This is a genomic window from Streptomyces sp. NBC_01233 (assembly GCF_035989305.1).
Classification (GTDB): Bacteria; Actinomycetota; Actinomycetes; order Streptomycetales; family Streptomycetaceae; genus Streptomyces.
This window is the reverse complement of record NZ_CP108514.1, coordinates 7,480,878-7,538,208: the sequence shown is the minus strand read 5'-3', so window position 1 is coordinate 7,538,208 and position 57,331 is coordinate 7,480,878. Positions and strand designations below refer to the sequence as shown.

The following is a 57,331-nucleotide window of genomic DNA, read 5'->3' as shown; positions in this document are numbered from 1 at the left end:
AGGATCGGCGCGAAGAGCTCCTCGGTGGTGCCCGGGTAGGTGGTGGACTCCAGGACGACGGTCGCGCCCGGGCGCAGGAAGCGGGCCAGGGTGTGCGCCGACTCCTCGATGTAGCGCAGGTCGGGGGCTCCGTCCTGTAAGGGGGTCGGCACGGTGACGACGGCGACGTCGAATCCGCCGCAGTCCCGGGCCAGTTCGCTCGGGCGGTAGGTGCCGTTGACCAGCGCCCGGTTCAGCCGTTCGGAGGAGACGTCCTCCACGTACGATTCGCCGGCGGCGAGGCTCTTGACCCGCCGTGCGTCCACGTCGTACCCGATCACCTGGTGTCCGACCTCGGCGGCCCGGATGGCCAGCGGCAGTCCGACGTATCCCTGTCCCACGACGACGACGCGCATCAGTGACTCCTGTTCGCGGAACCGGCAGACGGTGTGCGGTGGATGAGCTCCCGGACCGTCATGGCCAGGAAGGCGGCGTTGGTGGTGAGGTAGCGCTTGCCGAGACGGCGCGGCTCCTGGAGGGTGCGGTAGAACCATTCGAGTCCCGCCCGCTGCCAGACCAGCGGGGCTCTCCTGGTGATGCCGGCGAGAATGTCGAAGGAGCCGCCGACCCCGTGGACGACGTGGGCGCCGGTGCGCTTGCCGTAGCCCGCGGTGAAGATCTCCTTCTTGGGCGAGGTCATTCCGAGGAACAGCATCCGGGCGCCGCTGTCCGCGACGCCGTCGGCGATCGGCTCCTGGTCGGCGTCGGCGAAGTAGCCGTTGCGGCTGCCGGCGACCCGCAGGCCGGGGAAGCGTTCGGAGATCTGCCGGAGCATCAGTTCCAGGACGGACTGTTCGGCGCCGAGCAGGTAGACGGGGATCTCCGCCACCTCGGCGGCCGCGAGCAGCCGCATGAACAGGTCGATTCCCGCAACCCGTTCGGGCAGCCGCACGCCCAGGAAGCGGCCGGCCCATACCACCGCCTGGCCGTCGGCCAGGACGAGGTCGCAGCCGGCGACCGCCTCGGCGAGGCGGGGGTCGCGCCGCATGTTGACCAGCTTGGCGGCGTTGACCATGCCGATCTCGATCTGTTCACCGCGCCGCACCGCGTCGAGGCAGCGCTGCACGGTCTCGTCCATGGTCAGGGGATCGAGCGCGATCCCGAAGAGGGTGGGCCGTCGGGTCATCTCGGCAGCCCCCCAAGCCAGGCGAAGAGCATCCAGCCGAATTCGTACGGGCGGCACTCGCGGTCCACCGCGAGGGGCCGGAAGATCCGGTCCAGCGGGGCGAGCCGCGCGCCGGGCGCCACCCGGGTGGTGAGCCCGCGGGCGGCGCGGACGGCCTTCTTCGGGTCGCCGCGGTAGACCTTGCGCCAGGTGACGCCGAAGTCCTCGCGGATCACCGGCTCCCGCGGGGTCCCGGTGGGGCCGGCGAGTTCGGGCACGTCGGTCATCCAGCTCAGACCCTTGCGGACGGCCGCGCCGAAGTCGGTGCCGCCCGCGTCGGCCAGGTCGAGCAGCGCGGTCGGGGCCATGGCGTGCTGGTGCACGCTGTAGACCGGGTAGCCCTCGATCACGCCGCCGCGGCGGGCGTCGTAGTGCCACCACCACTGGCCGCCGTCCCCCTGCAGGGCGCAGATGCGGGCGGCGCAGGCGTCGGCGGCCGCGAGGGCCTCCGGGTCGTCGCCGCTCGCGTGCAGCCGGGCCAGTGCCTGGAGCGGATAGGTCTGGTCGGCGAAGCAGGCCACGTGGGAGCGGTATCCGGGGACCAGCCCCGGCCCGGTGGCGTGCGGGAAGAGCGGGCCGTCGCCCGTCCTGGCCGCCAGCAGCCGGGTGCGGGCGGCCGCCAGGCGGTCCTCCACGTCCACCGCGCCGCGCGCGGCGGTGAGGGCGGAGAGCGCCCAGGCCGCCTCGACCGTGTACCGCGGCCGCCCGGGCACGTCCAGTGCCGCCACCCGTCCGAGGGCGTCGGACAGCTTCGGGTGGCCGGTCTCGGCGGCGGCCCAGGCGATGAGTGCCGAGTCGCCGAGGTTCACCACCCCGGGCAGCCGCTCCACGAGCAGGCCCGCGAACTCCTCGGCGGAGCGTCCGCCGAACAGGGCCCGCTGGCGGTCCTCGGGCAGGAACCGGGCGCCCAGCGCGGTGATGGCCGCGTACCGGGTGCTGGTGCCCCGCTGCTCCATGCGGCGGGTGCCGTCGGGCGAGACGGTCCCCGCCCTGGTGAACACGAAGGTCTCGGCGTCCGGCAGGTACATCGCGGGAAGTCCCGCCTCTGCCAGCGCGAGCAGCCGCTCGGCGAGGGCGTGCAGCGGCAGGTCCTCGCCGGCCAGTGCGTCTAATCGTGTGCTGGTCATCGGGTCCCCACCCCGACTCCCCGGGTACTCCGCGCACCCCGTATGTCCGCGCCGTACGGCACCAAGACACCTACCCCCTCTGATCGTTCCTCGGAGGGGGATTGCGCGTGACGGCGACGCCCGTGCCGCCGGTTTCGTCCCACCGGTGGCACGAGCCGTCCGAAGGCTGCGTCTGGACCCCCCAGCGATGCCTCGGACTGGAGCATGCGTGATCAGCAGTGCCGGCAGGCGCGTGGTGTCCGCGCCGGCCGTCACTGCCCGCGATGCCCTCGTCGTGTTACAACCCCCCACTGAGCACAGCCTGTTGCGTGCTCAGATCCCGTATACAGGGACAAGGTATGCCCACGGATGTTCGTTGATTGCGGTTTTGGGGAAATGCCGATGACGCAGTTTGCCGACGTTCCGTCAGGTTCGCTCGAGGAGCGTGCCGTCCTCCTCGTCGTGCAGCGCACCGGTGCGCGGGCACTCCCATACGCCGGGCTCGCCCGCGCGCTCGACCAGACGGACGCCGGCCCGGCCCACCCAGCCGATCCGCCGCGCCGGCACGCCCGCCACGAGCGCGAAGTCCGGTACGTCCTTCGACACGACCGCGCCGGCAGCGACCAGTGCCCAGCGTCCGACCCGTACCCCGGCCACGCACACCGAGCGGGCCCCCAGCGAGGCGCCCTCGGCGACCACGACTCCGGCGGGCTCCCAGTCGCCGTCGCGCTTGAGCCGGCCGTCGGGTTCGACCGCGCGCGGGTAGAAGTCGTTGGTGAGGACGGCCGCCGGACCGATGAACACCCCGTCGCCGAGCTCGGCCGGCTCGTATACGAGCGCGTAGTTCTGGAGCTTCACGTGGTCCCCGATCCGCACGCCGGGCCCGACGTACGCCCCGCGCCCCACGATGCATCCGCGCCCGAGCCGGGCCTCCTCCCGTATCTGCGCCAGATCCCAGATCGTGGTCCCCTCACCGAGCTCGGCGCTCTCGTCGACCTGGGAGGAGGGTTGAATGCGGACACTCACGGCGCGGTCCCCTTACGGTTCGCGAGGCGTTCGGACGTACGGGCGCACGTCCGTACGGCCGAGCATATGCGCCGGCGGGACACCCCGCCCTTTGATCAACCAACCGTCCTGAAACAGGATTTGGCCGGTTCCGCACCCTGCCGTGCCCTGCCGTGCCCTGCCTCACCGGACGGTCAGAGGAGGCGTTCGGGGACGGAGCCGGCCGGGACGGTGCGCGTGTGGAGGCGGCCGTCGGCGGCCAGGAACTCCACGTCGCCCACCGGGTCGGCCGTGACCTCTCCGACGACGGCGGCCTGACGGCCGTAGGGGTGGGCGCGCAGCGCCGCCAGGACCCCGGCGGTGTGCTCCGGCGGGACGAACAGACAGAGGCAGCCCGCGCAGGCCGCGTCCAGAGGGGCCAGGCCGCGCGCCCCGAGGGCCACCCGGGCCTCGTACCGTACGGGCAGGGCGGCCTCCTCGACGCGCAGCGTCAGGCCGCGGCCCGCGGCGCACTGGCGCAGTACCTCCGCCAGGCCTCCCGCGACCACGGTGCGGGCGTGGCGGATGTCGGCGCCCGCCGCCCGCAACAAGCCGCCGAGCGGGGCGCAGTCGCTGGGCACGTGGTGCTCGTACCCGAGGCCGTCGCGCAGCGAGACCAGGTGGGCGGCGTGGCTGCCCAGCAGCCCGGTCACCAGGATGCGGTCGCCCGGCCGGACCGAGTCGAGGTCCAGGGCCGGTGCGCCGGGGACCGGCACCCCGAAGGCGGTCGCGGTGACGAAGACCCGGTCGGCCTCTCCCGCGCGGACGACCTGGGTGTCGACGGCCGCGATCGTGACGCCGGCCTCGGCGGCGGCGGAGCGCACCGAAGCGGTCAGCCTGTGCACCAGCTCCAGCGGCAGTCCGGCCTCCAGCACGATGCCGAGGGCGATGTGCCGGGGTTCGGCGCCGGTGACGGCCAGTTCGTTGACGGCTCCGCAGACGGCGACCCGCCCGATGTCGCCGTTGCCGAAGAAGGGCGGGTCGACGACGTACGTGCCGGTCCGGACGATGACGGTACGGTCCGGGAGGAGCTCTTCCTCGATCAGGGCCCGTACCCCCGGACCGAAACCGACTTGGGCCGCGTCCCACCCCTGTGTGTACGTCACGCCATCCCCCGATGCCCGCGAGCCATGATCGTCCCATCATCCTGCGCGTGCGGGGTCCCGCATACCCGTGTCACCCGAACGACGGCGGATGAGGGGTCAGTAGGGGCGGCGGCCCGTGCGTCCGTATCCGCGCAGCAGGACGACGGCGCCCGCGGTGGCCAGGGCCGGAAGGAGGGCGAAGCCGGCCAGCATGCCCAGTTCGGCGGTCGCGCTCTGCTCGGCGGCGCGCCCGGTGCCGGAGGAGACGTAGCCGGAGAGCTGGAGCACGAGGCCGTAGAGGAAGGGGCCGAGGGCGACGCCGAGCCCCTCGCCGGTGGTGAACAGGCCGGACAGGACCCCCGCTTGGCGGCGCTCGGTGCGGGCGGTGTCATCGGCGATGCACTCCGGCAGCATCGCGTACAGGAAGAGCAGTTGGCCCGCGTGGCCGGTGCCCGCGAGCGCCATGGTGGCGAGCACCGCCACCGGGGGCAGCACCGGCGCCGCGAGGAAGAGCAGGCAGCCGGCGGCGAAGAGCGCGGAGGCGAAGGCGTGACCGCGGCGGCCGCGCAGCCGCGACCAGAGCGGGAGGGTCAGCAGGTTGGGGGCGACGAACGCGGCCACCATGGGGCCGACCCCGGCGGAGTCGTGCAGCACGTGGTCGGCGAAGTACGGCGCGCCCGCGAGGAGGACGCCGGTCGCGACGGACTGGACGACCACGCACCGCAGCAGTGCCGTGAAGGAGGGGTTGCCGCGGGCGGCCGCGAACTGGCGGCGCAGGCTGGGCTCGTTCTCCAGGACCCGGCCGCCCCGGCCGCCGCCGGAGGTGCCGGCGAAGACCCAGAGCGCGCCCAGGGCGATGACCACCGCGCCGAACACGCCGACCCAGCGGTGCCCGGCGAGGCCGCCGCCACCGGCGTCGACGAGGGCGGGAGCGGCGGCGCCGGTGACGAGGGCCGCCACCCCGATGACGGCGACCCGGCCGCCCACCAGCCGCATCCGGTCCTCGTCGCGGTCGGCGAGCTCGGCGGGCATGGCGACGTACGGCACTTGGAAGAAGGCGAACGCGGTGGCGGTGAGCAGGTAGCCGGCCGCGGTGAACCAGGCGCCGGCAGTGCCCGGCAGCGGGCCCGCGAAGGTCAGCGCGAAGGCCAGGGCCATCGCGAGGCCACCGCCCAGGACGTACGGGCGGCGGGCGCCCCAGCGGGTGCGGGTGCGGTCGCTGGCCCGCCCGACCAGAGGGTTGAGCAGCGCGTCCCACGCCTTGGGGACGAAGACGATCGCGCCGGCGAGCGCGGCGCCCACGCCCAGGGTGTCGGTGAGGTACGGGAGCAGGAGCAGGCCGGGGAGCGTGGTGAAGGTACCGGTGACGAGCGATCCCGAGGCGTAGCCGAACCGGAGCCGGGCGGTCGGAGGGGCCGGCGCCCGGCCCGGCGGTCCCGACGGGCTCGGTGGCGCCGGTTGCGTCGGTGCCTTCGGTGCTCCCGCCGGCTCCGCACGGTCCGGTACGGCGCGGGGGGTGCGCGCGGAGCCTGTGGCGGCCATCGGGGCTCCCTTCCGGGATCGGGGAGAGCAGCGGTTCGAAGGCCCCGCCCGAAGGGTGGGGGACGTCCCGGGGGGCGGGGCCTCGGTACAGACGGTGCGCCCCGCCGCATGGACCTCGCTAAAGCCCCGCGGGCCCGGAGGGGGCCGGTGGAGCGGGACGAGTTCCTGCCATGCACGTTGCTGACACCGGCGCCGGGTGGCTGCCCGCTCCGCCGCCGCTCCACCATGGCTGCAGAGAAGGAGAGGGACATGACAGTCGACAACGGCACGACCTCGCCCCCCACCATCCATGGACACGCGACCGCGGGCACCCAGCACCTGATCCACCGTCCGCCCACGCGGGCGTACTACGCCCTGGACGCTCCCAGCCTGGGGGAGGAGCACTTCACCCTCGTCGGCGCGACTCCCGTCACCCACCCGCTCTTCAACGACGGCCCGGGGTACTTCCACGACCTGCAGATCGCCACCGAGACGGTGCGCGAGATCGGCGAGTTCGTCGGGCACCGCTACTTCGGCGTGCCAGACGACCGGCCCGGCCTCTTCTACCGCTTCACCCTCGACTTCACCGACCTCTCCGCCTGGCGCACGGACGCGGGCGCCGCCGGCCCCGTTCCCCTGGCGACCCACATCACGGCCCGCCCGGCGAACGTGGTGGCCGAGGTGCCGCGCGGGCTCGACTTCCACCTCCAGGTCACCATCGACGGCCGCCCGTGCGCGACGGGCGCCGCCGGCCTGGTCTTCCTCATGCCGAAGCTGTACCGCAAGCACGTGGAGCACTCCCGGCAGGCCCTGCAGGCCGCGCCCGAGCTCGACGACGCCCCGGACGGCCCGCTGCATCCGGTCGACTCCGCCGAGGCAGGGCGCTACGCCCCCGAGAACATCGTGATCAGCGAACCGACCGACGTCTCGCGCGGCCGGCTCAGCACCTGGCTGCTCTCCACCCGGGTCAGCCCCGTGTTCACCGGCGAGGACGGCCAGTACTCCGGTCTGCACCTGATGGAGGCGCTGCGCCAGACTTCGCTGCTCGCCTCGGGCCGCGCGCACGGACTCAACCCCGCGCGCAGCACGCTGGGCGCCTGCCAGGTGCACTTCCGCGGACCGGCGGAGCGCGATCTGCCGCTGCGCTGCGTGGCGGTGGCCGGGCCGCTGGGGCGGGACGACGAGGGGCGGCCGACCGTTCCCGTCACGCTCACCCTGACGCAGCGCCGCCGGGCCGTCGCCGAGGCCCGCACCTCCGTGGTGCAGGACTACTGAGCACCATGCGCTTCGGGATTCTGGGCCCGCTTGAGGTCACCGGCGGTACGGGCCCCGCGGACACCGGCCAGGTGACGTCGTACGCCCCGCAGGCCGCCAAACTGCGGGTCGTCCTCGGCACGTTGCTGGTCCGGGCGAACGAGGTCGTGTCGGTGGAGAGCCTCATCGACGAGCTCTGGCCGGACGCGCCGCCGCGCACCGCGACGACGACGCTCCAGGTGTACGTCTCCCACCTGCGCAAGACCCTGCAGAGCGCCGACCCGGAGAACGGCCGGGAGGCGCTGGTCACCCGTCGGCCGGGCTACCTGCTGCGGGTCGGTGCGGACGCGGTCGACGGCACGGCCTTCGAGGAGCTGTACCGGCGCGGCCACCAGGCCCTGCAGGCGGGCGACTTCGCCACCGCGGCCGATCTGCAGCGGCGGGCGCTCGCGCTGTGGCGGGGGCCGGTGCTGTCGGACACCCCGCACGGTCCCGTGCTGGAGGGCGCTGCCGTGCGCCTGGCGGAAGCGCGCACCACCGCGCTCGACGAGCGCATCCGGGCCGAGCTCCACCTCGGGCTGCACCGTGAACTGGTCGCCGAACTCCAGGAGCTGGTCGCCGAGCACCGCATGCACGAGGAGTTCCACACCCATCTGATGGTGGCGCTGTACCGGTGCGGCCGACAGGCCGAGGCCCTGCGGGTGTTCGCTCTGCTGCGCGCGACCCTCGTCGAGGAGCTGGGGATCGAGCCGGGTCCGGCGTCGAGCCGGCTCCAGCGGCGCATCCTGGAGGGCGACCCGGCGCTGTCGAGGTCCGGAGCCGGGACCAGGGCCAGGACGGTGACCGCGACGGGGCCGGAGACCGGGACGGGGCCGGAGACCGGGACGCGGGACGCGGGCGGGACGCCGGCCGGGACCGAAGGCGCGTACGGCGAGCGGGCGGCGGGCGAGGGCACCGGCGGGGGCGCCGGTGCCGGGGTGTCCGTGGGCGGCCCGTCCGCGGCGCTCGCGGCGCTGCTGCCCGCCGCCGATCCCTGTTTCACCGCCCGGACGGACGAACTCACCGAACTGGAGCGGATGCTGCGCAGCGCCCCGGCGGGCGGCTGCGTCGCCGTGACGGGCATGCCCGGCGCCGGAAAGACCGCCCTCGCCGTCGAGGCCGCGCACCGGGTGGCGGACGCCTTCCCCGACGGGCGGATCTTCCTGGACCTGCGGGACGTGGCCGGTCCGCCGGCGGAGGGGGCGCAGGCCCTGGAGCGGCTGCTGCACCGGTCCGGCGGGCCCGGCGGACCGGCGGACGACCCCTCGGCGGCCCCCCGCGTGCTGCTGATCCTGGACGGCGTCACCTCCGAGACCCAGGTGCGGCCCCTGCTGCCCGTGCTGCGGGGCGCCGTGGTGCTGCTCACCGCGCGCCGCGTGCCCGCCGGGCTCCCCGGGCTGCGGTCCGTGGTGCTCGGACCGTGGCGTCCCGAGGAGGCCGGGCGGCTCGCCGGCCTGTTCACCGGACGTGCCGGGACCCGCGCGGTGACGCGCGGCGGCGCTCCCGTCCTCGATCCGGGCCCGGGACCCGATCCGGGCACGGTCGCCGAGATCGCCGAACTGTGCGGGCGGCTGCCGCTCGCCGTACGGACCGCCGCCGCGCAGCTCGCGGCCCGGCCGCACTGGACGGCCGCCACCCTGGCGGACCGGCTGCGGGACGAGGGCGGCCGCCTGGACGCACTGCGGACCGGCGACGTGGACGTACGGGCCCGCCTCCTGGAGGCGTACGCGGCGTGCCCCGAGGACCAGCGGCGGGCCTTCCGGCTGCTGTCCCTGCTGCCGCCCGGCCGGTTCGGCGCCCGGGAGGCCGCGGCCGCCCTGGACGTGGCCGGGCCGCAGGCCGCGGCCGCTCTGGAGGCCCTGGCCGACGAGCGGCTGGTCGCGGTGGACCGGGACGGCTGGCACCTCCCGGAGCTGCTGCGGCTGCTGGCGGTGGAGCGGCTGGCCCTGGAGGAGCAGCCCGGGGCGGCGCGTGCGGGGGCCGAGCGCGTGTGCCGGGCGTACGCGGTCGCCGCCGCGGAGCCCGGTCACGTACCGGACCAGCGGGCGCGCGGGCTCGTACGCCTGGCCAGGAGCGCGTACGACGCCGGGCTGTGGGAGCTGGCCGTCCAGCTGACGGACGCCCTGGCCGGCGGGTCGGTGCAGGACGAGGGCGAGGCCGCCTACGCGCTGGCCCTGGACGCCGCCGAGCGGTGCGGGGACCGGTCGGCCCAGGCGCGGATGCTGCGCTCGCTCGGCGATCTCGCCTGGCAGTACCGGCGCGTGGAGCGGGCCCACGAGCTGTTCTCCGGGGCGCTGGCGCTCGCCCGGGCGGCGGACGACGAGGAGGAGGCGGCGCGCGCCCTGGTGGGGCTGGCCGAACTGCGGCTGGACGCAGGGGAGTCGGCGGAGGCCGCCGCCCTGCTCGAGCCCGCCCTCGCCGCCCTGTCGGCGCCCGGCCGCACGCGGGGCCGGTACGAGGCGAGCCGGGCACGGGCGCTGCTGGCGCTGGCGCAGGAGGGGCCGGAGACCGCGCGGGCCTGGTTCGGCGAGTGCCTGGAACTGGCGGGCGCGCTGCGCGACCACCGGCTGGAGCTGTACGCGCTGCGCTCGCTGCGCGCCCTGAGCACCCCGTCCGGCCCGGGCGCCGGGTCCGGCCACGGTCCCGCGGCGGCGCGCGCCGTGGAGATCCGTCCGGGGCTCTGGCGGATCCATCCGGCCGGTGTCCGCACATGAACGAGAGGCAGGCCCCCGGCGTAGGGGGAACCACGGCGATGTCCCTCGGTCCGGTGACGGAGCTCGTGGGACGCGAGCTCGAAGCCACCGCGCTGCGGGAGCGGCTGCGGGACCCGTCGGTGCGGCTGGTGACGGTGACGGGGCGGGCCGGTGTGGGCAAGAGCCGGCTGGCCTTGGAGGTCGTACGGGAGATCGGCGGGGAGTTCGCCCGTGTGTCGGTCCTGGACCCCGCGGCCGGCCGCGCGGAGCTTCCGGAGTTCCCCGGGCCGCCCGAGGCGCCGGAGCCGCCCGGCCTGCCCGGCCTGCCCGGCCGGATGCTGGTGGTGCTCGACGGCTGCGACCACGAGGCGCGCCCGGCCGCCGCCGCGGCCGTGGAGGCCCTCGCCGGTGATCCGCGCGTGGTGGTGCTGGCCACCGCCGTGGAGCCGCTCGGCATGTACGGGGAGCAGCTGCTGCCGCTGGCTCCGCTGCCCGTGCCGGGGCCGCCGCGCGGGCGGTCCGGCGGCGCCGCCGATCCGCACGAGGTGCAGGAGGCGGCCTCGGTCGCGCTGTTCGTACGCCGGGCCCGGGACGCCGACCCCTCCTTCGCGCTCACCGAGGAGAACGCCGGGGCCGTCGCCGAGATCTGCACCCTGCTCGGCGGCCTGCCGCTGGCCGTCGAACTCGCGGCGCGGCGGCTGCGGTTGTTCCCCCCGCACCTGTTGCCGGCGCGCCTGCGAGGCCGTACGACCATCCTGTCGGGCGGCCCGGCGAACGCGCCCGAGCGGCACCGCTCGCTCGCCGCGCTCGCCGAGTGGAGCTGCCGCGGCCTGGAGGACGGCGTCCGTGCCCTGCTGGGCCGGCTCTCGGTGTACGAGCCCGGCTTCGGCCTGTCGGCGGCCGGGCTGTCGGCCGAGGCGGCCGTCGAGACCCTGCTGGACCGCGGGCTGCTCGCCGTCGTGGGCGAGGAGCAGGGGGAGCTGCGGCTGGCCGTGCCCGAGCCCGTACGGTCCCACTGCCGGGCCGAGTTGGCGGGTTCGGGCCGTGAGGGTGCGGCGCTGGACGCCCACGCGGAGCGCTACCGGCTGCTGGTGACCACCGCACTGCCGGGTCTACGGGGAACCGAACAGGAGCGACTGCTCGGGGAGTTGGCGGCCGAGGGTGCGAACGTGAGCAGCGCCCTGCGGCGGCTGCGCGAGCGCGGCGACAGCGAGACGGCGGCCGCCCTGGTGCTCGGCTGCCGCCTCCCGTGGCTGGCGCAGGGGCGGTTGCGGGAGGGACTGGAGTGGTGCGACGACACCGCCGAGGCGGGCGGGGCGGCACTGCTGGAGGCCGTACGGGCCCGGCTCGCCGACATGTCCGGCGTCTTCGCGCTCGCCCTCGGCGATCCGCAGGAGGCCGTCCGCCGCCACCGGCACGCACTGGCCCTGGGCAAGTCCGTCGGCGACCGCCGGCAGAACGCGCTCGCCTCCGCCCGGCTCGGCGCGGCCCTGCTGCGGGCCGGTGATCCGGCGGGCGCGCGGGCCGTCCTGGTGACCGCCCTCAACGCGCTGGAGTCGATGGGCGTGACCGGGGGCGCGGCCGAGGCGGCGGGCTCGCTCGCGGCCGTCCTGCGCGCCGAGGGGGACCGGCGCAAGGCACAGGAGCTGCTGGACCGCTCCGTGGAGGCGTTCCGGCGGATCCGCGACGGGCGGGGGCTCGCGGGCACCCTGCGGACCGCGGCCGCGCTCGCCCTGGAAGGCGACGAGCCGGACCGGGCCGACCGGGCGCTGCGGGAGAGCCTGCGGCTGTACGGGGCCTTCGGCGAGCGGACCGAACTGCCGGGGGCTCTGGAGGAGTTCTCCCTGCTGCTGCTCCGCACCGCACCCGCCCAGCGGCCCCGGACGGTACGGCTGCTGGCGGCGGCCGACACCCTGCGCGGCGAGACGGGGGCGGAGGTGCCCGACGAGTGGCGGTCCGCGGCCGAGCGGGCCCGTACGGAACTGAGCGCCCGCCTCGGCTGGACCGACTTCGCCGTGGCCTGGGCGGAGGGCATCCGGATGACCGTGCCCGCGGCGGTGGCGGAGGCCCTTTCGGCGCCCGCGCCCTCGCGGCGCGCCGCGGCCGGGGCGGCCCCCGAGGCGCAGTCGCTCACCCCGCGGCAGGTCCAGGTGGCCCTGCTGGTCTCCAAAGGCATGACGAATCGTCAGATAGCAGCCAAGCTGGACATCTCCGAGTGGACCGTCGTCAACCACGTCCGCCACGTGATGCGCCGCCTCGGGTGCAGTTCGCGCGTGCAGGTCGCCGGGGCGGTGGGCCGATGGGCCTGACCGGCACCGCCGCACCCGGCACGGCGGACGCACGCCCGGGGCGGACGCCCGCCCGCCCGCTGGACCTGGTCCCACCCGCCGAGGTCGCGGACCGGTTCCGGGCCGCCGGATGGTGGCGCCCGCAGACCTTCCTCGACGACCTGTACCGTACGGCCGCCCGCGCGCCCGAGCGCCCCGCGATCGTCTCGGAGCGCGCCCACCGGCCCGCCGGCCTGCGCCGGGTCACCCTCACCTATGCCCAACTCGCCCAGTACGTCGACCGGTTCGCCGGCGCCCTGACCTCGCTCGGGGTCTCCCCGGGCGATCCGGTCGCCTTCCAGCTGCCCGACTGGTGGGAGACCGCGGCGCTCACCCTCGCCTGTCTGCGGGTCGGCGCGGTCGCCGTGCCTGTACTGCCGACGGTACGGGCCCACGGGCTGCACCGGATCCTGGACGGCACCCGGGCCCGGATCTGCGTGGTGCCCGACGTCTGGGAGGGCTTCGCGCACGCGCAGGCCCTGGCGGACCTCGCCGGGCGGCTGCCGTGGCTGCGCCACCGGGTCGTCCTGGGGGACGCCGCGGCGACCGGAGCGGTCGATTTCGGCGCGTACTTCCAGCGCACCGCCCACGAGCGCACCGAGGCGGGCCTGCGCAGCCGGCCGCGCGGCGGGCGGGCCGACCGGCCCGCGCTGCTGATCAGCGTCATGGGACTGCGGGACGCGTACACCTCGGTGCTGCACTCCCCCAACACCCTGTACGCCAACATCTCGGCCCAGAGCGGGCCCGACGGACCGGGGCGGCGGCCGGGCGAGGTCTTCCTGAGCACGCTGCCGCTCACCTCGCTGGCCTCGCTGATCTACACCGTGTGCTGGCCGCTGGCGGTCGGCGGGACGGGGGTCTACCAGGACGTGTGGGATCCGGGCCGGTGCCTGGACCTGATGGCCGCGGCCGGGGTGGACCAGGTCTACGCGGAGCCGGCCTACCTGGCCGAGTTGGTCACCGCGCAGCGCCGGCGCCCCCGGGAGACGGACCGGTTGCGGCTGGTGCTGTCGGGGGGCCGCACCAGCACCCCGGCGCCGCTCGCCGCCGAACTCCGCGAGGTGTTCGGCGTACCGGTGCTCTCCGTGTGGGGGGCGCCCGAACTCGGCATGGGTGCGCTCTCCGGGGACACCGCGCAGGACGGTGACGGCGTCCGCCCGCTGCGGGGCCTGGAGGTGTCGGCCGCGGACGCGACGTCGCCCCTGGAGGTGCGCGGCCCGTCGGTCTGCCTCGCCACCTGGCACCACGGCGCTCCGGCGCCGGTGGCCACCTGGGAGCAGGCGGACGGCTGGCTCGGCACGGGGGACCTGGCGACGCCCGACCGGCACGGCGGGATACGGGTCCTGGCCCGGGCCGGCACGCGGACCGGCGCCATCTTCATGGTTCCGGTCGCCGAGGTGGAGGAGCATCTGCTGGCCCACCCCCGGGTGCGGGAGGCGGCGGTCGTCGCCTACACCGATCCCGAGCACGGGGAGCTGCCCTGTGCCGTCGTGGTCCCGACCGCCCTGGACCGGCCGCCGGGGCCGGCAGAACTGCGCGAGCACCTCGTCTCCCTGGGCATCGCGGAGGCCTTCCTGCCCACGCGGCTGGAGATCGTCGGCGCGCTGCCGCGCGACGAGGGCGGGCGGGTCCGCCGCGGCGCCCTGCGGAACTGGCTGGCCCGGCTCCGTCCGGGCGGCCCCCGCCCGGCCCCGGACTGACGGGCCGACTGGCTGCCGGTTGGCTGCGCCGCTCGGGCGGGGTGGTCGTGCCGGGACCGGGCCGGCTGGCTGCGCCGCTCATGCGGAGCCGGGGCGGCAGACTTCACCGGCACGACCGGGACCGGCACCGGCTGCCTGCGCCGCTCGGGCGGGGCCGGGGCCGGGGCGGCAGGCTTCGACACGGCCGGGGGCGGGCGCCGGTTGGCTGCGCCGCTCATGCGCGGCCGGGGCCGGGGTAGTTGTGACGGGGCCCGGGGCCGGGGCGGCAGGCTTCGACGGTGCCGGCCGGGGCCGGGCGCGCGCCGGGGCGTCTCCTCGGGCGCCGAACGTGGCGGGGGGGCGGAGGGCCGAGGGGATTGCGTTCGACGCCCTACGGGGAGCGCCCCGGCACACCCCCGACCGGCGGAAGGGGTGCGCGGGCCCCGACTCCGGGGCCGCCGCGTTCCGGCCGGCCGGGCCACAGACGCCCTGCGGGGAGCGCCCCCGCACACACCCGACCCCCACGGAACCGGCGCGCGGGCCGACTCCGGGGCCGCCGCGTTCCGGCCCGCCGGGCCACAGACGCCCTGCGGGGAGCGCCCCCGCACACACCCGACCCCCACGGAACCGGCGCGCGGGCCGACTCCGGGGCCGCCGCGTTCCGGCCCGCCGGGCCACAGACGCCCTGCGGGGAGCGCCCCCGCACACACCCGACCCCCACGGAACCGGCGCGCGGGCCGACTCCGGGGCCGCCGCGTTCCGGCCCGCCGGGCCACAGACGCCCTGCGGGGAGCGCCCCCGCACACACCCGACCTCGGCGGAACCGGTGCACGGGGCTAGCCGGCGATCTCGCGGGCGAGTGCACCCAGTTCGGTGCGCCAGCGGCGGGCGATCCGGGCGCCGGCCACGGCCTCGTCCGCGCGGACCACGAGGGCGGCGATCGTCTCCTCGGCCCGCTCCCGGGCCTGGGCGTCGAAGAACACGTCGCGCAGGAACTGGGCGTCGCCGTCGAAGCCCGGGCCGCCGCTGAGGAATCCGCGGATCCGCCAGGCGGCGTGCACGGCCCGGGCGTACTCCTCGTAGGCCTCGCCCAGGTCCTCGCGGCCGGTGAGCGCGGCGCCCATCAGCAGCGAGTGGCGCAGGCCGTACCAGCCCGCGCCGCAGCCGCTGCCGCAGCCCTCCAGGCACTGCCCCGGCCAGGCGTCGTCGAGGTACTCGGTCGCCGCGGCGGCCTCCATGTGCGCGCCGATCGCCCGCTCGGCGCGCAGGTCGTCCCACAACCGCCGGGCCTCGTGCGGCAGCCGGACCGCCAGCCGGTCCCCGTAGGCGAGGGCCAGGTCCCCCGCCAGGACGGCGGTGCCCTCCCCGAACCGGCGCGGTTCGCCCCGCCAGCCGTTGCGCTCGTGCTCGGCGGCATGGCTGATGTGCAGGGTCGGGATGCCCCGGCGCAGCGGCGCGTTGTCCCGTACGTCCGCGCGGATCAGCAGGCAGGTGTCGAGCAGTTCGAGTGCGGCGGCCGCGGTCACCGCGTCCTTCCCCTCCGGGTCGCCGCCCGCGGCGAGGTACCCGGTGAGGCAGATCGCGGGGCGGGCCCGCTCCCCGCCGGCCTGTACGAGCTCGGCCACGCCCATCACCAGGACGGCGCTGCGCGGGTCGGACGTACGCCGGTTGCGATGCTCCTCGGCGAGCAGTCCGGCGAGTCGCTCCTCGACCCGGTCGATCATGGCGTCGCGGACCTGTCCGGGCGACGCGGTGCGCCACGGCTGGTCGTGTGTCGGTGTGGTCATGGTGCCCTCCCTGCGGGCTACGTCCTCATGACCGACTTTCCCGCACACCGGGCGCGGAAGCCACCGAAGAGCGTGCACCGGCAGGTTCCGGCGTGCGCGGCGGGGCCGGGAGTCCCTGATGTCTGCCATGCACGGACGGGAAGGGATTGGCTTGCCATCACCTTGTCATACCGTGACCCCCGCCGCCTCAGACGAGCTCCGCGACGCCCGGCCGGAGGTCGGCCGGGAGCGCCTGCCGGCCCGGGATGTTCAGTTTCCGGTAGACCCGGGTCAGGTGCTGTTCCACCGTACTCACGGTGATGAAGAGCTTCTTCGCGATCTCCCGGTTGGTGTGGCCGTGCACCGCGAGCAGGGCCACCCGCCGCTCCGACTCGCTCAGGCTCGCGACGAGTCCGGCGTCCGGCGCCTCGGCCGCCTCCTGCGCCTCGTCTTCCTCACCGGTGTGGCCCGGCAGGATCTTCACACACAGGGCCTCGGCCCCGCTCTCCTTGGCCAGGTGCCAGGCCCTGCGGTCGACCATGGCCGCCCGTGCCGGTTCGCCCACCTCGCGCAGCACCTGGCCGAAATCGCCCATGGCGCGGGCCAGTTCGTACTGGTCCCCGGAGCGCCGCAGTTCGTCGACGGCCCCGGCGAGCATCGCCTGCCGCTCCCTCGGCTCGCGCAGGGACGCCCTCAGCCGCAGCGACGTGCCGCGCACCCAGGGGTCGGAGGCGTCCCGCGTGGTCAGCTGGTCCGCGAGGAACCGCTCCGCCTGGTGGGCCTCGCCGAGCCGGAGCAGGGCCTCCGCCGCGTCCGTGCGCCAGGGCAGGACCCGGGGCCGGTCCAGGCCCCACCGCTTCATGTGGCGGCCGATGTCCAGGAAGTCGCCCAGGGCCGCGTGGAACCGGCTCGTCGCCAGCGCGTACTGGCCCCGGGCACGCAGGTGGCCCAGGACGTGGACGCTTCCCGCCAGTTCGGCGGGGACGGGCCGGCTCAGGACGGCCGCCGCCTCTTCGGGCCGGCCCATGGCGATGCGGGCCCGGGCCAGCGTCCCGGCCACCGCGCTCAGCAGGATGCTGCCGCGCCGCCCCGGCGCCGACCGCAGGACCTCCTCGGCGGTGTCCGCCGCGCCCGTCAGGTCGCCCGTACGCAGCCGCGCCTCGGCGAGCAGGCCGGCGAACACGGCCCGCCAGCCGGTGGCTCCGCGCTGGGTCGCCTGCCGGACGAACTCCTCGCACCAGGGCAGCGCACGGGCCGGGCCGTCCAGGTACAGCAGGGTCCGCAGCGCCTGCGCCACCGGTTCCACCGTGCCCTCGGCGAGGGTGGCACCGCGCAGGAACAGTTCGGCGGTGCGGACGGCCGCGCCCTCCTCCGCCTCCCCCGGGAGGGTCCACAGGGCGGCCGGGTGGACGGCGGCCCGGGCGGGACGGACCGCCGGGTGCGGCCCGCCCTCGGCGGGTGCGCCGCGGCGGGCGGAGGCCGCCCACTGGGGGAACGCCGAGAGGCCGTCCAGCGGGTCCTCCCCCGGGACGCCGGCGCGGCGCCCGTCGGCGGGCGCGAGCCGTTCCAGCACGTCCACCGCCGCGTCGATGCGGCCCTGGGCGGCGAGTGCCCGGGCCAGCGAGCCGAGCGCGTGCGGGTCCAGCCCGCCCCCGGCCACGGCGGCCAGGGGGGCCGCGAGGTGGTGTTCGGCGGCGGCCGGGTCGGTGCGGCCGGCGACGGTGCTGAGCCTGACGCTCACTTCGGCGCGCAGCGCGTCGTCCGGGCACGCCTCGTGGGCGAGCCGCAGGAGGGCCACGGCCGGGTCGAGCTGCCCGTCCGCGATGTGCTGGTCGGCGGCGGAGCGCAGGACGGGCAGGGCCCATTCCTCACGGGTGTGCCGTGCGGCGAGGAGCTGCGCGGCGACCGCGGTGTCGGGCGCGCCCCACGCGCGGGCCAGCAGGGCGGCTTCGCGGTGCAGGGCCGGCCGGTCGGCCGGGTCCGTCCGGTCGAGTACGGCGGCCCGCGCGGCCGGGTGGCGGAACCCGCCCCCGGGGGCGAGCAGGCCCGCGGCCTCCAGCGCCGTGAGCGCCCGGGCCGCGGTGCCCTCGGCGGCGCCGGTCAGCCGTGCGAGGTGGGCGGGCGTCGCGAGGTCGTCGAGTACGGCGATCGCCTCGGCCAGTTCGGCCGTGGCGGGACCGCTGCGGTGGAGGCAGGCGAGGACGGCCTGGGCGTAGCAGTCTCCGGGCCGGGCCTGCGGGTCCTGGAGCAGGGCCCGCAGCAGCAGCGGGTTTCCACCACTGACCTCGTACAGCCGGTCGGCCTCCGTCTCGGTGCGGTCCGCCGCCATCGCGCGGACCGCCTCGGGGGCGAGCCGCTGCAGGCGCAGCCGCGCGAAGTGGGGCAACCGGATCAGCTCGGTGCTCAGCAGCGGGTCGTCGCCGTGTTCGTGCGCGGATTCGGCGAGCACCAGCAGGACCCCGGCCTGCCGGGTGCCGCGCGCGAGGTGCAGCAGGTAGCGGCGGGAGAGCTCGTCGACGTGGTGCAGATCGTCGACGAGGATGACCACCGGGGCGGCGGCGCTCAGTTCGCGGACGGCCGCGGCGAAGGCCCGCATGGCCTCGACCCGGTCCGCCTCGTGCGGCGCCGGCGGCGCGGGCAGCGCACCGGCCGGGGCGTCGGCGGCCAGCTGGCGCAGGACGCCCAGCGGACGGCCCTGTTCGGCCGCGGTGCCGATGGCGCGCACGACGATTCCGCCTCGGATCTCGGCCTGTCCGGCGGCCGTTTCGAGGAATTCGCTCTTTCCGCAGCCGACCGCACCTTCGACGAGCAGCAATCCGGAATTGCCGGATGCGCAGCCCGAAAGCAGCGCATCTAATAGAGAGATTTCCTCGGCGCGCCGGAACAAAAGCATAAGAGTCCCCCAGTGTCCCGGTTCCGCATGTTCGGCAGGAGAGCGCGAGCACGGAAAAGGGATGTTCGAGCGTGGAGCGAGCAAGAATTCAGGAGCAGTCTAGGCGGGGATTGCGCGGCCCACACTGTCCGGAAGTTGCCAGGCATCAATTCCCGGGACCGGTGGCGGGAAAGATCCGGCGCGGGGTGTCCCGCGGGTGGCCGGGCCTCTGCCACTCCCGCGGATAGCCCACGGACACCTCCTCGAACCGCACGCCGTCGTACCAGGTGGTGCGCGGGATGTGCAGGTGGCCGTAGACGACTGCGGCGGCCCGGAACCGGGTGTGCCAGTCGGCGGTGAGCTCGGTGCCGCACCACTGGGCGAACTCCGGGTGCCGCAGGATCCGGGTGGGGGTGCGCACGAGGGGGAAGTGGTTGACGAGCACGGTGCGCAGGTCGGGGTCGCAGGCGGCCAGGCGCTCTTCGGTGACGGCGACCCGGGCCCGGCACCAGGCCTCCCGGGAGGCGTAGGGGTCGGGGTGCAGCATGAACTCGTCCGAGCACACCGCTCCGGCCTCGTACGCCTGCTCAAGGGCCTCTTCCTTGGTGGCGGCCGTGGGGGTGCGGAAGCTGTAGTCGTACAGCAGGAAGAGGGGGGCCACGATGAGCGGGCCGCCCGGCCCCGACCAGACGGGGTAGGGGTCCTCGGGCGTGTGCACGCCGAAGGAGCGGCAGATCTCGACCAGCCGCCGGTAGCGCGCCTCCCCGCGCAGGGGGTGCGGATCGTCCCGTACGGTCCACAGTTCGTGGTTCCCGGGCGCCCACACCACGGTGGCGTAGCGCCGGGTGAGCAGGTCGAGCACCCATCGGAGGTCGTCGAGCGACTCGCTCACGTCGCCGGCCACGATGAGCCAGTCGGCGGGACTGTCGGGATAGAGCTCCTGGACGATCCGGCGGTTCTCCGGGAATCCGACATGGAGGTCGCTGATACCCATGAGGTTTCCGTGCGGCATTCCGTGAGTGTGGACGGCCCGCTGCGGCATGAACACCCCTCCCCTACCCTTCAATTGACGAGAACGAACCCCTGTTCGGTCGCATGGCAGGGAGATGACAATGCCGCGCGGCCGACTGCCAGTCTGCCCGCAGGCGGCGGGCGGACGGAACGGAGGATGGCAGCAGTCTGGGAGAGAACCGGGGTTACTCCGGGTCAGTCCGGTTGACCTGGGACTTCGTTCCTGGTCGTGGTGGAGCGACGGCATGAGTGTGGGAGCTGTCAGACCGAAACAGCGACCCGAGGGAATGCCGTGCTCACAAAGCTCCTGCCCGCGAACGTCGCGACCGCCGAAGCCACCACCGACCCTGCCGAGGTCTTCCTCTACCCCGAGGAGGAGCGCCTGATCCGCAACGCCGTACCCAAGCGGCGGCTGGAGTTCGGCACCGTCAGGTGGTGCGCCCGTCGCGCCATGGGAGAGCTGGGCCTGCCGCCCGCTCCCGTGCTGCCGGGCCGGCGCGGTGTCCCGCAGTGGGCGCCTTCGGTCGTGGGATCCATGACCCACTGCGCCGGTTTCCGGGGCGTGGCACTCGCCCGCAGCGCCGAGTTCGCCTCCGTGGGAGTCGACGCGGAGCCCAACGCCCCCATGCCGGAAGGAGTGCTCGACTCGATCGCGCTGCCCGAGGAGCTCCGCCTCGTACGGGAGCTGGAGCGGGCGGTGCCCGAAGTGGCGTGGGACCGGCTGCTCTTCAGCATCAAGGAAGCCGTCTACAAGACGTGGTTCCCGCTCACGGGGCAGGAACTCGACTTCACCGACGCCCTGGTGAGCGTCGACCCGGGGCAGGAGACCTTCCACGCCCGGCTCCTGCCGGATCCCTCAACACTCTCCCCGGCCGGACCGACCGCGTTCAGCGGCCGCTGGTCGGCGGAGAACGGCGTACTGCTGAGTGCCATAGCGGTGCCGGCTGACCGGCTCGCCGCCGTGGGCGCTCCGGTACGGAGAAGCGCTCCCCGCATCTGCCGTGCGGGGAGCGCTTTCTGAGCCGTACGGGCGGCCGGGTCTAGCCGCGGCGCCGGGTTACGTCCACTGGTCGTCCTCGGGTGTGGCCGGCACGCCGTCCTCGCCCCCGTCCGCGACGGTGGCGACGACGGTCTGGGCGTACCCGTTGGACACTGCCGGGCCCGTCATGGCCTGAACTCCCAGCGCTAATACCACACTCGTCACTACAGTCAAGCAAATCGAAGATACCTTAACGGAAATAGTTCTCACGACTTCCCCCAGTCGAAGATCGAGTTCCACTCCACCCGCACCGCCGGACACTTCCGACTCAGTGGCTCCGGGTGATGCGAACAGACTGCTCGATCTCGATCAGCCACGCCAAGGGCGGCACGTTGGCGTAAAGTTACGTGGCAGCAAATACACCGACCAGCGGGGGCTGACATGTTTACAGGGGAGGGCTCGGATTCGGGGTTCGCCGAGCTGGACGACATCAGCGCCACCGCGTACGGTCTCGCGGTCGAGTGCGGCCGCTTCGCACGCGAGCAGATTGCCGAGCAGCTGTCGCTGACGCCCGAGGAGATCATCCGGGTGGAGCAGGTGCTCCGCGGGGTCCGCCTGCTGCAGTCGATGCCGGGAAACCCCACCGAACTGACCCCCGTCACACCGGACGTGGCGGCCGCGTCCCTGGTCGGACCCGCCGAACGGCACATACGCGACCTGCAGCAGGCCGTCACCGACGTACGGGCGAAGCTGCTGTCCCTGACCCCCCTGTACTTCGAGGGGCGCCGGCTGCGCAATCGCCTGGAGGCCTTCGACGTCATCACCGACGTCTCGCGGATCCAGTCGATGCTCAACCACCTCACCCAGAACTGCAAGAGCGAGCTGCTCACCGTCCAGCCCGGTGGCGCCCGCCCCGCCTACGCGCTCGTGTCGGCCCGCGAGTCGGCGCTGACCACCCTCGCCCGCGGTGTCCGGATCCGTACCATCTACCAGCACACCGCCCGCAATGACCTGCCCACCCGCTCCTACGTCCGGGAGGTCAGCGAACAGGGCGCGGAGATCCGCACCGCGGACGAAGTCATCGACCGGCTGATCATCTACGACCGGGAGGTCGCCTTCCTGCCGGAACGCTCCGGCGGCGACGGCACGCCCGGGGCGGCCATCGTCCGCGAGCCCACCCTCGTGGCGTTCCTGTGCTCCGTCTTCGAGTACCTGTGGGACGGCGCGTCGCCGTACGTCGTCGACTCCCAACGCTCCCCGGCTTCCTCGGACGAGCTCAAGTGGTCGATCATCCGGCTGATGACCAAGGGGTACAAGGACGAGATGGTCGCGCGCCGGCTCGGCATGTCCGTGCGGACCTGCCGCCGCCACATCGCCGAGATCACCGAGGAGCTGGAGGCCACCAGCCGCTTCCAGGCCGGCTACAACGCCGCCCGGCAGGAGATGCTCTCCAGGGGATCGGTGCCCTCCTTGTCGTGATCCCGGCGACGGGCCCTCAGCGGCCGGCGCCCCCGCCGTACTCCGTCCCGCCGTGCGCGATCCCGCCGTACGCCGTCTCCTCGTGCTCCGCCTCGTCGAGCGCCTCCGTGATCGCGTCCACGCAGTCCTGGTCGAGCATCGTGGTGACGTGGGCGTCCTGGAGCCGGCCGAAGCCCGCGTCGTACACCGCGGCACTGACGACGTAGCCGTCGGCGACCGGGAACGTACGGAAGATCCACTCGTCCCCGGTCCCCGCGGTCCCGTCCGGCCGCTGGACCCGCACGGCCCTGCCGTCCGGACCGAATCCGAACTCCGTGAACCGGAACTGCATGCCCTGGCCGATGGCCTTGCTGTAGGCCTCCTTGAGGGTCCACAGCCGCACGAGCGCGTCATTGCGCTCCGCCACCGGCATGCCGGACAGCAGCACCGACTCGTACGGCGTGCAGATGTGGCGGCCCAGTCCGCCCGCGTGCATCTCCCGGTCGGCCCGTTCCGCGTCCACCCCGATGAGGCCGGTGGTCGTCAGCCCGACGAGCAGCAGGTCCTCGGTGTGGCTGAGGCTGATGTCGATCTGGTCGCAGCCGCGCAGGTACGGCCGGCCGGTCGGCCCGTAGGCCAGTTCCAGGTCCGCGGGATCGCTGTCGAGCACCGCGCTCGCCGCGTACTTCAGCAGCATCCGGGAGGCGATGTAGCGGCCGCGTACGTCCGCGTGCGTCAGGTCGAGGTAGCGCGTCCAGTCCCGGCCGAGCAGCTCGCGCAGCCCGTCACCGGACGGTACGCGCGGCTCCAGGTCCCTCAGCCACGCGTAGACCAGCGCCGTCCCGTGGGAGGCGAGGTCGTCCCTGACCCGGTCCCACGAGTCGCCTCCCGGTACCACGGCGACGGGCTCACCGAGCGGTGGGCCGAGCGAGGGGCTGCCCGGGGCAGTCATGCGTACTCCTTCATGAGGGTGTGGATCTCCCGGAGGCGGTGCGCCTCCAGCAGACGGTGTACCGGTACCCGGTGGCCCGACTCCTCCAGGAGGGCCACCAGACGAAGCAGGTTCAACGAGTCCCAGCCGGGCAGCTCCACCAGTGCGGTGTCGGCGCCCTCGGGGATCGCGATGTCCAGGCCGAGGTCGTCGCGGACCGTCCGCAGGAACGCGTCGAGGCTATCGAGGCTCATCCATCCGTCTTCCCCCCGGGGTTTCGGTGATGCGCACGTGCGCCGGGACTTCCGGCACCCGCGCCAGGTCGTGGTGGAACTCCACCGCCGCGTCCACCGGCCCGCCGTCACCCGCCCGCGTGAAGCCGCAGGACGGGTAGAAGTCGCGGGCGCGGTGGTTGCGCGGGGTGGGGACGTACCGGGCGGTCACCCCGGACAGTCCGAGCGCGCGGGCCTGCTCCAACAGCACCGCGAGGCAGGCGTGTTCGACGCCGCGGGCGAGCACCCGGCAGCTGAGCCACATGTTGTCCAGCAGCAGGACCCCCTCCGTCACGGTTCCGAGCACCGCTCCGACCAGGCCGTTGTCGCCGAACCGGTCCGCGCTGCGGGCGGCGAGCAGCAGCCGCGCCGGGTCGGCGGCCAGAGCGGCCAGTTCGGACTCCGTGTGGCCCCCGCCGGCCAGGTTGAACTGGTGGGTGCGCAGGGTCAGCTGGGACATCCGGGCGTACTCGTGGGGGCGGGGCGGGCCGAGCCCGACCCGGACCTCCAGTGCCCGCAAGAACTCCTCGTGCGAGCCCGAACCCGCCCGAAGCGTCCGGCGCTCGCGCTGGCGGTGGTACTCGCCGGTCCTGGCCCGGTCCTCGTCGGTCAGCCGCAGGGTGTCGAACCAGCCGTCGGCCAGCAGCCGGGTCACGTGCAGCGCGGGTTCCTCGTCGAGCGCCACCACGGCCACCTCGGGCGCCCCGTGCCGCACCAGTGCGCGCTCGGCCGGTGAGTCGTCGGCGAAGACGAGGGCGTCGGCGGCGAGGTCCAGCGCTCGCGCGATGTCGGCCAGATTGGCGTCCTTGGGCTCCCAGTTGGCGTTGATCCGTACGAAGTCGGGCTCGCGCAGCACCAGATCGGGGTGGGTGCTCAGCGCCCCGAGGACCGGGCCCTCGTCGTTCTTGCTGCTGACCGCGAGGAGCACGCCTTGGGAGCCGAGCTGTTTGACGCACTTCTGGAAGGCTCCGAAGGCCTCCCCCCGCAGGGTGCCGGCCGCCGCGATGCCCTCGGGCCCGTCCTCGCCGAGCACCCCGTCCCACAGGGTGTCGTCGAGGTCGAGCACCAGGCACTTGCGGACCCGGCCGGCCAGCGCGCGGGCCAGGTGGCCGACCTCGCGTGCGTAGGCGGCCAGGAGTTCCGCGCCGAGCTGGACCTTGGCGTGACGGGCGAGGCGCGGGTCGGTGACCGGCCCGCCCTCGCCGACCAGCGGTTCCAGGTCGATCACCACGAGCCGGGCGGCGGATGCGGCCGCGAGCCTCAGCAGGCGGGCGTTGAACTCCCTCCACACGGCGCCCAGGAGGGCCCGGGAGCGGTGGTCGATCAGCTGGTGGCTGTAGGCGCGCGGCAGGGGAAGGGTGTTGAGCACCAGGGTCCCCGGGGCCGACCCGGCCAGCGCGTCGCACCGGCTCAGGACCTCCTCGGCCGCGCGTTCCACGTCCTCGGGCCGCCACACCGCGGGAACCTGCGCGAAGACGGTCTCGGCGTCCAGCAGGCACAGGGTGAGGTCCGGCCGGGCCGTCCACAGCTCGCCGCCGGGGTCGGTCAGATCGCGCAGGTACGTGCCGTGTTCGCCGAGCACCGGCTTCAGCAGCAGGCCGTGACGGGCCAGTTCGCCCCGGAGCGGGTCGACGACGTGGCCGACGGTGGACTGGCCGGTGACCGCCACCGTCACGACGGGGGTCCGCGGGTGGTGGGCCAGCACGGCGTCGGCGTCGAGTCCGCCGAGCAGCCGGCCGGCCGCGGCCGCGGACACCGCCCCTCCGGTCGTCCCGGCCCCGGACCCGGACCCGGGGCCGCCCGGCCCGCCCTCCTGCGCGAGCAGCCCGGGCACCTGGTCGTACGCCTTCTCCAGCAGACCCTGCGCGCGCAGTTCGCGCAGCCGGTCCAGTCCCGTCGTCATCGACGCCTCACACCTTCTCCAGGGCGAAACCGGCCCTGATCCACCTGCTGGACTCCACGCACAGGGCCAGCGCCCGGTCCCCGACGGCGAACTGCGGGAGCAGCCGCTCGAGTTGCAGGAAGGGCAGGGCATTGCCCGTGTTGCCGGTCTCGGACACGCAGGAGACCTCCTGCGCGGGGCCGGCCGGCAGCCGCTCGACGATGCGCGCGGTCATCCGCTCGGACAGCTGGGGCGGCAGCAGGAAGCCGACGTCGTCGAGGCCCCACCCGAGCCCCCCGAGCAGCTCCCAGAGGATCTCCACGGAGATCTTCGGCACGTGCTCCTCGATCGCCTTGTAGTCCTCGGCCAGCATCCGCCGCTCCGAGTCGCGGTCGGTGGTTCCGTACCAGTCCAGGAGCTGGCCGGGCGGACGGCCCCGCCCGGTCCAGGAGTTCAGCACCGCCCGTACGGCGACCCGCTCGCCCTCGGGCTCGTCCGTGAGGACCGCGGCGCCGGCCCCGTCCCCGAAGAGGACGTAGTTGACCAGTTCCTCGGTGGGCATCCGGGCGGCGTCCCGCCGCGGCGACAGGAACCGGTGCGTGACGTCCCCGCCCAGGACCAGACCGGCCCGGCGGCCGCCGAGGATCAGGGTGCGGCCCAGGTCGAGGGCCTGGACGGCGCCGGAGCAGCCCGCCTGGATCTGGTAGACCGGCAGGTGGTCGAGGCCCAGCCGGTCGGCGACCTCGCCGGCGGTGGTCGGCAGGAGCAGGTCCGGGGTCGCGGTCGCGAGCACCACGAACTCGATGTCGGCGGGGCCGAGTCCCGCGGCGCTCACGGCCTGGGCGCCGGCCTCGGCGCACAGGTCGGCGAGCGAGCCGCGGACCTCTCCGGTGACCGGGTCCCAGCCGAAGTGCCGGGTCCTGGTGCCGACGAAGATGTCGATCCACTCCTCGCTCACGCCCAGCAGTGCGCCGAGCGCGGTGTTGTCCACCGGGGCGCCGGGCAGCGCCGTACCGGTCCCCGCGAGGTAGACCGTGGCGCGGTCCGCCGGATCCGTCGCGTCCGTCCTGGCCGTCGCCCGCGTCATGCCGACCTCGCCAGGAGCATGTCGTCGAGGAAGGCGGCCAGCGAGCCGACCGAGCGCAGGGCGGGCAGCATCTCCTGCACGGAGACCTCGCCGACCCGTGGCAGCCTGGCCTCCACCTGGTTCTTGAGCTGCATGATCATCACCGAGTCGAAGCCGAGGTCCTCGTAGAGGCGGGCCTCGCGCACGACGCGTTCCGGGGGGTAGCCGCCGACCTCGGTGACGGCCTGGACGACCGCGAGCAGCACGGGATCGTCGGCGTGGGCCCCGGCACGGGCCCCGGGCTCGGCGCCGGCCTCGAAAGGCGCGGCGACCGGCGCGACGGGCCGGGCGGGGTCGGGCCGGGCCGTGGGGGGCTGGGCGGTGTGCACGAACGCCTGCCGGTCCCAGTGGCGCTGCGCCGACGAGAAGACGTACGGGCCCAGCGCTTCGACGACCCGGTGCCCCGGTTCGTACAGCTCCTCCCAGAGCGGGTCCAGCCCGCCGCGGTACAGGGCGGCGACGGTCGCCGCGAGCTCCCTCCCCGTGGCCTCGGCGCCCGGGGCGGGATGCAGGAACTCCGCGGCCGCCGCGCGCCCGCCCCTGGCGGCGATCTGCAGGAGGGTGCCGCGCGGGCCGATCTCGATCAGGTGGGTGGGGGCGACGTCGGCGGCGAGCGCGCCGAGCGCGGTGTCCATGAGCACGGGCTCCTCGATCTGGCCGGCCCAGTAGCCGGCGTCCATGAGGTCGTGGCGCAGCATCCGGCCGTGCCGGGTCGAGGCCACCGGTACCGCGGGCGGCTCGCAGCGCACGGACTCGGTGCGCAGGCCCGCGGCGGCCGGGGCCATCAGGGGCGAGTGGAAGGCGTGGGAGACGGGCAGCTGCCTGACCCGCACGCCGCGGCCCGCGAGCTCCCGCCCGATCCGTTCCAGCGCCTGCAGCGGTCCGGACACCACCGTGTCCGCGGGGCCGTTGAGCGCCGCCACGACCGTGCCCGGCTCCCCCGCCAGGAGCTCGGCGAGCTCCTCGGGGGCGGCGGCCGCGGCGATCATGCCGCCGCCGGCGGGCAGTTCGCCCATCAGCGCGCCGCGCCGGACCACCAGGCGGGCGGCTTCGCCGAGGGACAGGGCCCCGGCGGTCACGGCGGCGGCGTACTCGCCCAGGCTGTGGCCGAGGACGGCCGCCGGGGTGATCCCGAGCGAGGTGAGCGTGCGGGCCAGTGCGTAGCCGACGGCGAACAGCGCCGGCTGGGCGAACTCGGGCCGGTGGACCCGTTCGTCGCCGCTGAGGATCAGCTCGCGCACCGACGTGCCGAGGTGTGCGGCGAGTGCCCCGTCGGCCTCGGCGAGATGGCGCCGGTAGGCCGGGGAGTCGCGGTGGAGCCCGGCCGTCATGCCGGGGTACTCGCTGCCCTGGCCGGTGAAGAGGAAGGCCACGACCGGCCTGCCCCACGGACGCCCGCCGCTCCCGGCCGCGTCCTGGGGGGCCGCCGCGTGGCGCAGTTCGGCCACGAGCTCGTCGGTGTCGCGCACGGGAGCCGCGAACCGGTACGGCAGGCCCGTCTTGATCCGGTTGCTGCTCCAGCACAGGGCCGCCGCCCCGCCGCGCGGCCGCCCGGCCACCGCGTCGGCCTGGGCGGCGAGGTTGCGGCGCAGCGCCTCGGGGGTGTCGCCGCTGACGGTGAAGACGCCGACGGCGTCGCGGGCCGCACCCGTACGGGCTCCCGCGGCGACCGGGATCCGGGGCGCCGAGCCCAGGACGGCGTGGGCGTTGGTACCGCCCATGCCGAAGCTGCTGACCCCGGCGAGGCTCTCCCCGCGGGGCAGCCGCATCGGGGACTTCAGCAGCCGCATGCCGCGTTCGCCGAGCCGCAGCTGCGGGTTCTCGCGGTCGGCGAAGAGGCTGGCGGGGACGATCCGGTGGTGCAGGGCCAGGACGGTCTTGATGAGGCCGGCGATGCCCGCCGCGCCCTCGGTGTGGCCCAGGTTGCCCTTGACGGAGCCGATCGCGCAGGGGGTCTCGCGCGGGATCCCGTGCACCGCGCCGAGCGCCGCGCACTCGATGGCGTCGCCGAGTACGGTCCCGGTGCCGTGCGCCTCCACGAAGGCGACCCGGTCGGGGGTGACCCCGGCGCGCCGGTACGCGGAGTTCAGCACCCGCTGCTGGGACCAGCGGTTGGGGGCGATCACCCCGTTGCTGCGGCCGTCCTGGTTGACGGCGCTGCCGCGCAGGACGGCGTAGATCCGCTGCCCGTCGGCGAGCGCGTCGTCGAGCCGGCGCAGCACCACGAGGCCCACGCCGTCGCTGCGCCCGATCCCGTCGGCGTCGGCGCTGAAGGGCTTGCAGCGTCCGTCGGAGGCGGCCAGGCCGAGCTGGCCGTAGACCATGCCCAGGGAGGGCGAGAGCACGATGTTGACCCCGCCGGCCAGGGCGGTGTCGCACTCCCCGGACAGCAGGGAGCCCGCGGCGAGGTGGACGGCGACGAGCGAGGACGAGCAGGCCGTGTCGACGGCCAGGCTCGGTCCGGTGAGGTTGAAGTGGTAGGAGATCCGGTTGGCCGCCATGCCGGCGCTGCTGCCGGCGCCGAGCAGCGGGGTGACGCGGGCGAGGTCGCTCATGGTGAGGCGGCCCCATTCGCCGCCCATCACGCCGATGAACACCCCGGTCTCGGTGCCCGCGAGATCGCCGGGGGCCCGGCCCGAGTCCTCCAGGGCCCGCCAGGCGCAGGGCAGCAGCAGCCGGTGGTGCGGGTCCATGGCGGCGGCCTCGCGCGGGGTGACGGAGAAGAAGTCGCCGTCGAAGACATCGGCGTCGTCGATGAAACCGCCGCGGCCGCTGACGGCGGGGAAGTCCTGGGCTTCCCAGCGCTGCGCGGGGACGGGGCCGATCCCGTCCCCGCCGCGCATCAGCAGGTCCCAGTACGCCTGCACGCCCGCCGCCCCGGGGAACGCGCAGTCGATCCCGACGACGGCGATGTCCCCCATCAGTGCCGGCCCTGCGCGTCCGGCGAGGCGGCCGGGAGCACCGTCGACAGGTAGCCGACCAGGCTGGTCACGGTCGGGTGGTCCCAGAGCAGGGTGGGCTCCACCTCCAGGCCGAACTCGTCCTCCAGGTCGCCGCACAGGCTCAGGGCCGCCACCGAGTCCATGCCGTACTCGGCGAGCGGCACGCTCGGGTCGATGGTCTCGGGTGCGCGCCGCAGGTAGAGCGAGAGCCGGGCGTACAGCCACTCGTGCGGCAGGACGCCGTCGATGGCCGCGGCGGGCCGAGCGGTGGGAACGGTCATCGTGGGACTCCTTCAGTGCGTACGGCGCATCCGCCGGCGGCCGGGGAACCGGTCAGCCCGGGATGGGCGTGGAGTAGAGGTCGTAGCTGATCTGGGTGCTGAAGCGGAGCTGGACCTCGTGCCGGATCCGGGTCTCGCACTCCGGCGGCAGGTCGGCGACGCGCGCGCCCAGCCGCCGGGCGATGCGGTGCAGTGCGGCGGCGGCCCAGGACGGGTCGGCGAGGAAGGGGTCGGGGCCGTAGCGGCCCTGGTCCCACAGGCCCAGTACGGCGGCCGCGGCCAGCAGCAGCGCGTACCGGTCCATGAGGGCGAACTTCGCGGGCTGAGCGGTGGCCGCCGCACCGGCCGCCTCCAGCCGGAGCACCCGGGCCCGTACGTCGCGGAACTCCTCGACGAGCTGCCCGGCGAGCGTGCGCAGGGCGCTCTCGACGGGGCCGGTGCCGTCGATGCCCGCGCTGACGGCGAGCATGGTCGCGCTGAGCGAGTCCCGGCCGCACGCGAGGCTGAGCCGGTCGGTCCGCAGCGGCGGCAGGTCGCCCTGCAGCCGGAACAGCCCGGCGGGCGCCTCGTCCTCGACGAACCAGGAGGCCCGCGCCAGCCGCGGCATCTGCGGGATGACGGTGGCCTGGCAGGCGACGGTCCCGGCGTGGCCGAGGCTGAGCACCGGTACGTCCCTGACGTGCTTCTGGAAGATGCCGAGCGTGCCCTCGCGGGTGTAGAAGCCGGAGCCCAGCACGATGGACAGGTCGTACATGGTCTCGGTGAGGACGCGGGGCAGCAGGTACTTGAGGGCCGCCGAGTAGACGCTCGTCTCGGCGGGCAGCAGGTGCAGGGCCCGGGTGGCGACGACGGCGAGGGCGTCGTACAGCAGCAGGTTGACGAAGGCGTTGGTGAGCGCCGCGCCCGTGCGGCCGCCGTCGCCGCGGCCGCCGGCCTGCCAGCCGCCGGAGCGCTCCCGGTCGAAGCGGACAGCGGTGCGCAGGCTGGTGTCGAGGGCCGCGACGGCCGTCGCGGCGATCACGGTCCGGCTGATCTGGAACGAGCGCAGGGCGGTCGTGATCCCGCTGCCCTCCGGGCCCAGCAGGGCGGACCGGGGCACGGGACAGTCGTCGAACTCGACCCCGGCGAACCGGCAGCCGCGCAGCCCGACCGGGGTCCGGCGGGCCGTCACGGCCGCCCGTGCGTCCGTCAGCTGCCCGGGTTCCAGCAGGAGCACCGAGTGGCTGCGGCTGCCGGGGGCGGGGTCGGTACGGCAGAACAGCACCAGCGCCCCGGCCCGTTCCAGGTCGTTGACCATCGGCTTTCCGCCGCTGATCAGGTAGCCGTCGCCGCTGCGGCGGGCGGTGACCTGACTGCGTACGTAGTCGTTGCTGTGGGCGGTCTCGTGCTGTGCGATGGCCGCCTTGCCGCCGTCGCGCAGCAGTCCGGCGAGCCAGTGCCGCTGCCGGGAGCTCCCGGCGGTCCATACGTCGGAGGCCGCCATGAAGGTGGTCATGCCGTGGCCCATGGCCAGGCCCACGTCCCGGCGGAAGACCGGGCGCATGATCCTGACCAGGGTGTCCATCCCGTCGAGCCGCCCGCCCAGGGCGCGCGGTATGTACTCGTCGGTGATGCCGAAGCCGTCGAGCAGCGCCTCGCCCGCGGCGAAGGGCACCGCGGCCCGGTCGGCCTCCAGCAGCGCGGTGTAGCCGACCGGGTTGGCCGGATCCGAGGGGTCGCCGAACAGCGCCTCCAGCTCGGCGACCCGGGCCCGGACGGTCTTCTCGCGCTGCTGGGCCACCGCCTGGTCGCCGAGGAGCGACGTCACCACCGTCTTCCTCCGTCGGCTCCTTCCGGCCGCAGCAGGTCTTCCCCGAACAGCACGTCCTCGGCGCGGGCCAGCGCGAACACGTCCGGGGTCAGCACCTCGTACTCGCCGCGCATCACCCCGTCGAGGAAGAGCTTGCGCATCAGCGTGCGCTGGACCTTGCCGCTGCTGGTGCGGCGTACGGTGCCGGGGCGTACGAGCAGCACGTTGCCGGCCGGGATCTCGAACTCCTTGCCGATCAGGGCCTGAATCCGCTGCGCGACGGCACGCAGTTCGGCGCTGCCCGCCCCGCGCACCTCCTGGACGAGGACGAGCTGCTCGCCCCCGGCGTCGACGGAGAACGCGGCGCCGGCGCCGAAGGTCAGCGCGGGGCTGACGGTCCGGGCGGCCCATTCGATGTCCTGCGGGTACACGTTGCGGCCGTTGATGATGACGACTTCCTTGAGCCGCCCGGTGACGAACAGTTCGCCCTCTTCGAGCATGCCCAGGTCGCCGGTGCGCAGGAAGTTGCTCTCCTCGCCGTTGAGGCTGGCGAGGAAGGTGTGCGCGGTCTCGGTGGGCCGCCGCCAGTAGCCGCGGGCCACGCCGTAGCCGCGCAGCCAGATCTCGCCGACGGCGCCGGCCGGCAGTTCGCGGTGGGTCAGCGGATCGACGATGCGGACCTCCACGTCGACGGGGGTGCCGCAGCCGATCAGGGTCTTGACGTCCTGTCCGGACCCGGCGCGGAGCACCTGGTCGCGCTGCAGGGCGGTCTTGTCGAAGTCCCGGCGGACGTGCGGGGTGCCGGGGGCTCCGCCGGAGACGACCAGGGTCGCCTCGGCCAGTCCGTAGCAGGGGTAGAGGGCCTCGGGGCGGAATCCGGCCGGGGCGAACCGCTCGGCGAACTCGTCGAGGCTCTCGGGGCGTACGGGTTCGGCGCCGTTGAGGGCCAGGCGCCAGCGGGACAGGTCCAGCGCGGCGATCTGCTCGTCCTTCACGCGGCGTACGCACAGGTCGTAGGAGAAGTTGGGGCCGCCGCCGACGGTGACGCCGTACTCGTCGATGGCCTGGAGCCAGCGCAGCGGGCGCTTGACGAAGGACAGCGGGGTGACCTGGACGCTGTGGCTGCCGAGCCAGACCGGGTGCAGGAGGTGGGCGACCAGTCCCATGTCGTGGAAGTAGGGAAGCCAGCTTCCGAAGACGTCCTCGCGGGTGGTCCGCAGCACCTTCTGCAGGGCGGCCTGGTTGGCCAGGAGGTTGCGGTGCGAGACGGTCACGCCGCGCGGTTCGGAGACGGAGCCCGAGGTGTACTGGAGGAACACCAGGTCGTCCGGGCGGGCGCTGACGGGCTGGAAGGCGTCGGCGTCGCCGATGCCGGGCACGTCGCTGACCACGCAGACCGCGTCGGGGCCGGCGTTGCGGGCGAGCCAGAGGGCGACCTCGGGGGCGGCGTCCGTCTCGGTGAGGACCACCTTCGCGGCGGTGTCCTTGAGCACGGCGGTGGTGCGGTTGAGCCGCTTGTCACGGCCGGCCTCGCCCGGCATGGGCACGGGGACCGCGATGGCGCCGGCGTAGAGGCAGCCGGCGAACGCCTTGAGGAACTCGACGGTGGAGGAGTAGACCAGCAGCACCGGCTGCCCGGTCGCCCCGTGTTCCCGCAGGCAGGCCGCGATGCGTCTCCCCTCGCGGTCCAGTTCGCCGTAGGTGAGGTGGTCGGCTTCCACTCCTCCGGCCGTGTCGCGCAGGAAGACGTGCACGTCCTCGTCGGCGAGTTCAGCCGCCCGAACCCGGAGGAGTTCGGTGAAGGTGGCGAAGCGTGACGGTGACATCCGCGGCATCCCCTCGGGTCAGCGGGCCCGTGGAATGGCGGACCTCGATTCCCCCGGATCCTGCGCGTACCTCCTTAAGGGGCGCTTGCGCCCGCCGGCTCCGGGGGCTCCGGCGCGTGCGTCCGCCGGCTGCGGGGGCCCGCGGAGGCACCCCTATCCCGGTCAGGGGGGTGGTCGGTGTTCTCCGCGCGCGCCCCGGCCGCCTTCAATGGCGGGCACTGCCCAGGGCCGCCATCGGCGCGCCCCGACGGCCGAGGAAACGGGTGGAGCATGACAGTTGCCGATGTCGGTGTCCGAGTGGCCGAACTAGGAGCGATCAAGGAGTCCGCCGAGCTGGGCCCGTCCCCGAGCGCCTCCGAGGCGCAGCACGCCCGCGGCAAGCTGACCGTGCGCGAGCGGCTGGACCTCCTCTTCGATCCGGGCACCTTCCGTGAGATCGAGCAGTTGCGCCGGCACCGGGCCACGGGTTTCGGCCTGGAGGACCGCAGGCCGCACACCGACGGTGTGGTGACCGGCTGGGGCAAGGTCGGGGGCCGCCGGGTGTTCGTGTACGCGCACGACTTCCGGATCTTCGGCGGCTCGCTCGGCGAGGCCCACGCGCAGAAGATCCACAAGGTGATGGACCTCGCGCTGGCCGCGGGCGCCCCGCTGGTGTCGCTCAGCGACGGCGCGGGGGCCCGGATCCAGGAGGGGGTCACCGCGCTCGCCGGGTACGGCGGCATCTTCCGCCGCAACGTGGCGGCGTCCGGGGTGATTCCGCAGATCAGCGTGATGCTCGGGCCGTGCGCCGGCGGGGCCGCGTACTCCCCCGCACTGACGGACTACGTGTTCATGGTGCGCGACATCGCGCAGATGTACATCACCGGCCCCGACGTGGTGCAGGCGGTGACCGGCGAGCGGATCAGCCACAACGATCTCGGCGGCGCGCAGGTCCACTCCTCGGTCTCGGGCGCGAGCGCCTTCCTCTACGACACCGAGGAGGAGTGCCTGGAGGAGGTACGGCACCTGCTGTCGCTGCTGCCCTCCAACAACCGTGAGATGCCGCCCGCCGTGCCCGCCGGGGACCCGGCCGACCGCCGGACCGAGGCGCTGTCCGAGCTGGTCCCGGCCGACCCGGCGCGCGCGTACGACGTGCGCGCGGTGATCGAGGAGATCATCGACGACGGCGATCTCTTCGAGGTGCACGCCCACTGGGCGACCAACATCATCTGCGGTCTGGCCCGGCTGGACGGGCACGTGGTGGGCGTCGTCGCCAACCAGCCCGCCTCGCTCGCCGGCGTGCTGGACATCCACGCCTCGGAGAAGGCGGCCCGCTTCGTGCAGACCTGCGACGCCTTCAGCATCCCGTTGGTGACGCTGGTGGACGTGCCGGGCTTCCTGCCGGGCAGCGACCAGGAGCACGGCGGTGTCATCCGGCACGGCGCGAAACTGCTGTACGCGTACTGCGCGGCCACGGTGCCCCGGGTGCAGGTGATCCTGCGCAAGGCGTACGGCGGTGCCTACATCGTCATGGACTCCCGCTCGATCGGCGCGGACCTGTCGTTCGCGTGGCCCACCAACGAGATCGCCGTCATGGGCGCCGAGGGCGCGGCCAACGTCGTCTTCCGCCGGGAGATCGCCGCCTCGGACGACCCGGAGGCGGCGCGCGCACAGCGCGTCAAGCAGTACCGGCAGGAACTCATGCATCCCTACTACGCCGCCGAGCGCGGCCTCGTCGACGATGTCATCGACCCGGCCGTCACCCGGCAGGTGCTGGCGGAGGCGCTCGAAGTGCTGCGGGCCAAGCACGTGCCGCTGCCCGAACGCAAGCACGGCAACCCGCCGTTCTGACCGGCGCCGCCCCCGACCCCGATCCCCGCGCCACTCCGACCCGACCCGACCCGACGACCGAGGAAGCCGCCCGATGAGCGAGCGGGCCGAACCAGACGTGAAGATCGTGCGCGGCGCACCCGACGGCACCGAACTGGCCGCCGTCCTCCTCGCGCTGCTCTCCGCCGCCCGGCAGCCGGGCGGCGGCGGCGCGGAGGCCGCTCCCCCGGCCCGGGCCGACTGGGGTCCCGCGCGCGGCTGGCGTCCGCCGGGCGCCTGGACCGCCCCCGTGATCCGCGCCGGCCCCCACCGAAAGGACACCGACCGACGATGACCCGTACGACCCTGACCCCTTCGACCCCGACCCCCTCGACCCTGACGGCGACCAGCGTCTGGCTGCGCCGGTTCCACCCCGCCGAGGACGCCCCGGTACGGCTGTTCTGCTTCCCGCACGCGGGCGGCTCGGCCAGTTACTACTTCCCGGTGTCGCGGGCCCTGTCCCCGGACGCCGACGTGCTCGCCGTGCAGTATCCGGGCCGCCAGGACCGCCGTCACGAGCGGTGCGTCGACGATCTGCACGAGCTCGCGGACCGGGTCGTCGCGGAACTGCGGCCGTGGTGCGACCGGCCGGTGGCGCTGTTCGGGCACAGCCTGGGCGCGTCCCTGGCCTTCGAGGTGGCGCGGCGGATGGAGGCGGCCGGTGATCCCGCGCCGGTGGCGCTGTTCGCCTCGGGGCGCCGGGCGCCCTCGCGCCCGCGCGAGAACCAGCTGGTCCACCTCGCCCCGGACGAGCAACTGCTGGCCAGGATCAAGGGGATGAACGGCACGGATCCGGCGGTCCTGGCCGATGATGAGCTGCTGCGGTCGGTGCTCCCGGCGATCCGCGGCGACTACAAGGCCGCCGAGACCTACCGCTACCGCCCGGGCTCCGCCCTGACCTCCCCGATCACGGTGCTCACCGGGGACAGCGACCCCGAGGTCACCGCCGAGGAGGCCGCGGCCTGGGCCGACCACACCGTGGGCCCCTTCGCCCTCCGCCGCTTCCCCGGCGGCCACTTCTACCTCAACGAGCACGTCGCCGAGGTGATCGCCCTCATCCGCGGCGAGCTCACGTAGCCCGTACTCGGCAGTCCGCTCGCAGCACGCACACCGCCATCGGCTCCGGGCGCCCCACGCGCCTTCCACGCCCGGTTCGGCGTCTCCCGGACCGGATCGGCGGGCAACCCGCACGAGTCGGCGCGTTGGCGTGCGGAAAGTGATGAAACCCGATCGGCTGTGGCGCGTTAGAGAGGCGGGCCGCCGTTCGCCCGCGGCGCAGACGAGAGTATGAGGAGCACGATGACTGACCCGAAGCCGGCCGGACGTGGTCGGATGAAACTGGCGGCCCGGTGCCGGGTGGCCACGGAGGCCCCCGCCTTCGGGATGGTCGTCTTCTGCGCGATCCTCTTCAACGCCGCGCTGATGGGGGTGGAGACGTACAGCGGGCTCGCCGCGGAGCACCGGCTCGTACTGCAGGGCGCGGAGAACTGCTGCCTGGCCCTGTTCAGCGTGGAGATGCTGCTGCGCATGGGCGCGTTCGCCGACCGGCCGAAAGCATTCTTCCGCGACCCGTGGAATCTCTTCGACCTCGCGGTCGTGGCCTCCGCCTTCGTCCCGCTCGTCCGCGAGAACACCACCCTGCTGCGGCTGCTGCGGCTGGCCCGCGTGCTGCGCACCGCGCGCTTCCTGCCGCACCTGCGCATCCTGCTGATCGCGGTCGGCCGCAGCCTGCCGGGCACCGCCAGCTTCCTGTTCGTCGGCGCGCTGGTGCTGTACGTGTACGCCATGGTCGGCTGGGTCTGCTTCGCCGAGTCCGACCCCGGACACTACGGCTCGGTGGGCCGCGCGATGCTCACGCTGTTCCTGCTCACCACCCTCGACGGCCTGACCGACGCCGTCCGGGCCGGGCTGCAGATCTCCCGGCTCAGCATCATCTACTACGCCTCCTACGCGCTGCTCGCCTCCTTCGTGCTGGTGAACGTCCTCATCGGGGTCGTCCTCAACTCCCTCGACGAGGCACGCGAGATCGAGGACGCGGCCAACCGCGACCTGAAGCAGCCGGGGCCGCCGCCGGCCGACGCGGACGTACGGGACCGCATCGCGACGGCCCGGCGCGCCCTGGACGAGATCGAGGCGACCCTTACCACGGCGGACGTCCGCCCGCCGCGCCGACTGGAGGCCTCGCACAGCGGGCCCTGAGGAGCCGGGTCACCCGTCGCCGGGGTCGCCCCCGGGGTCGAGCAGGCGGATGTCCCACGTGCCGTCCCCGCGCCGGTGGACGGCCCAGCGCTCCGGTTGGTCGCCCAAGGGGGGCGCGGCGTCCGCGTCCGCTTCGAAGCGGACCCCTTCGAAGCGGGCCTGGCCCGGGAAGACGGCGTGTCCGAAGTCGACCGGTCCGTGGAACGCGGCGCCGCTGGAGACCAGTCCGCGTTCCCACGTCGCGGACGAGAAGGAGACGGGGCCGACGAAGTCGGCCCCGCTCAGCCCGGCCGGACCGCTGAAGACGGCGCGCGAGAAGTCCGCCGTCCCGGTCACCCGTATCCCGTTCAGGTCGGCCGCGGCCTCCAGCACGGCCTGCCCGAAGGAGACCCCGTGGAGGAACTCGGTGTCCGTGAACTCCGCCGAGCTGCCGAAGACCGCACGGCGGAACGTGGCCGCGCGCTCGAAGCGGCTCCGGTCGAACACGGCGACGCCGTCGAACATCGCGCCGGCGAAGGAGGCCCGCCCTCCGACTCTGGTTCGTACGAACGTGGCCCGTCCCTCGAACACGGCCCGGGAGAAGGAGGCACGGGCCGAGAACTCGGCGTCCACCGTGTTCCAGTCGTCCACGAAGCGTGCGTGGTCGAAGTCGGCCGGGCCCAGCCTCACGCGCCGCGAGCCCGGATCGCGCACCGCCTCCAGGACCTCCTGCAGCAGTCCGCGCTCGAAGGTGGTGCCCCGCAGGTCGAGGGGTGCCCCAGGACCGAGCGTTTCGAGGTGGGCCCGCTGCTGCGCGCTCTCCAGATGGGCCAGGCACCGGTCGTGTCCGGGAAGCCGGATCCCGAGGCACCCCGCCGGGTCGGACTCCACGGCGCCGATACCGCAGGTCGGCCATCCGATGCCCTCGCTCCTCAGCTCACCGGCCTCGGCGAGGGCCGGCCCGAGCTCGGCGGGGTCCCCGGTCCACATCCAGCCCGGGGGTCCGCCCTCCGACCGGTCGAGTGACCGCAGCGCATCGGGCGGCGTCAGCCCGCGCAGTTCCCCGTACAAGGGGTGGGACAGGGCCAGGACCAGGGACCCGAACGCCGGCTGCCGCGGGGCCCGGTCCGCGATCGCGGGGTGCCGGAGGAGGCGGACGGCATCGGCCATCGCCCCTCCCGCCGCGGTGCTCCCCTCGGCGACGATCTCTCCGGCCGCCACGGAGACGGTCACAGAGGGGTGCGTGCCGTCCGTCCGCCGGTCACCGAACCCGGCCACGGCCGCATGAAGTTCCGACAGCAGCCGGCCGGCCTTGCCCAGGGCGCCCGGCGTCTCCAGTACGACCAGCACCGGCTCGCCCTCCTCGCCGCCGGTCACCCGCCCTGTGACGCGGGTGTCGCCCATGAGACGCGTCAGGAGGTCCGACACCTCCGCGTTCGGCGAGCTCCCGCGCAGGTACACGCCGTCGTCACCAGGCTGGACGGCGAGGCACACCGGAAGGGCGGCCGCGAGCCGGAGCAACGCCTCGTGCCAGGAACACACGGCCCCCTCCACGGCCTCGCGGAAGCCCGGCTGTTCGCGCAGGGCCCGGCCCGACAGGAACACCATGCGGTCCGGCCAGACTCCGTGGACGATGCCGATCAGCTCTCCGGCGTGGGAGACCGGGCCGCCACGGTAGTGCGTCCAGCTCTCGGGCTCGGCCGAGAGCCGGACCAGCTCGCCGTTGCGGGCGCCCTCGTACGGGACCACCTCGGCCGTCAGCGCGACGGGGTCCCCCTGATCGGTGATGCCGTCGGCACGGACCCGGTCGGCGGCCGGGTCCTCCGTCCAGGCGGGGGGCATCAGCTCCGGCCACGCGCCCGGAGCCACCAGGTCCTCGTCGGCCTCCAGGAGGAAGACCCGGGGCAGCGCGTCGTCCCACCACACCGGGCGGCAGGGGACCTCCCGGGCGCCGGCCCGCACCCAGGCGACCGCGCCCCGGGAGAGCGGGGCGTCGCCGACCGTGAGCACCAGTCGGGGCGTCAGGAGGGTGCCGACCTCCTGCGGCTCCGGCAGGGCGTCGTAGCGGACGCGTACGACCCGGTCCCGCAGGCCCTGGTCCTGCGGCGGCCCGGCCGCGAAGGGCAGGGCCCCGTCGGCCACCCGGCGGCGGCCGGCCCGCCCCGCGGCGACCCGGACCGCGGAGAAGTCCGGTCCGGTGCCCCGGTTGCGGGACATGAACTCCCAGACGCGGCGGCGCACCAGTTCCCGTACGGCCGCCACGTCCCCGCGCAGCTGCGAGCCGAGCAGGGCTTCCCGTACGCCGGGCAGGAACTCGAACTCCACCTCGTCGGAGGCCTGTTCGGCTCCCCATGGGGCGAAGAGCCCGCCGAGGGCGACCTCCGCCAGGTGGCCGTGCTCCGAGTCGCGCAGCAGGGAGCGCCGCACGAGCGACATCACCGGCAGGGTCAGCGGTACGGCGGCCAGGTGGGCGGCGAGCTGCTGCGCGGTCGGGGAGGCGCTCGCCCGGAAGCGTTCCACCACCTCCAGCGCGCTGCGGCCGCCGGCGGGGGCGGGATCCTCCGGGGCGCTCGTGGTCCCCGGCTCCGCGTCCAGGCGCAGGCAGGCCAGCCGCCGCCACCGGCCGTCCCCGGAGACCACGCGCACCAGCCGGGCCAGGCTCCCCGAAGCGACGCCGACCACCGGCACGACGGCCGCGGCGGCGGCAGCGGCGGCCCGCCGGGCGGCCGGTACCTGCTGCCAGGAGCGGGTGGCGGCCGCCGGCCGGTCCGCGCGGACGGCGAAGGGGACGGGCCGGACGGCGCCGCGCGTCCAGAGCCGTTCGGGCAGGACGTTCAGGACGGCCACGGCGTTGTGCGCGCACCAGTGCCGGAGCACGCCCTGGACGGGGGCCTCCCGCCAGCCGCCCGCCACGGTGTCGGAGAGTACGAGGATCAGCCGGCGGCCGGCGGGGTCGGCCAGTTCGAGCGGGTTGCGGGGCGGGCCGCCGCGGCCGCGCGTGAGCATCGGCGTGGCGCCGGATCCGGTACCGGTGAGCTGCCAGGTGCGCACGTCGCGGAAGACACCGCTGCGGGTCAGGACGCGGCGGAGCTCGTCCACGAGGTCCGACCACAGCAGCATCGAGTGGTGCGTGTCCACGACCAGCGCCAGGTCCAGCCAGCGGCTCTCGGCGGGCCGCAGGACCGGGGTCGGCACCATCCGCTCGATGCTGCGCTCGACGGTGAGCTGCTCGTCCAGTTCCTCCCCGGGGCCGCCGATGGAGCGCCGGCCGACCGGGCGCAGGGAGCGCATCAGGGCGAGCGGATCGTCGAGCGAGGCGGCACGCGGCAGCCGTACGGGCGAGCCCCGGCGGCTCGCGGCGGCATCGGCCGGCCTTCCGTGGACGTCGGGCGGCTTTCCGGCGGGCTCGCGCGGGGAGGCCGGGAAGAACTGGACGGCGGGCTCGCCCCCGCCAGGGCCGCCGGGCACGAGTGGGGGAGGGGCGGCCGGACCGGGCTCCGGCGCGGGGGGCTCGGGGACGGGCGGCTGCTCGCCCGCGGGGTCGGCGGCGGACGCACCGGGCGGACGGGCCCCGGCCGGGTCCACCCGGGCCGCCAGCCACAGGATGTCGGCAATCTCCTCCGCCCCCACGCCGGTGCGCGGTCCGCCGTCGTCGTCGGCGCCCTCGGCGAAGGCGGCGAGCAGCCTCTCGATCACGCCGTCGGCCCGGTCAGGTGCTGCATGACGGTGGCGAGGAAGCGGTCGCGGTCGCCGGGGGCGGACCAGGCGCCGGCGAGGCGCAGTTGGATGGCGTTGAGGAGCTGGTCGGTGGCCAGGTCCCCGTCCTCGCCGCGGTCGAGGAAGCTCTGGACGAGTTCCTGGTACTCCTCGCCGTCCTCGATGTCGACGCCCAGCCGGCGGCGCACGATGCGGGCGAGCTTCTCCGGTCCGGGCGGCTCCAGGTGGAGGCGGACGCAGCGCCGCAGGAAGGCGGGCGGGAAGTCGCGTTCGCCGTTGCTGGTGAGGACCACGACGGGGAAGTACCGGCACTGGACGAGGCCCTGGGTGATCCGCACGGCGGCGTCGGGGTCGTCGTCGGTGCCGATGGCGACGGCGGGGTCCTCCTGGGCGAGGCGGGCGAGTTCGGGGATGAGGAAGCCGCCGTCCTCGAAGACGGTGAGCAGGTCGCCGGGCAGGTCGATGTCGCTCTTGTCGATCTCGTCGACGAGCAGGACCCGCGGGCGGTCCTGCGGCAGCAGCGCGGTGCCGAGCGGTCCGAGGCGCAGGTAGCGGGAGATCGAAGGGGCGGCGGGGACGGCGGCCGGGTCCGGTGGGGGCGGTACGCCGGCGGCGGTCGCGGGCTGCGCGCCCGGCGTGCGCAGCTGCTCCAGGCCGGCCTCCTGGAGGCGCCCGATGGCGTCGTACAGGTACAGCCCGTCCCGCAGCACCGTCCGGCTGGTGATCGGCCAGTGCAGTACGGGCCCCAGGCCCAGGTCAGCGGCGATGCTGTAGGCGAGTGTGGACTTGCCGACGCCCGGCTTCCCGGTGATGAGCAGCGGCCGGCGCAGGTACAGGGCCGTGTTGACGACGTCCTTCTCCGGCTCGTCGGGTACGTAGCCCGCACCGCGCCGCCGGGTGCGCTCCCAGGCCGGCCCCTCGCACCCGGGGGGCAGGTACCCCGGGTCGGGGGTGCCGGTGAAGTCCCGCCAGGGCGGCGGGGATCCGGCCTCCAGGCGGGTGCGCCGGTCCCCGCCCGCGCCGCTCCCGTGGTACAGCCACCAGTCCTTCACCACTGCCTCTTCCTCCATCGTCGGTGTCGCGGTCTGTCCGTGGTCGGGGGGTTCAGGCCAGGGACCGGAGGCCCGGCATGTCGTCGGGATCGTCCCACAGGAGCACCAACTGGTCTCCCCCTGAGGGGGGTTGGCGGGCGGCGTGCACGGCACCCGCAGGAGCGTCCGGGGCGCTCGCGGCCGCCCGGCGCACCTCCCGCACGCGCGCGGGCAGGGCCAGTACGTCGAGCGCGCCGGGGTCGGGCCGGCCGTCCGGCCCGGCCGGCGCGAGCAGGTCGAGGAGCGCGGGCGCCGGCGCGCCGCCCCCGCGCCGCCACACCGCCACCGGGACGCCGCCTTCGAGTACGGCTTCCAGCAGTCCGGCGTGCGGCGCGGCCGTGGTGTGCGCCAGGACGCAGGCGGGCGCCGGTCCCTCGGCCAGCTCCATCCCGAGCGCATCCGTGACCCCCGGGTCCTCCACCACCCGGACGGCGTCGCGGTGCCGGCCGCCCCGGGCACACAGCCAGCGCCAGGAGGTGTGCCATTCGGCCCGGGTGTCCGTCCGCTCCTGCGGACAGCGCACCACCACCTGGTGGAGCAGGCCGAGGGCGCGGGGGCGGCCGGCCGGGCCGCGGGGCACCGGCCACTGGTCGAAGTCGGCGTCCAGCAGCTCGTACGGCACGTGGAACTCGATGCGGTCCACCGCTCCGTACGTCCGCCGCCCGCTCTCCCCGCCGTCCGCCGACGCCCCTGCGATGAGCGCCAGTTGGCGTACGAGCTCCTCCCGTACGGCGTCCAGCCGGACCGGCGCACCCTCCGACTCCCATATGTGTTCGGCCCGTTCGCCGTGCAGCCACATCCGGGCCAGGTGGCCGGGCCCGCCGTCCGGCGGCGCCTCCAGCCGGACGTGCACGACCGTCCGGCGCGATGGAGGCGGGGGCGGGGGCACCGCGGGCAGCGCGAGGCGCTCGCGGGTGGCGTACACCCAGTCCCGCAGCCGGGCCGCCCAGTCGGCGTCGCCCGCGGCGGCGGCCCGGTCCGCGAGGAACCGTACGAAGGGCACGGCCAGCGGCATCCCGTCGCGCCCGCCCTGGCGCTCGTCCAGGTCCTGGACCACTTCCAGGAGGCTGTCTCCCGGCAGGCCGCCGCGCACCGGGGTGGTGCAGCCGGCCGCCTTGAACGACCACGCGTAGGCCTCGTGGGCGCAGCGCGGCAGCTCGCGGCCCTCGAAGAGTTCGCCGAGCCCGTCCCAGGCCGGCTGGTCGAGCCGGGCGGTCCGGGGCACCCGGGGTCCGGGCAGGTCGTCGTCGAGGAAGGAGCAGGCGTCCCAGTCCCGGTCCACGAGGAACTGCGGCAGCTGCCAGCCCTCGCCGCGTTCGCGCAGCTCCTGGAAGGTGCGGTGGATGCTGAGCGCGGCGCCGGGCAGCCCGCTGACGCTCTCGCGCACGGAGCGCTCCCCGAGTTCGCCGAGCAGGGCCTCGGTGAACCGGCCGGCGCCGCGCTCGGCGTCGTTCTGCGCGGCCTCGCCCTCCCGGGAGGCGTAGAGCCGGAACTGCCGGCGGCCCGGCACCGAACTGCCGCCGCCGTAGTCGGTGTTGCCGAAGTTCCACCGGGCGTCGCGGGGCGCGTCGACCCGGCAGGAGTCCACGAGTGCGGCCTGGAGCGGGAAGCGGCGGGGTTTGACCAGGTCGGTCCGCCACCAGCGCAGCGCCGAGTCCAGGTTGAGGTGCCTGATCTGGCCGCGGCGGGCGTCGGCGCAGGGCAGCATCAGCTCCTGGCGCGGCCCGAGGTAGCCGTGTCCGGCCCAGAAGATCCACAGCAGGTCGCCGTCGCACTGCGGGAGTTCGTCGAGGAGCACCGCTTTGACGTTCTCCTCGGTCGCCGGGCGGTGCGCCGTCCGCAGGGCGGCCATGGCCGGGGTGTCCGGCCAGTCGAGGGCGTCCGGCGCGTCGAGCGGGGACAGCAGCAGCCGGACGTTGCCGGGCGGCACCTCGGCGGGGCCGGTCAGCCAGCGGGCGAAGCGCAGGGCGTCGCGGGCCGGACCGCGCAGGTTCCAGTGGTGGCTGATGTCGTAGCGCTCGACCCCGGCGACGAGCGCGAAGGTGCGCCGCGGCCCGAGGGCCGGGGGCAGGAAGTCGGCGGGGATCACCCGATCTCCGCTTCGGCCACCGCCTGTTCGATCCGCTCGTAGAGGGAGTCCTGTTTCCAGTAGGCGCTGTGGCAGGCCGGGAAGGGCTGGCGGCTGGCGACCTCGTGGTCGGTGACGCGCGGGTCGCCGGGGAAGACCGGCCCGGCGAGGTAGGAGAGCACGTCCTGGCGGTCGTAGACGTTGAGCCAGCGCGGGAAGCCGTACGGGAGCTTCGCGCGCGGTTCGAGCGCGTTCAGCGCGCCGAGCTCGTAGAGGAAGGGGGCCTGGGAGCCGACGGTGACGAGCAGTTCCGCCCCGGGCACGGCCTCGCCGCGGGCGGCGGCGAGGGCGAGGAGGTCCACCAGGGCGATCCCGCCGAGGCTGTGGCCGATGAGTACGGTCGGCCCCGGGTCGGCGGCGATCCGGGCGTGCAGGAAGGTGCGCAGGTCGTGGCCGCGGACCTGGTAGCGCAGGATGTCGCCGAGTACGGGAGTGGCGCCGACGGTGAGGGAGCCGCGCCAGGCGTTGAGCAGGGGCTGGGTGGTGACGCGCAGGGCGAGTCGGCCGAGGACGGCGGCGGCGCGGGCGCCGGGTACCCGGGCGTCCCCGCCGAGTCGGGTGGTGAGCAGCTCGACGAGGCGGTCGCGTTCGGCGCCGGTGCAGTCGGCCTCGGCTCCCGCGCGGGCCAGCGCGGCGGCGGTCACGGCCCGGGCCAGGGCGGTGGCCAGCTCCCGGGCCTGCGGCTCGTCGGCGGCGCGTTCCCCGGCCCGGGCGGCCTCGGCGGAGCGGGCGGTGGATCCCAGGGCGGCGGCGAAGCCCGCGGCGAGCCCGGTGCCGTGCAGCAGTGCGCCGAGTTCGTCCCCGGCCCGGGGCGGCGCGGGCGGTAACGCGGCCAGCAGCCCGAGCACCCCGGCCCCGGCGGACTGGACGCCGGGCATGGCGAAGCCGTCGTCCTCGGCGTCCCCGCTGTCCCCGCTGTGCCCGTTGTCCCGGCTCTCCCAACCGGCCTCGGCCAGGACGCGCAGCTCGCACAGCGGGTCGGCGAGCAGGAGCGCCCACTCGGCCGTCTCCGCGTCCACGGGGTCGAGATCGGCGTCCGGACCCGGCCGCCGCAAGCCGGGCACGGACCGGCCGCCCGCGCCGAGGGTCGCCCCGAACCGGTCGCCCCAGTAGCAGGATTCGACCGCCGCGTCGGGGAATCTCGCCGTGAGCCGCTCCCGGACCAGGCCGAAGAGCCGGTCGTGCCGCTCGCGCCGTACCCCCGTGCCGTGGACAAACAGAAAACGCATCGCCGCCCCGCCCCCTCGTACAGTCGCCCCGCCCGCACCATAGCGCCGTGCGGGTGACAAGGGGCACGGAAAGGGGAGTTCGCAACGCCTGCGGCTCGGCGGCCGCGGCTCGGCGGCCGCGGCTCGGCGGCCGCGGCTCGGCGGCCGCGGGGCACCACCGTCGCCAGGACCTGGGGCAGCGGGTACCAGCCGGCGGAGACGATCGAGGCGTGGTGGCCGGCGAGGAGTGCGAGACGGTCGCGGGCCTGTGCCTCGGTCGGGCGGGTGGAGTCGATGGCGGGGGCGACGTCGTGGGCGGCGGTGTCGAGGTCGGGGTGTCCGGCCGCGAGCCGGCCGGGGCCGTGGACGGCGTCGCCGAGCTGGCCGGTCAGCAGCGCGTCGAGGCCGGCCGGGCCGCGACCGAGGTTGGCGGCGAAGCCGTCCTTGAGCGCAGGGCGGTTGCATGGCCGGCAGAAGACCCGGGGATGATGCGCACACGACAATCCGGTCGACTGTGAGCACGGACACGTCCGGTTCCCGGAACCCGCGCCGCCGTCCCCCCATCGAACGGAGCGTCAGAAGCATCGGTGGGGTGGGAGTGCCAGATGGTCAGCAGGGTTCACGGGCGGAAGCGGGGACGGAAGCGGGGGCGGGGCGTACGGGGCTCCGTCCTCGTCGGCCTGCTCTGCACCCTGGCCCTCGCGGGCCTCGGGTACACCGCCTGGGAGCTGCGCGGCATCGCCGCCAACCGCGCCGACGGGGATCCCGCCCGGGGCACCTACCAGCAGGACCCCGAGCGTGCCGACAAGACGGCGGCCGCCGTGCTGGACGGGATCGTCCGGGAGGCCGCGGAGCCGCCGACGGACGGCAAGGCCTTCACCGACGGCGCCGGCCCGGTGAACTGGCGGACCGCCGGCTGGCAGCCCTCCGATCCGCTGGAGGCCCGGCCCGCCCCCGCCGAGCCCGCGATCGGCGCGCTCTTCTCCCCCGGCTCCGACGGCGACCCCGACCACCACTGCTCGGCCGTCGTGGTCCACTCCCCCGGCGGCGACCTCATCGCGACCGCCGCCCACTGCGCGTACGGCGGCGGGTTCCGCACCAACCTCGCCTTCGCCCCCGGCTACCGGGACGGCGTGGCCCCGTACGGCGTCTGGGTGCCCACCCGGATCGACGTCGACCCGCGCTGGACCGGGGACCAGGACCCCGACCACGACATCGCCTTCCTCCGGCTGCGCCGGCCCGGCTACCCCGGTCAGCGGCTGGAGGACGTCACCGGCGCCGAGACCATCGCCTTCCGGCCCCAACTGCCCGCGCCCGCACGACTCGTGGGCTACCCGAACCACTCCGAGCAGCCGCTGGAGTGCCGCAACACCGCCGTCGCCGCCGGACCGACGCAGCTGCGACTGGACTGCGCGGACGTGCCGAACGGAACCAGCGGCGGCCCGGTGCTGACCGACGGCCGCACGCTGATCGGGGTGATCGGCGGCCGCGACGGGGGCGGCGACGACAGGACCTCGTACAGCATCTACTTCGGCGACGACACCAAGATCCTGTACGAGCGCTCCACCGCGCCCTGACCCCCGTCGACCCCCGTCGCCGCGAGGAATCACGAAGGATCTTTCTAGAAAGGTCTTCCAGTTCCGCGATCTTGCTACGCTCGGTGGCGCAGATTCCGGACAGCATCACCACGCACACCGACGGGACCGCAGCATGTCTCCCAAGCAACAACGCGGCGAAGCCACCGTCGACCTCCTCCTGACCACCGCGCTGCGGGTGTTCGCCGAGTCCGGGCAGCAGGGCTTCACGGTGAACGCGGTCGTCTCGGCCAGCGGGGTCAGCCTCGGCAGCCTCTACCACCACTTCGGCAGCTTCGACGGCCTGGCCGCCGCGCTCTACATCCGGTGCATGGACATGCTGTGCGACGACATGGTCGCCGCCCTCACCCGGTGCCGCACCGCCCGCACGGGGGTGCGCTCCTGGGTGGCGGCGCACCTGGCCTTCACCCAGGAGCACCGGGACGTGGCGCTGTTCCTGCACGCCTCCGCCTACTCCGGCTACCTGGTGGCCCACGCCGAGGAGATCGGCGCGGCCAAGGCGGAGAAGTTCGCGGCCATCATGCAGTGGCTGGGGGTGCGCATGGAGCGCGGCGAGATCGCCCCCCTGCCGGCCCCCGTGATCGAGGTCCTGGTCATGGGCCCCCTCGCCGAGGCCGCCCGCCGCTGGCTGTCCAGCACCTACGAGATCGACCTCACCGAAGCCGCCCGCTACCTCCCGGACCACATCTGGCGCTCCCTGCGCCCCGACCCGGCCTGACCCTCCGGTCGCCCCGGAGCGTGCGCGTCGCGCTCCGGCCCGGGGGTCCTGGACCTGTGGGGTCCGGACCTGGGGCGGGTCGCGGTGGGGTCGGTAGGCCGTGGCCGTCGGTGTGGCCGGCAGGCGCCACTTGGACAGGACGCGGAGCACCGTGCCCGGGCTGAGCAGGGCGTTCGGCGAGGTGGACAGCGACAGCACGCCGAAAAAGCGGCTGGAGACGGCCGGATCGGTGTTGGCGCCCACCATCACGCGGGACATGGAGCGCTGCAGGATCCGGGTGGCCCGGTCCGCCGGCGGGCCTTCCGTCTCCGCGTACCGCAGGTCCTCGTGCCAGCGCCGCGCGGGATCCGCCGGAACCTCGAAGTACCGGCTGGAGTAGCCGAGACGGGAGTCGTACCGGGTCACCTGCGGGGCCGCGAGCCGGGCCGGGGCCTTGGAGGTGCGTCCGGTGGCGTCGACCACGAACCGCGCGGCCAGCGGGTCACCCTCGCTGAATTCCACGCCGGTCACCGAACGGCCGTCCGGCCCGCCGACGAGCCCCGTGGCCGGGCTGCCGGACCGGAGCCGGATCCGCTCGTCCCGCAGCACCTCCCGGCGCACCGTCCAGTCGAGCAGCTCGCGGCTCGCCAGCAGCACCTTCACCCCCGGCACCCGGTGGAACCAGTCGGCCGGGCTCAGCCAGAGGAAGTCCCCGGGGCTGTCCAGCAGGAACGCCCCGCCCGCCGGCAGCCGCTCCGTGACCCCGGGCAGCAGGTCCTCGAGCAGCTCCACGCCCCGCGACCACAGCACGTGCGCGTGCCGGGACTACGGCAGCCCGGGCCTGAACGCCGGTGCGTCCTGCGGTAGTTCGTCCCGCTCGACCAGGGTCACGCGCCCGAACCGCTCCGCGAACACCCGCGCCGCCAGCAGGCCGGCCACGCCCGCCCCCAGGACCACCGCGTGGTCGTGGGCTTCTGGGTGGTTGTCCGTATCGTCGTCGCTCATGCCGCCGAGTCTCCAGGGCGGGGGCGCCCGGGTCAGGCCCGGCCCGGGGCGGACGGAAGCGACCCGGGGGCGGACGGACTCATACCGGGGGCGCCCGCCCGGGAGCATGCCGGGGAGACCCGTCAGGGGCCGAGGACGGTCCAGGTGACCTGCATGCGTCCGCCGTCGTCCCCGCGGAAGCCGCTGGTACGGGTTCCCGCGCGGTCCGTGTGCGGGTCCCCGGCGACGGCGGCGCGGGCGACCAGGTCGTCGGCGCAGGAGGTGCCGTGGTCCCCGAGGTGCACGCCGGCCTCGAACGGGCCGGGCCCGTTCGTCGCGCCCGAGCCGACCCGCTGGTGGACGTACGGGTCCGGCGCGGGCCGCCGGGCGCGCGGAGGTCGGGGCACCGGCGTGGCCGCCGGGCCGAGGAGCAGCGCGGGGGCGGCGGCGGGCGCGAGGAGCGGTGCGGACGGCGCGTGCCGGGGCGGAGCGGCTCGGCGCACGGCTCTCCCGGGGCGGGCCGCCGCCCGCGGCGTGAGGTGACCCGCGGGTGGCACGTCAGCCCCGCCCGGATCAGCGCGGCAGGGACGCGTACGAGACTCCGGTGAGCTTCTCGGAGGCCGCCCAGAGCAGTTCGCCGGACGTGTCGTCGAGGGTCCACTTCGCCCGCCAGGACGGCGCCGGCGCGCCGCGCCAGCCGAACCAGGGGCCGATGAACGCGTCCTGCCCGACCCCGGGCGCGGTGGCCGCGTAGAGGGTGGGCAGCGCGCCCGCGGAGGTGGGCTGGGCGACGACCGCGTTGCCGAAGGCCGCCACGCGCGAGTTGAGGGTCGGGCCCTCCAGCTTCGACGCTCCGGAGTGCAGGTTGCTGGAGGCGTAGCCGGGGTGGGCCGCGGCGGCGGTGACCGTGGAGCCGGCGGCGGTGAAGCGGCGGGCCAGCTCGTGCGTGAACAGCAGGTTGGCGGTCTTGGAGCGGCCGTAGGCGATCCAGCGGCGGTAGCCGTGCTCGCCGGAGAGCGCATCCAGGCCGCCGCCCTCGACGTCGATCCTCCCCAGTGCGTGGAAGCCGCTGGAGACGTTGACGATCCGGGCCCCGGGGGCGGCCGCCCGGAGCCTGGGCAGCAGCAGCCCGGTGAGGGCGAAGTGCCCGAGGTGGTTGACCCCGAACTGCGTCTCGAACCCGTCGGCGGTCCGCCCGTACGGCAGCGCCATCACACCCGCGTTGTTGACCAGCAGGTCCAGCGAGGTGCGCCGCTGCCCGTAGCTGGTGGCGAACTCCCGCACGGAGGCCAGGTCGGCGAGGTCCAGCGGTATGAACTCCACCTCGGCTCCCGGCACTTCGGCGTGCAGCCGGACCACCGCGGCCCGCCCGCGCGCCGCGCTGCGGCAGGCCAGCACGACCGAGGCGCCGCGCCGCGCGAGCTCGCGGGCGGTGACGTAGCCGATCCCGCTGTTGGCCCCGGTGACGACGGCGGTCCGGCCGCTCTGGTCGGGGATCTCGCTGGCGTTCCAGCCGGGCATGGCGGCTCCCTCGCGTGGCAGTGGGTTACCGAGGGTAGACCGAGGTGCCGCCGAGGTGTCACGAGGGCGTTGCGAGGGTGGGCGCGGGCCTCGGATCCGCAGGCCAGTAGGCTGCGGGTCCGCCGTCTTTCCCCTCCCCGTCCCGAGGTACTGCGCAGTGAGCTCCGCACCGCCCCCCAGAACCGTGACGGTCGTCGGCCTCGGCGCCGACGGCTGGGCCGGACTCACCGCCGCCGCGCGGTCCGCGCTGTCCTCGGCCCAGGTGCTGATCGGCGGGCCGCGCCAGCTGGACCTGCTGCCGGCCGGGGAGTGCGCCGGTGAACGGGTGGCCTGGCCGAGCCCGCTGCGGCCGGCCGTGCCGAAGCTGATGGCCGAGCACGCGGGGCGCCGGATCGCGGTGCTGGCCAGCGGCGATCCGATGTTCTACGGGATCGGCCGCGCCCTCGCCGAGGAGCTCGGGCCGCGGTCCCTGCGGGTCCACCCGCACCCGTCGTCCGTGTCGTACGCCTGCGCCCGCCTGGGCTGGCCGGTGGAGGACACGGAGGTGATCACCGTGGTCGGCCGCCCGGTGGCCCGGCTCGCGGCCGCGCTCCACGACGGGCGCCGGGTGCTGGTGCTCAGCGCCGGAGCGGCGTCCCCGAACGAGATCGCTGCTCTGCTCCGAGAGCGGGGCTTCGGCCCGAGCCGGATGCGGGTGCTGGAGCAGCTCGGATCCGAGCGCGAGGACGCGTACGAGGGCCGCGCCGACAGCTGGGACCGCGCGCCCGGCGACCCCCTGAACGTGGTGGCCCTCGACTGCCGCCGCGACCCGGCCCACGCCGCACCGCGCCTCGGCGCGACCCCCGGCCTCCCGGACGCCGCCTACGAACACGACGGGCAGCTCACCAAGCGCCACGTCCGGGCCGCGACCCTGTGCGCGCTGGCCCCGGCCCCCGGCGAGCTGCTGTGGGACATCGGCGGCGGCTCCGGCTCCATCGGCATCGAGTGGATGCGCACGCACCCCTCGTGCCGAGCGGTGGCGGTGGAGCGCGTACCGGAACGGGCCGCGCGGATCGCCCGTAACGCGGCGGCCCTCGGCGTACCGGGCCTGCGCGTGGTCGTCGGCGCCGCGCCGGAGGCCCTCGACGGACTCCCGGCCCCCGACGCGGTGTTCATCGGCGGCGGGCTGACCGCGCCGGGCCTGCTCGACGCGACCTGGGCGGCGCTGGCCCCCGGCGGCCGCCTCGTCGTCAACACCGTCACCCTCGAATCGGAGGCGGTCCTCACCGACCGCTACCGCCGCCACGGCGGCGAACTGGTGAAACTCGCGGTCGCGCACGCCGTGCCGGTCGGCGGTTTCACGGGCTGGCGGCAGGCGATGCCGGTCACCCAGTGGTCGGTGACGAAGCCTGCCGAGCCGGCCACCGCATCCAAGGAGAAGGATCGAACATGACCGTGTACTTCATCGGTGCGGGCCCCGGCGCCGCCGACCTGATCACGGTGCGCGGTGCCCGGACCCTGGCCGCCGCCCCGGTCTGCCTCTACGCGGGCAGCCTCGTACCGCGCGAGCTGCTCGCCGAGTGCCCGGCGGACGCCCGGCTGGTCGACACCTCGCAGCTGAACCTCGACGAGATCATCGCCGAGTGCGTACGGGCCCACGCCGCGGGCCAGGACGTGGCGCGGCTGCACTCCGGCGACCCCTCCGTCTTCAGCGCCGTCGCGGAGCAGATGCGCCGGCTCGACGCGGCCGGCATCCCCTACGAGGTCGTCCCGGGCGTACCGGCCTTCGCCGCGGCGGCCGCCGCCCTCAAGCGGGAGCTGACGGTGCCCACCGTCGGCCAGACGGTGATCCTGACCCGCATCGCCCAGCAGGCCACCCCGATGCCGCCCGGCGAGGACCTGGCCACCCTGGGCCGCAGCGGCGCGCTGCTGGTCCTGCACCTGGCCACCCGCTACGTGGACCGGGTGGTCGACGAGCTGCTGCCGCACTACGGGGCCGAATGCCCGGCGGCGGTGGTGGCGATGGCCAGCCGCCCCGACGAGCTGATCCTGCGCGGGACCCTGGCCGACATCGCCGCCCGGGTGAAGGAGGCGGGCCTGGTCCGCACCGCCGTCATCCTGGTGGGCCGCACCCTGGGGGCGGAGCAGTTCCGGGACAGCCACCTGTACTCCCCCGAGCGCGACCGGCATGTCTGCTGAGCCCGGCCGCGAGCCGGACCGGCACGTCCTGATCCTCGGCGGCACCACGGAGGCCCGCCGCCTCGCGGAGGCACTGGAGCACCACCCCTCGTACCAGGTGACGACCTCGCTCGCGGGCCGGGTCGCCGTGCCCCTCCTCCCGCCGGGCGGCACCCGCATCGGCGGCTTCGGAGGCATCACCGGACTCGCGGGCTGGATCGTCGGCTTCGGGGTCACGCACGTGGTCGACGCCACCCACCCCTTCGCGGAGCGGATCAGCTTCAACGCCGCCGAGGCGGAGGCTCTCACGGGTGTCCCCACGCTGGCGCTGCGCCGGCCCGGCTGGACCCCGGGCCCCGGCGACGACTGGCGGTTCGCCGACTCCCTGGAAGAGGCGGCCGCCGCGCTGCCCGCGCTCGGCGGCCGGGCCTTCCTGACCACCGGGCGGATGGGCCTGCACACCTTCGCGCGCCTGACCGACACCTGGTTCCTGGTGCGCTCGGTGGACCCGCCGGACGGTCCCGTGCCGCCGCAGCTGGAAGTGCTGCTGGCCCGGGGCCCGTTCGCCCTGGCCGACGAGCGGGAACTGCTCGCCCGCCACCGCATCGAGGTGCTCGTGACCAAGGACAGCGGCGGCTCGGCCACCTCCCCCAAACTCACGGCCGCCCGCGAGGCCGGCATCCCGGTCCTGGTCGTACGCCGCCCCGCGGTCCCGGAGGGCCAGCCGCAGGCGGCCTCGGTCCTCGAAGCACTGCGCTGGCTCGACGCCGATCCCGCATAGGGTCCAGGCGCCGCCCCGGAGCCGCGGACGGCCCGGCACTTCGGCGCGCGGGGCTGCGAACGGCCCCGGGCCCGGAGGCGGTTCGCCGCTCCGGGCCCGGTCAGGTGCGCTCGGCTGCCGTCACGGGTAGCGGCGCGGGGTCCACGTGATCCTCGACCCGTCGGGCCGCTCGGTGACCTGCGTCTGCGAGGAGCCGATCAGCAGGATCGTGCGCATGTCGACCTCGGACGGCTCCAGTTCGGTGAGCGTGACGATCCGCACCGACTGCTCCGGCCCGCCCACGTCGCGCGCGACGACCACCGGGGTCTCGGGTGCGCGCAGTTCCAGCAGCAGTTCGCGGGCCTGGGCCACCTGCCAAGTGCGGCTGCGCGAGCCGGGGTTGTAGAGGGCGAGCACCAGGTCGGCCGCGGCGGCCGCGCGCAGCCGCTCCGCGATGACCTCCCACGGCTTGAGCCGGTCCGAGAGGGAGACGGTGGCGTAGTCGTGGCCGAGCGGGGCGCCGGCCGCGGCGGCCGCCGCGTTGGCCGCGGTCACCCCCGGCAGGACCCGTACGGGCACGTCCTTGTACTCCGCCTGCCCGGCCACCTCCAGGACCGCCGTGGCCATGGCGAAGACGCCCGGGTCGCCCCCGGAGACCACGGCCACCCGCTGCCCGCGCCGGGCCAGGTCGAGCGCGAACTCGGCGCGCTCCGACTCCACCTTGTTGTCGGAGCCGTGCCGGATCTGGCCCGGCTTCACGGGAACCCGGTCCAGGTACGTGGTGTAGCCGACCAGCACCTCGGCGTCGGCCAGCGCGCGCCGGGTCTGCGGCGTGAGCCACAGCGGGCCCGCCGGGCCGGTGCCGACGACCACGACCTCGCCGGGCCCGGACGGCACGCTGCCCGGGTTGCCGATCCGGCTGGGCACCACGGCGACGGCGAAGTACGGCACGCTCGCCGCGTCGGTGTCGGCGAGGCGGCCGGTCCGCTCCCCCTCCATGGTGGCGCGCTCGACGTAGCGGGCCTCGGCGAGCCGGCCGCTGTTCTCCATCGCGCCCCGTACGGCGGGGAAGGTCCGGCCGAGCTTCATCACGACCGCCGAGTCGGTGGCGGCGAGACGGGCGGTGAGCTCCTCCTCGGGCAGCGTGCCGGGGAGGATGGTCAGGACCTCGTCACCCTCCACGAGCGGGGTGCCGAGCCGGGCGGCGGCGGCGCTCACCGAGGTGACGCCGGGGATGACCTCGGTCTCGTACCGGTCCGCGAGCCGCTTGTGCATGTGCATGTACGAGCTGTAGAAGAGCGGGTCGCCCTCCGCGAGCACGGCGACGGTCCGGCCGGCGTCCAGGTGCGCGGCCAGCCGGGCGGCGGCCGCCTCGTAGAACTCCTCCATCGCACCCTGGTAGCCGCCGGGGTGGTCGGTGGTCTCGGTGGTGACCGGGTAGACCAGCGGCTCCTCGATGTGCGTCTCGCGCAGGTGCGCCGCGGCGATCGAGCGGGCGATGGACCGCCCGTGCCGGGCGCTGTGATAGGCGACTACATCGGCCTCGCCGATCACCTGGACGGCCCGCAGCGTCATCAGGTTCGGATCGCCGGGCCCGAGCCCGACCCCGTACAGGCGTCCCTTGACGCTCTGGTCGGCGCTGTCGGCGCTCATTCGGCCACGCTCGCAATGGCGTTGACGGCGGCCGCGGCGATGGCGCTGCCACCCCGCCGGCCGCGCACGATCAGGTGGTCGAGCCCCGAGGGGTGCGCGGCGAGGGCGTCCTTGGACTCGGCGGCGCCGATGAAGCCGACGGGCACGCCGATGACGGCGGCCGGGCGCGGTGCGCCCTCCTCGATCATCTCCAGCAGCCGGAACAGCGCGGTCGGCGCGTTGCCGACGGCGATCACCGATCCCTCCAACAGGCCGCGGTCGCGCCAGACTTCGAGGGCCGCGGCGCTGCGCGTGGTGCCCATCTTCGCCGCGAGGTCCGGCACCGCCGGGTCGGAGAGGGTACAGATCACGTCGTTGCCGGCGGGCAGCCGCTTGCGGGTGACCCCGCTGGCGACCATCTGGACGTCGCACAGGATCGGCGCACCGGCCTCCAGGGCTGCGCGGGCGCGCAGCACCACCTCGGGGGTGTACCCGAGGTCCTGCGGAAGGTCGGTCATTCCGCAGGCGTGGATCATGCGCACCGCGACCTGGGCGACCGAGGCGGGCAGGCCGGAGAGGTCCGCCTCGGCGCGGATCGTGGCAAAGGACTGGCGGTAGATCGCGGCGCCGTCCTTCTCGTACTCGAACACGGTGTACTCGCTCATTTCTGCACTGAGTCGGGGAGGTTGTGACGTACGTGATCTGCGTGGCGGGCGTCCGCGAGGGCGGGGGCGAGCTCGTGCTGCGGTACGCCGCGTCGCGGTTCGCGGCCTTCGACGTGCAGGTCGTATCCGGCGGGGGTGGCGACCAGGTCCACCCAGGCGGAACCGCGCGGATGCCCGCACCGCCGCTCGCAGCCGGACCAGTGCACGGCCAGCGGTCCGCGGGCCCGTTCCATGACGGCCCGCGCGTCGGCGCGCACGTCGGCCAGCGCCTTCGCGCAACCGGGCTTCCCCGTACAGGCGGTGACGGACCGCCAGGGGCTGTCGGGAGCCGTGACGAGCCCTGCTTCCGCGAGGCCGGCGAGCGCGGGAGCCGCTGCGTGGCCGGGCAGTCCGGGGACCACGATCCCGCGCCAGGGAGTCAGCCGGACCCGGCCCGTGAGGCCGGCGAGCCGACGCCACTGCGCGGTGGCGAGCCGCCCGAGCGGCGCGAGAACGGAAAGCGAGGCGGTGCCGTCCGGGCCGGGCACGATGCCGGGCTCGGGCGTCCTGACGGACCGGACGGACGGGGCGGACCGGGCGGAAAGGTCCGGCGCCGCTACGACGGCGCCGACACCGGCATCGGCCAGCCGCTCCGCCAACCGGGCACCGGACAAGGCGTGTTCAGGAGGAAGCTCGGCCACCCGCCAGGCCCGGGTACCGGCCTCCCGAACGGCGTCGAGGAAGTACTCGGCGGCCGTCAGGGCGGCCCGCGGCGCGTCCTGCGAGGAGACGAGCACGGCTTCCCGCGGGTCCCCCGCCCACAGCCGAGCCCGAACATCCCCCTCCGGGACGAGGTTCACGTCCGCCGCGAGCGAGGTCACGTCACCGCGGCCGTCGTCGAGGGCGAAGAGGAACCGCCCGGACAGCCCGGCCGCCGCGCCGCTCGCGCACAGCAGCGCGTCCAGCTCCGCCACCCAGGGGGACACATCGGGCAGGCCCAGCCGGTCGAGGCCGGCTAGCGGCGAGGAAACGATGTTGCGGACCCGCTCGTGCGTGGGCGCGGGCAGCAGCCCGGCGCCCGCCAGCAGCTCGGCGAGTTCCCCGCCGCAGCTCTCGCCGAGGCCGCGCAGCTGCACGTTGCCGCGCGAGGTGAGGTCGACGTGGCCGTCGCCGAGCCGGTCGGCGGCATCGGCCAGCAGCCGCGCGGCGGCGCCGTCGAGCATCCCGCCGGGAATCCGCACCCGCGCCAGGAACCCGTCGTCCGCCGCGTGCAGCCGCAGCGCGCCGGGGCAGGCGTCACCGCGGTCCCGTATGGCGGGTTCGTCCCGCGATGCGGCGGAAGGGGACTGGGGCATGGCGGCGAGCATACCCACGATTCCCCTCCCCCGACCTGTGTCCGTCACCACCCCCACCAGCCCCATCGGCGTTTGAGGCGTGAGGGCTCGGGGAGGGGTGAGGCCCGGGACCCGAGCCAGAGCCCGGCCGTTCCAGCCCCGCCGGCGTTTGAGGCGCGGAAGCTCGGGGGGAAGGCCCGGGCCCAGCCATTCCAGCCCCGCCGGCGTTTGAGGCGCGGGGGCTCGGGGGCTGAGCCCCCGACACCGACGCCGCACCGACCCCACACCCGCACCCGCACCCGCACCAGCCCCGCCCCAGCGCAGCGACGCCGCACCTGCCCAAGCCCAGCGTCCCGGCGTCCCGGCGACCCGGCGACCCGGCGACCCGGCGACCCGACACCGACGCCACCCCCGCCCACCCCTAAGATGACCTTCCGGCGGACCACACGGCCCGCCGTCGCCGAGGACGGCGACATGGGAGGAAGCCCGGTGCGATTCCGGCGCGGTCCCGCCACTGTGAACCCGGCAGAGCCACACCGCCGGGCAAGTCAGGAACTCCCGCTGTCCTCACTGCCCGGGGCGCGGAAACCCCGAGGAAGGCCTGCCGCCGCATGATCCTGCTGCTGTCGACGTCCGACACCGATCTGCTCAGCGCCCGCGCAGCGAACACCGCGGACGGCCCCGTCCCGTACCGGTTCGCGAACCCCTCCCGCCTTCCCCTCGACGACCTCCCCGGCCTCCTCGACGGAG

Annotated in this window: 45 protein-coding genes and 1 riboswitch (2 of these 46 only partly in view); of the genes, 18 read left to right on the top strand and 27 right to left on the bottom strand. The window is 75.0% G+C overall.

The features are described from left to right. The 6 genes from OG332_RS35245 to OG332_RS35220 all read right to left on the bottom strand — a co-directional run. Positions 1-395 carry the start of a nucleotide sugar dehydrogenase gene (locus OG332_RS35245; protein WP_327417251.1) on the bottom strand. Its footprint begins 862 nt before the window's first position, so 395 of the gene's 1,257 nt are visible here — the first part of the coding sequence; the start codon lies at positions 393-395; its stop codon lies off the left edge, out of view. Further along, the gene (locus OG332_RS35240; protein WP_327417250.1) at positions 395-1,165 is read right to left on the bottom strand and encodes a WecB/TagA/CpsF family glycosyltransferase; all 771 of its coding nucleotides are present in this window, start codon (positions 1,163-1,165) and stop codon (positions 395-397) included. Before OG332_RS35240 ends, OG332_RS35245 begins: the two co-directional genes overlap by 1 nt. Further along, positions 1,162-2,331 (bottom strand): hypothetical protein, encoded by a 1,170-nt coding sequence (locus tag OG332_RS35235; protein ID WP_327417249.1) that lies wholly within the window; start codon positions 2,329-2,331, stop codon positions 1,162-1,164. The genes OG332_RS35240 and OG332_RS35235 overlap by 4 nt, the downstream gene beginning before the upstream one ends. Before the next feature lie 405 nt (positions 2,332-2,736). Next, positions 2,737-3,336: an acyltransferase gene (locus OG332_RS35230; RefSeq protein ID WP_327417248.1), complete on the bottom strand. Its 600-nt coding sequence runs from the start codon at positions 3,334-3,336 to the stop codon at positions 2,737-2,739. 173 nt (positions 3,337-3,509) lie between these two features. Beyond that, the gene (locus tag OG332_RS35225) at positions 3,510-4,460 is read right to left on the bottom strand and encodes an AIR synthase-related protein (RefSeq protein WP_327417247.1); all 951 of its coding nucleotides are present in this window, start codon (positions 4,458-4,460) and stop codon (positions 3,510-3,512) included. A gap of 96 nt (positions 4,461-4,556) precedes the next feature. Then, positions 4,557-5,981 (bottom strand): MFS transporter, encoded by a 1,425-nt coding sequence (locus OG332_RS35220; RefSeq protein WP_327417246.1) that lies wholly within the window; start codon positions 5,979-5,981, stop codon positions 4,557-4,559. A gap of 249 nt (positions 5,982-6,230) precedes the next feature. Between OG332_RS35220 and OG332_RS35215 the strand changes: the two genes are divergently transcribed. From OG332_RS35215 to OG332_RS35200, 4 genes are read left to right on the top strand one after another with little or no spacing between them, the layout of a single operon-like run. Next, positions 6,231-7,235: an AfsA-related hotdog domain-containing protein gene (locus tag OG332_RS35215; RefSeq protein WP_327417245.1), complete on the top strand. Its 1,005-nt coding sequence runs from the start codon at positions 6,231-6,233 to the stop codon at positions 7,233-7,235. 5 nt (positions 7,236-7,240) lie between these two features. Next, the gene (locus OG332_RS35210) at positions 7,241-9,967 is read left to right on the top strand and encodes an AfsR/SARP family transcriptional regulator (RefSeq protein WP_327417244.1); all 2,727 of its coding nucleotides are present in this window, start codon (positions 7,241-7,243) and stop codon (positions 9,965-9,967) included. Further along, entirely contained in the window at positions 9,964-12,255 is a 2,292-nt protein-coding gene (locus OG332_RS35205; RefSeq protein WP_327417243.1) for an ATP-binding protein, read from the top strand. Before OG332_RS35210 ends, OG332_RS35205 begins: the two co-directional genes overlap by 4 nt. After that, a complete protein-coding gene (locus OG332_RS35200) occupies positions 12,246-13,973 on the top strand; it encodes an AMP-binding protein (RefSeq protein WP_327417242.1) in 1,728 nt (575 codons plus the stop codon). Before OG332_RS35205 ends, OG332_RS35200 begins: the two co-directional genes overlap by 10 nt. 815 nt (positions 13,974-14,788) lie before the next feature. Here OG332_RS35200 and OG332_RS35195 read toward each other — a convergent pair. From OG332_RS35195 to OG332_RS35185, 3 genes are all read right to left on the bottom strand, one after another. Then, the gene (locus OG332_RS35195) at positions 14,789-15,739 is read right to left on the bottom strand and encodes a polyprenyl synthetase family protein (RefSeq protein ID WP_327417241.1); all 951 of its coding nucleotides are present in this window, start codon (positions 15,737-15,739) and stop codon (positions 14,789-14,791) included. A gap of 187 nt (positions 15,740-15,926) precedes the next feature. After that, positions 15,927-18,611, bottom strand: coding sequence for an ATP-binding protein (locus OG332_RS35190; RefSeq protein WP_327417240.1), 2,685 nt, complete (start codon positions 18,609-18,611; stop codon positions 15,927-15,929). A 145-nt stretch (positions 18,612-18,756) separates the two neighbouring features. Continuing rightward, a complete protein-coding gene (locus OG332_RS35185) occupies positions 18,757-19,584 on the bottom strand; it encodes a metallophosphoesterase family protein (RefSeq protein WP_327417239.1) in 828 nt (275 codons plus the stop codon). Between the two features lie 309 nt (positions 19,585-19,893). On the opposite strand from OG332_RS35185, the gene OG332_RS35180 reads away from it, so the two are divergent. Both OG332_RS35180 and OG332_RS35175 read left to right on the top strand, forming a co-directional pair. Continuing rightward, a complete protein-coding gene (locus tag OG332_RS35180) occupies positions 19,894-20,622 on the top strand; it encodes a 4'-phosphopantetheinyl transferase family protein (RefSeq protein ID WP_327417238.1) in 729 nt (242 codons plus the stop codon). A gap of 399 nt (positions 20,623-21,021) precedes the next feature. Next, positions 21,022-22,059 (top strand): LuxR C-terminal-related transcriptional regulator, encoded by a 1,038-nt coding sequence (locus OG332_RS35175; protein ID WP_327417237.1) that lies wholly within the window; start codon positions 21,022-21,024, stop codon positions 22,057-22,059. A gap of 16 nt (positions 22,060-22,075) precedes the next feature. Here OG332_RS35175 and OG332_RS35170 read toward each other — a convergent pair whose 3' ends face one another. Genes OG332_RS35170 through OG332_RS35135 form a run of 8 tightly spaced genes read right to left on the bottom strand, consistent with a single transcriptional unit; the run spans position 22,076 to position 33,087 of the window. Then, positions 22,076-22,990, bottom strand: coding sequence for a 4'-phosphopantetheinyl transferase family protein (locus OG332_RS35170; RefSeq protein ID WP_327417236.1), 915 nt, complete (start codon positions 22,988-22,990; stop codon positions 22,076-22,078). Then, positions 22,987-23,223 (bottom strand): phosphopantetheine-binding protein, encoded by a 237-nt coding sequence (locus OG332_RS35165; RefSeq protein ID WP_327417235.1) that lies wholly within the window; start codon positions 23,221-23,223, stop codon positions 22,987-22,989. Before OG332_RS35165 ends, OG332_RS35170 begins: the two co-directional genes overlap by 4 nt. Continuing rightward, positions 23,210-25,144 carry an HAD-IIIC family phosphatase gene (locus OG332_RS35160; RefSeq protein ID WP_327417234.1) on the bottom strand — a complete coding sequence of 645 codons (1,935 nt, stop codon included), beginning with the start codon at positions 25,142-25,144 and terminating at the stop codon, positions 23,210-23,212. The genes OG332_RS35165 and OG332_RS35160 overlap by 14 nt, the downstream gene beginning before the upstream one ends. Positions 25,145-25,151: 7 nt before the next feature. Beyond that, positions 25,152-26,210, bottom strand: coding sequence for a 3-oxoacyl-ACP synthase III family protein (locus tag OG332_RS35155; RefSeq protein ID WP_327417233.1), 1,059 nt, complete (start codon positions 26,208-26,210; stop codon positions 25,152-25,154). Further along, a complete protein-coding gene (locus OG332_RS35150; protein ID WP_327417232.1) occupies positions 26,207-29,170 on the bottom strand; it encodes a type I polyketide synthase in 2,964 nt (987 codons plus the stop codon). The genes OG332_RS35155 and OG332_RS35150 overlap by 4 nt, the downstream gene beginning before the upstream one ends. Beyond that, complete coding sequence (locus OG332_RS35145; RefSeq protein ID WP_327417231.1) at positions 29,170-29,472, bottom strand: acyl carrier protein; 303 nt, start codon at positions 29,470-29,472, stop codon at positions 29,170-29,172. Before OG332_RS35145 ends, OG332_RS35150 begins: the two co-directional genes overlap by 1 nt. A gap of 52 nt (positions 29,473-29,524) precedes the next feature. Beyond that, entirely contained in the window at positions 29,525-31,282 is a 1,758-nt protein-coding gene (locus tag OG332_RS35140; RefSeq protein WP_327417230.1) for an acyl-CoA dehydrogenase, read from the bottom strand. Then, positions 31,276-33,087 (bottom strand): fatty acyl-AMP ligase, encoded by a 1,812-nt coding sequence (locus OG332_RS35135; RefSeq protein WP_327417229.1) that lies wholly within the window; start codon positions 33,085-33,087, stop codon positions 31,276-31,278. Before OG332_RS35135 ends, OG332_RS35140 begins: the two co-directional genes overlap by 7 nt. Positions 33,088-33,357: 270 nt before the next feature. On the opposite strand from OG332_RS35135, the gene OG332_RS35130 reads away from it, so the two are divergent. From OG332_RS35130 to OG332_RS35115, 4 genes are all read left to right on the top strand, one after another. Continuing rightward, the gene (locus tag OG332_RS35130) at positions 33,358-34,917 is read left to right on the top strand and encodes an acyl-CoA carboxylase subunit beta (protein ID WP_327417228.1); all 1,560 of its coding nucleotides are present in this window, start codon (positions 33,358-33,360) and stop codon (positions 34,915-34,917) included. A 73-nt stretch (positions 34,918-34,990) separates the two neighbouring features. Next, on the top strand, positions 34,991-35,230 hold the full coding sequence (locus OG332_RS35125) for an acyl-CoA carboxylase epsilon subunit (protein ID WP_327417227.1): 240 nt from the start codon (positions 34,991-34,993) through the stop codon (positions 35,228-35,230). Beyond that, complete coding sequence (locus tag OG332_RS35120) at positions 35,227-36,012, top strand: thioesterase II family protein (protein WP_327417226.1); 786 nt, start codon at positions 35,227-35,229, stop codon at positions 36,010-36,012. The genes OG332_RS35125 and OG332_RS35120 overlap by 4 nt, the downstream gene beginning before the upstream one ends. A gap of 222 nt (positions 36,013-36,234) precedes the next feature. Next, entirely contained in the window at positions 36,235-37,134 is a 900-nt protein-coding gene (locus OG332_RS35115) for an ion transporter (RefSeq protein WP_327417225.1), read from the top strand. Positions 37,135-37,143: 9 nt separating this feature from the next. Here OG332_RS35115 and OG332_RS35110 read toward each other — a convergent pair whose 3' ends face one another. From OG332_RS35110 to OG332_RS35095, 4 genes are read right to left on the bottom strand one after another with little or no spacing between them, the layout of a single operon-like run. Beyond that, complete coding sequence (locus tag OG332_RS35110) at positions 37,144-40,809, bottom strand: pentapeptide repeat-containing protein (RefSeq protein ID WP_327417224.1); 3,666 nt, start codon at positions 40,807-40,809, stop codon at positions 37,144-37,146. Continuing rightward, entirely contained in the window at positions 40,806-41,900 is a 1,095-nt protein-coding gene (locus OG332_RS35105) for an AAA family ATPase (RefSeq protein WP_327417223.1), read from the bottom strand. The genes OG332_RS35110 and OG332_RS35105 overlap by 4 nt, the downstream gene beginning before the upstream one ends. 34 nt (positions 41,901-41,934) lie before the next feature. Continuing rightward, entirely contained in the window at positions 41,935-44,010 is a 2,076-nt protein-coding gene (locus tag OG332_RS35100) for a VMAP-C domain-containing protein (protein ID WP_327417222.1), read from the bottom strand. Further along, positions 44,007-45,278, bottom strand: coding sequence for a hypothetical protein (locus tag OG332_RS35095; protein ID WP_327417221.1), 1,272 nt, complete (start codon positions 45,276-45,278; stop codon positions 44,007-44,009). The genes OG332_RS35100 and OG332_RS35095 overlap by 4 nt, the downstream gene beginning before the upstream one ends. 209 nt (positions 45,279-45,487) lie before the next feature. Between OG332_RS35095 and OG332_RS47925 the strand changes: the two genes are divergently transcribed. The 4 genes from OG332_RS47925 to OG332_RS35075 all read left to right on the top strand — a co-directional run bounded on the left by OG332_RS47925 (position 45,488) and on the right by OG332_RS35075 (position 47,949). Next, on the top strand, positions 45,488-45,775 hold the full coding sequence (locus OG332_RS47925; protein WP_442816255.1) for a hypothetical protein: 288 nt from the start codon (positions 45,488-45,490) through the stop codon (positions 45,773-45,775). Positions 45,776-45,862: 87 nt separating this feature from the next. Continuing rightward, positions 45,863-46,834: a trypsin-like serine peptidase gene (locus tag OG332_RS35085; protein ID WP_327417220.1), complete on the top strand. Its 972-nt coding sequence runs from the start codon at positions 45,863-45,865 to the stop codon at positions 46,832-46,834. Positions 46,835-46,967: 133 nt separating this feature from the next. Continuing rightward, entirely contained in the window at positions 46,968-47,570 is a 603-nt protein-coding gene (locus OG332_RS35080) for a TetR/AcrR family transcriptional regulator (RefSeq protein WP_327417219.1), read from the top strand. Between the two features lie 151 nt (positions 47,571-47,721). Continuing rightward, positions 47,722-47,949 (top strand): hypothetical protein, encoded by a 228-nt coding sequence (locus OG332_RS35075; RefSeq protein ID WP_327417218.1) that lies wholly within the window; start codon positions 47,722-47,724, stop codon positions 47,947-47,949. 425 nt (positions 47,950-48,374) lie between these two features. On the opposite strand, the gene OG332_RS35070 is transcribed toward OG332_RS35075, so the two are convergent. The 3 genes from OG332_RS35070 to OG332_RS35060 all read right to left on the bottom strand — a co-directional run bounded on the left by OG332_RS35070 (position 48,375) and on the right by OG332_RS35060 (position 50,054). Beyond that, positions 48,375-48,554: a hypothetical protein gene (locus tag OG332_RS35070; RefSeq protein ID WP_327417217.1), complete on the bottom strand. Its 180-nt coding sequence runs from the start codon at positions 48,552-48,554 to the stop codon at positions 48,375-48,377. A gap of 122 nt (positions 48,555-48,676) precedes the next feature. Further along, a complete protein-coding gene (locus OG332_RS35065; RefSeq protein ID WP_327417216.1) occupies positions 48,677-49,036 on the bottom strand; it encodes a hypothetical protein in 360 nt (119 codons plus the stop codon). Between the two features lie 70 nt (positions 49,037-49,106). Then, complete coding sequence (locus OG332_RS35060; protein WP_327417215.1) at positions 49,107-50,054, bottom strand: oxidoreductase; 948 nt, start codon at positions 50,052-50,054, stop codon at positions 49,107-49,109. 157 nt (positions 50,055-50,211) lie between these two features. Here OG332_RS35060 and cbiE point away from each other — a divergent pair, with 157 nt between their 5' ends. Genes cbiE through OG332_RS35045 form a run of 3 tightly spaced genes read left to right on the top strand, consistent with a single transcriptional unit; the run spans position 50,212 to position 52,992 of the window. Then, the gene (cbiE, locus tag OG332_RS35055; RefSeq protein ID WP_327417214.1) at positions 50,212-51,486 is read left to right on the top strand and encodes a precorrin-6y C5,15-methyltransferase (decarboxylating) subunit CbiE; all 1,275 of its coding nucleotides are present in this window, start codon (positions 50,212-50,214) and stop codon (positions 51,484-51,486) included. Continuing rightward, a complete protein-coding gene (gene cobM, locus OG332_RS35050; protein ID WP_327417213.1) occupies positions 51,483-52,232 on the top strand; it encodes a precorrin-4 C(11)-methyltransferase in 750 nt (249 codons plus the stop codon). The genes cbiE and cobM overlap by 4 nt, the downstream gene beginning before the upstream one ends. Further along, a complete protein-coding gene (locus OG332_RS35045) occupies positions 52,222-52,992 on the top strand; it encodes a cobalt-precorrin-6A reductase (protein WP_327417212.1) in 771 nt (256 codons plus the stop codon). Before cobM ends, OG332_RS35045 begins: the two co-directional genes overlap by 11 nt. A gap of 120 nt (positions 52,993-53,112) precedes the next feature. On the opposite strand, the gene OG332_RS35040 is transcribed toward OG332_RS35045, so the two are convergent. From OG332_RS35040 to cobG, 3 genes are read right to left on the bottom strand one after another with little or no spacing between them, the layout of a single operon-like run. Then, on the bottom strand, positions 53,113-54,624 hold the full coding sequence (locus OG332_RS35040) for a precorrin-2 C(20)-methyltransferase (RefSeq protein WP_327417211.1): 1,512 nt from the start codon (positions 54,622-54,624) through the stop codon (positions 53,113-53,115). After that, entirely contained in the window at positions 54,621-55,268 is a 648-nt protein-coding gene (locus OG332_RS35035; RefSeq protein WP_078893060.1) for a precorrin-8X methylmutase, read from the bottom strand. Before OG332_RS35035 ends, OG332_RS35040 begins: the two co-directional genes overlap by 4 nt. Further along, positions 55,265-56,602, bottom strand: a complete 1,338-nt coding sequence (cobG, locus tag OG332_RS35030; RefSeq protein WP_327417210.1) for a precorrin-3B synthase — start codon at positions 56,600-56,602, stop codon at positions 55,265-55,267. The genes OG332_RS35035 and cobG overlap by 4 nt, the downstream gene beginning before the upstream one ends. A 436-nt stretch (positions 56,603-57,038) precedes the next feature. Continuing rightward, positions 57,039-57,139: riboswitch (cobalamin riboswitch) on the top strand. 53 nt (positions 57,140-57,192) lie between these two features. Here cobG and cobN point away from each other — a divergent pair. Further along, a protein-coding gene (gene cobN, locus OG332_RS35025) for a cobaltochelatase subunit CobN (protein ID WP_327417209.1) crosses the window boundary here: on the top strand, positions 57,193-57,331 show its beginning. The gene runs 3,485 nt beyond the window's last position; 139 of the gene's 3,624 nt are visible here — the first part of the coding sequence; the start codon lies at positions 57,193-57,195; the stop codon falls past the right edge of the window.

Coding starts and splice junctions, on each gene's coding strand:
- OG332_RS35190 (WP_327417240.1), bottom strand. CDS start 18,611: ATGCTTTTGTTCCGGCGCGCCGAGGAAATCTCTCTATTAGATGCGCTG.
- OG332_RS35115 (WP_327417225.1), top strand. CDS start 36,235: ATGACTGACCCGAAGCCGGCCGGACGTGGTCGGATGAAACTGGCGGCC.
- OG332_RS35040 (WP_327417211.1), bottom strand. CDS start 54,624: ATGAGCGCCGACAGCGCCGACCAGAGCGTCAAGGGACGCCTGTACGGG.
- OG332_RS35235 (WP_327417249.1), bottom strand. CDS start 2,331: ATGACCAGCACACGATTAGACGCACTGGCCGGCGAGGACCTGCCGCTG.
- OG332_RS35085 (WP_327417220.1), top strand. CDS start 45,863: ATGGTCAGCAGGGTTCACGGGCGGAAGCGGGGACGGAAGCGGGGGCGG.
- OG332_RS35105 (WP_327417223.1), bottom strand. CDS start 41,900: ATGGAGGAAGAGGCAGTGGTGAAGGACTGGTGGCTGTACCACGGGAGC.
- OG332_RS35185 (WP_327417239.1), bottom strand. CDS start 19,584: ATGGGTATCAGCGACCTCCATGTCGGATTCCCGGAGAACCGCCGGATC.
- OG332_RS35160 (WP_327417234.1), bottom strand. CDS start 25,144: ATGACGACGGGACTGGACCGGCTGCGCGAACTGCGCGCGCAGGGTCTG.
- OG332_RS35125 (WP_327417227.1), top strand. CDS start 34,991: ATGAGCGAGCGGGCCGAACCAGACGTGAAGATCGTGCGCGGCGCACCC.
- OG332_RS35080 (WP_327417219.1), top strand. CDS start 46,968: ATGTCTCCCAAGCAACAACGCGGCGAAGCCACCGTCGACCTCCTCCTG.
- OG332_RS35220 (WP_327417246.1), bottom strand. CDS start 5,981: ATGGCCGCCACAGGCTCCGCGCGCACCCCCCGCGCCGTACCGGACCGT.
- OG332_RS35175 (WP_327417237.1), top strand. CDS start 21,022: ATGTTTACAGGGGAGGGCTCGGATTCGGGGTTCGCCGAGCTGGACGAC.
- OG332_RS35045 (WP_327417212.1), top strand. CDS start 52,222: ATGTCTGCTGAGCCCGGCCGCGAGCCGGACCGGCACGTCCTGATCCTC.
- OG332_RS35195 (WP_327417241.1), bottom strand. CDS start 15,739: ATGACCACACCGACACACGACCAGCCGTGGCGCACCGCGTCGCCCGGA.
- OG332_RS35070 (WP_327417217.1), bottom strand. CDS start 48,554: ATGAGCGACGACGATACGGACAACCACCCAGAAGCCCACGACCACGCG.
- OG332_RS35150 (WP_327417232.1), bottom strand. CDS start 29,170: ATGGGGGACATCGCCGTCGTCGGGATCGACTGCGCGTTCCCCGGGGCG.
- OG332_RS35170 (WP_327417236.1), bottom strand. CDS start 22,990: ATGACTGCCCCGGGCAGCCCCTCGCTCGGCCCACCGCTCGGTGAGCCC.
- OG332_RS35205 (WP_327417243.1), top strand. CDS start 9,964: ATGAACGAGAGGCAGGCCCCCGGCGTAGGGGGAACCACGGCGATGTCC.
- OG332_RS35240 (WP_327417250.1), bottom strand. CDS start 1,165: ATGACCCGACGGCCCACCCTCTTCGGGATCGCGCTCGATCCCCTGACC.
- OG332_RS35135 (WP_327417229.1), bottom strand. CDS start 33,087: ATGTCACCGTCACGCTTCGCCACCTTCACCGAACTCCTCCGGGTTCGG.
- OG332_RS35060 (WP_327417215.1), bottom strand. CDS start 50,054: ATGCCCGGCTGGAACGCCAGCGAGATCCCCGACCAGAGCGGCCGGACC.
- OG332_RS35215 (WP_327417245.1), top strand. CDS start 6,231: ATGACAGTCGACAACGGCACGACCTCGCCCCCCACCATCCATGGACAC.
- OG332_RS35155 (WP_327417233.1), bottom strand. CDS start 26,210: ATGACGCGGGCGACGGCCAGGACGGACGCGACGGATCCGGCGGACCGC.
- OG332_RS35095 (WP_327417221.1), bottom strand. CDS start 45,278: ATGCGTTTTCTGTTTGTCCACGGCACGGGGGTACGGCGCGAGCGGCAC.
- OG332_RS35035 (WP_078893060.1), bottom strand. CDS start 55,268: ATGAGCGAGTACACCGTGTTCGAGTACGAGAAGGACGGCGCCGCGATC.
- OG332_RS35200 (WP_327417242.1), top strand. CDS start 12,246: ATGGGCCTGACCGGCACCGCCGCACCCGGCACGGCGGACGCACGCCCG.
- OG332_RS35130 (WP_327417228.1), top strand. CDS start 33,358: ATGACAGTTGCCGATGTCGGTGTCCGAGTGGCCGAACTAGGAGCGATC.
- cobM (WP_327417213.1), top strand. CDS start 51,483: ATGACCGTGTACTTCATCGGTGCGGGCCCCGGCGCCGCCGACCTGATC.
- OG332_RS35120 (WP_327417226.1), top strand. CDS start 35,227: ATGACCCGTACGACCCTGACCCCTTCGACCCCGACCCCCTCGACCCTG.
- cobG (WP_327417210.1), bottom strand. CDS start 56,602: ATGCCCCAGTCCCCTTCCGCCGCATCGCGGGACGAACCCGCCATACGG.
- OG332_RS35165 (WP_327417235.1), bottom strand. CDS start 23,223: ATGAGCCTCGATAGCCTCGACGCGTTCCTGCGGACGGTCCGCGACGAC.
- OG332_RS35210 (WP_327417244.1), top strand. CDS start 7,241: ATGCGCTTCGGGATTCTGGGCCCGCTTGAGGTCACCGGCGGTACGGGC.
- OG332_RS35145 (WP_327417231.1), bottom strand. CDS start 29,472: ATGACCGTTCCCACCGCTCGGCCCGCCGCGGCCATCGACGGCGTCCTG.